Here is a 56,115-nt window from a genome sequence, read left to right as displayed (position 1 = left end):
GGTTGTTCGGAGGGAAACGTGAAGTCGCAGACGGCCAGGGGCCTCGCTGCGCTGAAGGCGGCGCTGCAGAGCGTCGGCGAATCAGGCAACGGGAGAGGAGGTGAAGGGCGATGACGGACGACAAGAAGCGGCCGGACGACGACGCGTCAGAGAACATCTCGGCGCACGATCACCAGGCCCTCACCGACCTCTTCGCCGCGCTCACCGCGGACGCACCGCCGTCGGAGGTGTCACCGCTGCGCGTCGTGAAGCTCGGGCAGGCCGAGGTCAGGGCCGGTGTCGATCGCCGGATCCGCCGGTTCCGGATTCTCCGGAACATCGCCGTCGCGGCGGCCGTGGCCACCGTGGTCGTGCTGGTCGGCTCGCGGATCGGTGGTACCTCATCGAGCACCAGTACAGCTGCATCGAGCGACTACGTTGCCGCCGTCGCGTCCTCGACGCGGTCCGACCTCGCCGCCGGCGTGGCACCGGCCGGATCCAGCGCTGCCGCTGCGGGCAGTGCGGCCGCGTCTGCCCCGGCCAGTGGCGGGTACCGGTCCGACCAGGAGTCGAGCCGCTCGAACCAGTCGAACGGCTCGGCCGGAGCGGCTGCAGCGTCCTCCGCTCCAGCGGGGTCCCCCGCAGCCGGAGGGGCGGCAGCGTCCTCGTCCTCAGCGGCGTCATGGGGCTCGGCCTCCGCGCGGCCGGGGTCATCGGCCGCAGCGCCCACGAAAACTGCCTGCCCGGCCCTGCCCGCGAAGACGATCGCTGCGGTGCGCACCGCGATCGCCGAGAGTTCGTTGCGGGTCGAGGTCGTGGACGGTTGTGAGACGAGCAGTGGCCAGAACTCCGTCCCCTTGTCGTCCGGCTCCGCCGCCGACGTCCTGGTGAACCTGCGCCGGGCGCCCGTCGCGTCCTGCGCGAAGGTCCAGCCGGTGACCTGCCGAGCCGTCGCCGGCACGTCGGGCGCCTACCGCTCAGTGTCCGGACGGGTGGCGGTCTGGGTGTACGGCAACGGGTACGAGGTGTACCTGACGCCGGCCCGGTCCGACTCGGCGATCACCGTCGACCGGCTGGTTTCGGCCGGGCGCGCGGTCGTCAAGGTGATGGACTGACCGCTGCCCCCTTCCGCGCCCCCGACGGCGGCCGATTCCCGCCTGGGCACGCGGTTCGGATCGGGTCCGCGGGCCTGGGAGAATGACGTGCGTGACCGTCACCGTGCCGCCGACCCCGACCGCCAACGTCCTTGCCGGGCGCTATGCCTCGCCGGAGATGGTGGCCATCTGGTCACCCGAGAACAAGATCGTCGCCGAACGCCGTCTGTGGCTGGCCGTCTTGCGGGCCCAGTCCGGTCTCGGGCTCCCCGTCGATCCCCAGGTTCTGGCCGACTACGAAGCGGTGATCGATCGGGTCGACCTGGCGTCGATCGCGGCCCGTGAGCGGGTCACCAAGCACGACGTGAAGGCGCGGATCGAGGAGTTCAACGACCTGGCCGGCCACGAGCAGATCCACAAGGGTATGACCAGCCGGGACCTGACCGAGAACGTCGAGCAGGCCCAGATCCTCCAGTCCCTGCGGTTGGTCCGCGATCGCACGGTGGCCCTGCTCGCGCATCTGGGGACCAGGGCCGGCGAGTACGCCGAACTGACCATGGCCGGACGTTCGCACAACGTTCCGGCCCAGGCGACCACTCTCGGCAAGCGCTTCGCATCTGCGGCCGACGAGGTGTTGCTGGCCTACCAGCGCATCTCCTCGCTGCTCGAGCGGTATCCGCTGCGGGGCATCAAGGGTCCCGTCGGCACCGCGCAGGACATGCTCGACCTGCTCGGATCGGTGGACGCGCTGGATCGCCTCGAGGCCCAGGTGGTGGCCGAGGTGGCCGGGGCCGGTACACCGGTGCTGACCAGCGTGGGCCAGGTCTATCCCCGATCCCTCGACTACGAGGTGGTCTCGGCGCTGGTGCAACTGGCTGCCGGCCCGGCGTCGTTGGCCACCACCATTCGGTTGATGGCCGGGGCCGAGCTGGCCACCGAGGGCTTCCAGCCGGGACAGGTCGGATCGTCGGCGATGCCACACAAGATGAACGCCCGTTCGTGCGAGCGGGTGTGCGGGCTGGCCGTGATCCTGCGCGGCTACGCCTCGATGACGGCCGAGCTCTCCGGGGCGCAGTGGAACGAGGGCGACGTGTTCTGCTCCGTCGTCCGGCGGATCGCGCTGCCCGACGCGTTCTACGCGATCGACGGTCTGCTGGAGACGTTCCTGACCGTCCTGGAGGACTTCGGGGCCTACCCGGCCGTCATCGACCGCGAGCTGCAGCGCTATCTGCCGTTCCTGGCCACCACGAAGGTGCTGATGAGTGCGGTGCGGGCCGGCGTCGGGCGGGAGACCGCTCACGAGGCGATCAAGGAGCACGCGGTCGGCGTGGCCCTGGCCATGCGCGAGACCGGCCAGACCGAGAACGACCTGACGGCGCGGCTCGGCGCGGACGAGCGGTTGCCGCTGTCGCAGGCCGACCTGGATGCGCTGCTGGCCGACCCGCTCTCGTTCACCGGAGTGGCGTCGGCTCAGGTGGCGGCGGTCCTGGGCAAGATTGCGGTCGTCACGGCCGAGCACCCAGAGGCGGCCAGGTATTCGCCGGGGGCGATCCTCTAGCGAGTCCCCGCGTCCACCGCTCCCGGCGGACGCCGAGCCCCGGCTCCAGAAGAAGGCAGGAACCACGAGGCAGGAGACTGTCTCGCCATCACCTCCGGCGACGACCCGCGTCGGTGCGACCAGCGACGTCGGCGAGGAGCGCTCATCATGTGCGCCAGTTGTGGCAGCCCCACCCACACCCCCGATCCGGTGGGTGCGCCCGAGGTCGCCACGCCGGTATCGGCCCCGCGGCCCGTCTCGGGTGCGCCGTCCGCGGCGGTGCGCAAGTTCGCTGCCCTGCGGAACCGTGATTGCCGGCCCTATCTCTTCGGTGCCGCCCTGGCCATGATGGCCGACAACATCGAACACGTCATCACCTATTGGGTGCTGTGGGAGAAGTTCCACTCCCCGGCTCTGACCGGGTTCCAGGTGATCAGTCACTGGGTGCCGTTCCTGTTGTTCTCGGTCTACTTCGGCGGGCTGGCCGACCGCCACGACTGCCGACGCCTGATCCAGGCCGCGCAGGTGCTGTTCATGGCCGTATCGGTGACCTGGGGAATCCTGTTCCTCACCGGCTCCCTGCACGTCTGGGAGGCCTGTGTGCTGCTGGTGTTGCACGGATGCGCCGGTTCGCTGTGGGGTCCCGGGGAGCAACTGATGCTGCACGACTTCGTCGGCCACGACGAACTACCCAGCGCGGTCCGGCTCAACGCCACGTTCCGTAGCCTCGGGGTGCTGTTCGGGCCGGTGGTCGGCTCGGCGCTGCTGCTCGGACTCGGTCCGACGGCCGGCATCTTCGCCAACGTCGCGTTCTACCTCCCGTTGACCCTGTTCCTGTTCCGGACCAAGTTCACCGGCCACACCCGGGACGGGGTGGTGCCCAGGGTCCGGCTGGGGTTGATCAGCTCGCTCCGCGTGTTCAAGGAGCTGCGCAGCAATCACACGATGGTGAGCATGATCGTGCTGGGCGGTCTGGCCTCGTTCTTCGTCGGAGCGTCGATCCAGAGCTCCATGCCGATCTTCGCCAGTGACCTGAGCGCCGGCTCGTCCGGGCTGGCCTACGGTGCCCTGCTCTTCGCCAACGGGGTCGGGGGCGTGATCGGGGGTGTGCTGCTGGAGGCCACCGGCCGGATCCGGCCGTCGGTCCGAGCCGCCGTGGTCAGCACGGCGGTCTACGGCCTGACCACTCTGTACTTCGCCATCACCTCGTCGTACCTGATGGCGTTGCTGATGTTGCTCATCGGCGGGGCGGCCAACCTGGCGTCGATGTCGATCGGTCAGACGGTGGTCCAGCTGCTCGCGCCCCCGGGTCAACGCGGCCAGGTGCTCGGTGTGTACGGCGTCTCGGCGAACGGGCTGCGGGCCGGGAGTGGTTTCACCGTAGGCCTTCTCGGGGCGGCGATCGGTGTGCACACATCGTTGGGGCTCAGTGCCGCGCTGCTCTGTCTCGGTACCGCCGCCGCCGGTTGGTACGCGCTCCGTGGCCGGAGCGCATCCACTGGTTGACGCCGCCGGGGCGCTTGCCCTTTGATCATCTGTAGGTTAGCCTAACCTTGTTCGACAGGACGCTCGATTCTGAGTCCGTCGATCCGGTCGGTCCCGCGGCGGGGACGGAGCTCAGCTCCCGGATCGCTGGGCCGGAGTCGGCGGCGAGAAGCACGGCCCGGTTCACCTGAGCCACCGGCCGACCCCGGTCCGGCCTGTGATCCACTGGTCCCATGACGGACTTTCCCCTCACCGCCAACCCGCTGGCCGAGCCCTCCACATTGCCGTTCGGCCTGCCGCCGTTCGCCGACGTGCGAGCCGAGCACTTCGCACCGGCCTTCGAAGCGGGCATGGCGCAACAGTTGGCCGAGATCGAGGCGATCGTGGCCGACGACCAACCCCCGACGTTCGAGAACACCCTGGTCGCGCTGGAGCGCTCCGGTCGGTTGCTCTCCCGGGCGGCCTATCTGTTCTTCAACCTGGTGTCGTCCGCGTCGACCCCGGAGATCCGGGAGGTGGAGACGGAATTCGCGCCCCGGTTGGCCGCGCACAGCGACCGGATCCGGTTGAATCCGGAACTGTTCACCCGGATCGACGCCGTGGTCGCGGCCGGCGAGCCCTTGTCGGGGCAGGAACAGGCGCTGCTCGATCGCTATCATCTGGACTTCGTCCTGGCCGGTGCGCGGCTCTCGACCGAGGGCCACGCGGAGCTCCGCGACCTCAACGAGCGGATCTCCCGGCTGTCCACCCGCTTCCAGCAGAACCTTCAGGCCGCCACCGAAGCGGCATCCCTCGTGCTCACCGACCTGGCCGAACTCGACGGACTGAGCGAGGCCGAGATCGCCGGGGCCGCCGCCGAAGCGACCGAACGCGGGCACGAGGGTTCCTATCTGATCCCCCTGATCCTGCCCAGTGGCCAGCCGCTGATGTCGACCCTGAGGAACCGGGACGTGCGCCGCCGGTTGTTCCAGGCTTCGGTCAACCGCGCGTCCTCCGGGGAGTTCGACAACTCCCCGGTGGCCGTGGAGATCTCCGCCCTGCGGGCGCGACGGGCGGCCCTGCTCGGATTCGCCACCCACGCGGATGCGATGGTGGCCGACCAGACGGCGAAGACCAGTGCCGCGGTCGACGAGATGCTGACCGCTCTCGTTGCGCCGGCCCTCGCCCAGGCTCGGGCCGAGGCGGAGATCCTGACCGCCGAGGCCGCCGCCGACGGTGTCGAGCTGGCCGCGTGGGACTGGCAGTTCTACGCCGAACGGGTTCGGGCCCAACGGTATTCCGTGGACACCGCAGCTCTCCGTCCGTACTTCGCGTTGGAGAAGGTGCTGCACGACGGCGTCTTCTTCGCCGCGGGCGCGGTGTACGGCGTGACGTTCACGCCCCGACCCGATCTCATCGGGTACCACCCGGACGTCCGGGTGTGGGAGGTGCGCAATGCCGACGGAGGTGCCATCGGTCTCTATCTCGGGGATTTCTTCGCCCGCGAGGGCAAACGTGGTGGTGCGTGGATGAATTCGTTCGTCGAACAGGCCGCGCTGCTGGATGCCCAGCCCGTCGTGGTCAACAATCTCAATGTCACCCGACCGGCCAAGGGTGCCCCGGCGCTCCTGACCCTGGACGAGGTCGACACCCTGTTCCACGAATTCGGCCACGCTCTGCACGGGCTCTTCTCCGATGTCGTCTACCCGCGGTTGTCCGGCACCAGCGTGCCCCGCGACTTCGTCGAATATCCCAGTCAGGTCAACGAGATGTGGGCCCGCTGGCCGGAAGTGCTGGCCAACTACGCGGTGCACGTCGAGACGGGCGAGGTGCTCCCGGCCTCGGTCGTCGAGTCCCTGGAGGCCGCCAAGCTGTGGGGCGAGGGATTCGGCAACGTCGAATACCTGGCAGCCACGATGCTCGACCAGGCGTGGCATCGCATCGGCGCCGACGAGGTCATCACGGACGCCGTCGGGTTCGAGGCGGCGGCACTGGAGAAGGCCGGTCTGGCCATGGATCTGATCCCCCCGCGGTACCGGACGACCTACTTCCAGCACATCTTCGCCGGCGGCTACTCGGCCGGCTACTACTCCTACATCTGGTCCGAGGTGCTCGACGCCGACACCGTCGAGTGGTTCCGGGAGAACGGCGGCATGACGCGGGCCAACGGCGACATCTTCCGTGCACGGTTGCTGTCCGTGGGCGGCTCGGTCGACGCGCTCGCCGCGTTCCGGGCCGTGCGGGGTCGTGATGCCGAACTGGAGCCGCTCCTGCGGCGGCGCGGACTGATGCCGGTCGGCGGTTAACCTGTTGCGGTGGCGAAACTGAGCGACTATCCGCATCTGGCGTCGGGCAAGGTCCGCGATCTGTACGAGGTGGACGACGAACTGCTGCTGATGGTGGCCAGTGATCGCATCAGCGCCTACGACTTCGTGCTGCCGACGCCGATCCCGGACAAGGGCGCGATCCTCACCGCGATGAGCATGTTCTGGTTCGAACTGCTGGCCGACGTGGTACCCAACCACGTGGTGGCGGTGGACGATCCCCGTATCCCGGCGCAGGTCCGGGGCCGGGCGCTGCTGGTCCGGCGGCTGGAGATGGTGCCGATCGAATGTGTCGCCCGCGGGTATCTGACCGGGTCCGGTCTGATCGACTACCGCGCCACCGGAGCGGTGTGCGGGGTGGCTCTTCCGCCCGGACTGGTCGAGTCCTCGAAGCTGGAGACGCCGATCTTCACCCCGGCCGCGAAGGCGGAACTGGGCTCGCACGACGAGAACATCACCTTCGAGACCGTCCGCCGCACGGCCGGTGCCGACCTGGCTGAGCGCCTGCGCGACACCACCTTGGCCATCTACGCGGCTGCGGCCGACCACGCCGCGACCCGGGGGATCATCCTGGCCGACACCAAGTTCGAGTTCGGCTTCGCCCTGGGCGCGGCCGGCGGCGACCTGGTGCTGGGTGACGAGGTCCTGACCCCGGACTCGTCGCGCTTCTGGCCGGCCGAGGGCTACCAGGCCGGCCGGGTGCAGCCGTCGTACGACAAGCAGTTTGTCCGGGACTGGCTCACCTCGTCCGAATCCGGTTGGGATCGCCGCGGGGACGCCCCGCCCCCGCCACTGCCCACCGATGTGGTCGCCGCCACCCGCGACCGCTACCTGCAGGCCTACGAGAAGGTGTCGGGCCGTTCGTTCGGCGACTGGATCAGCTGACCGTGGCGGTCCCGGTCCTTCGTTACAGGAGCCGGCCGGTCGAAACCCGCTGACGACGGCGCCGGTACAGGCGACCTGCGCTGCCGGCCATCACGGCCACGATGACCAGGACCAGGGCGGCCGCCCCGGCCGACGGCCCGAAGGTCAGCTGGGCGGTGCGGCCGACCACGAATCCGGAGTCGAGCAGCCAGCACATCCAGGCCGCGGCCAGACCGCCGATCCAGGTGGTCGCCGCTGACGTCGCCGCCGTGACCGCGCCCAGCGGTATCAACGCCAGGATCGGATCGTGGGTGGACCGGCAGGCCACTGCAATGATCGTCCCCACGATGGCCCCGACAAATCCCACGCCGCAGGCGATCCCGGTCGGCATGGGTTCGGTGCGGGGTGCGGTCATGGCTTCATTGCAGGCCCGGGTCGCCGGGGGAGTCGAGAGTCACGGCCAGATCTTGACGGGCGCCGGGGAAATCTTGACGACTTACTGACGCCGCTGGCCTCTCACCGCGGGCGGGATCTCAAACGGCAGCAAGGCTCCGGCCCAGGAACTGCATCTGGTCGAGCGTGACCCGGGTCCAGTAGGCGCTGGTGTGAGCCCCCCGGCCCATGCCGCCGGCCGGGGTCGGATGCAGCATCGAGCGCATCTGCTGCGCCTGATCGGCGAACGGATCGTCGGTGCCGCAGTCGATGAACACGTCGACGCCGTCCAGCGCGCCCGGGTCGTTCCGCGGGTCGTTGGCCCTGAAGTCGGCCACGCTGTCGAACGAGCCGGCCGAGGACGACGCGTAGTCGGCGAAGATGGCCGGGGAGACGGCGGCGACGGCGGCCACCCGTCGCGTGCCCAGCTGCCCGCCGATCAGCAGAGCCCCGTAGCCACCCATCGACCACCCGGTGACGCCGATGCGGCCCGTGCGCAGGCCGTTGGCCGCGGCGATGGGCAGCAGTTCGTCCCGGATCATGGTCAACGGATCGTCGCCACTGGCCCGCCGGTGCCAGTAGGTGGTGTTCCCCCCGTCCACCGTGACCAGCGCAAACGGTGGAGTGCCGCTCTGGGTCGCCGCCGCGAGGAACTTGTCGTAGTGCATGCCGTTCACCGCGTCCGTGTGATCCACCGATTTCCCGTGCAGCACCACCGCCATGGGCAGAGCGCCGGTGTGGCCGGGCGGACGCACGATCGAGTAGCCGACGGTGGTGCGGCGGGCCGCGGACCGGAAGGTGCCGGACACGATCGGTCCGGACGCGATGTCGGGCACCGTGCCCGACCCGCCGTCCAGGCTCAGGAATGCGTCGAGCCGAGCCTTCCCCGGCAAGACGCCGGCCTCCACCAGGCCGGCCCCGCCGCCCACCGCGACCACCGCCGCGCCCGCCCCGCTCAGAATGAATGTCCGTCGATTGATCCCCATGGACCCAAGACGCGCAAGGTGTTGGGTCGTTCATTCGGGTTGGTCTGGCGCAAATGCTTCGCAATGTGCAAGATCTGGGCCGACGGTTCACCCATGCCACTGGTGTCGAATGTGAATCAGGCTCCGGGCCGGGACGTGCCGAATCTGGCCGTGGTCCCGATCGGGCCCGACGGGAAGGTCAGGCTGTTCAACGACAGCACCGGATCGGTGCAGTTGCTGGTGGACGTCGTCGGCTACTTCACGTCGGCCGTTCGGCCGGTCTTCACGGACGCCGGTGCGGTGGAGCAACGGTGGGGTACCCCAGCGCGCTTTCCTGCCCGTCGTCGAATTTCTGTCTGTCCGTCGACATGAGCGCCCACTACTTCACGTTCGACGGGACGACCTGGACCTCGCATCGATTCACGTCGGCCCCGGCCCACCTGGTGTCGGTGTCCTGTGTGTCGGCCACGTACTGCGTGGGCTTCGACGGTTACCAGAGCGTGCGCACGTTCGACGGAACGTCTTGGTCACCGGCCATCGATGTGCTGCCGGGGGCTCTGTACGGCCCCGCCGGGAGTGTGTCCTGTGCAACCACGGACTTCTGCATGATCGTCGGCTGGGGTGGTCAGACCGCGATTCTGCGCGGTGGCGGACTCGTGAGCGTGGCCGGGCTCGATCAGATCGACGGTCAGCAGACGGTGTGGGACCTGAGCTGTCCCGCCGTGAACGTGTGCGAGGCCGGGGTGGCCGGAAAGGCGTATCGATTCCAGAACGACAGCTGGACGGCGACGTCCTTGTTCACCCGGACATCATCGGCCGACCGCATCGAGATGTCCTGCACCTCCGAGTCGTCGTGTGTCGCCCTGTCTTCCTCCGGTCTGACCGCGGTGCTGATCGCCGGTCGCTGGGTTCCGTCGAGCACGCTGCCGACGGCAAGAAGCTTCACTTCGTTGTCCTGTGGATCAGCGACCTTCTGCGTCGCCGTCGACAGCAGTGGTGTCGCGTCGACGTTCGACGGTGAAGCGTGGGGCGACCCGTCCGGGATCGGCGACGGCGTGACCGGCCTGTTGTTGGTGTCCTGTCCGGCGGCCGATCGATGCACCGTCACGACAGCGGCCGGAGTCCGGGTGGCCCTGACCGGCAGCGGTTGGGGCGTCCCGGTGGTCTTCGATGCCGCGAACGGCGTGACGGCCGTGTCGTGCGTGTCGGGGACCTTCTGCGTCGCGGTCGACCAGGCCGGGGATGCGATTGCGTTCGACGGAACCAGTTGGGCTGCGCCCGCGCTCGTCGATGACCATCAAGACCTGACCTCGGTCTCCTGTGCGACGGACCGTTTCTGCGTCGCGGTCGACACGACCGGACATGCGGTGACCTTCGACGGTGTCGCCTGGAGCACGCCGGAGGTGGTCGATGGATCCTCGCCGTTGGCCCAGGTCTCGTGTGCGGCAGCGGCCTTCTGTGCGGCGATCGACACCGCCGCCCGGGTGGTGCCGCGCTCCGCGCAGGGCAACCTTCGACGGCACGGCCTGGTCGGCGCCGGTTGCGCTCACCGGCGGGGGAGTGGGCTCACTCATCGCCTGCCCGGCGACCGACTCCTGCGTCGCGGTCACCAAGAGCGGTCAGGTCAGCAGGTTCGATGGCGCGACCTGGTCGGCGGCCCGGCCCGTGCCGACCGTGGCACCCGTCGCCTCGATCACGTGCCCGTCGTCGGCGTTCTGTTTGGCGGTGGATGGAAATGGTGTCGTCTTCCGATTCGATCGAGCCACCTGGACCACCGTGTGGGCGGTCGACCCGGGCGCACCGCAGTACGCCGTCAGCTCCCTTTCGTGTGTGTCGGCGACGCTGTGTGTCGCGGTCGGCTACGAGCTGAACTACTACGACCTCCCGGCCACCACGACGTACGACGGGACCGGTTGGGCGGGCCTGACGCCAACGCCGAGCGGCATCGGCCCCGACCTGCTGTCCTGTCCGACGGCGACGTTCTGCCTCGGCACCAACCAGCCTGGGGAGGTCGTCATCGGTCGCCGTTAGGTTGCACGCGACCCGGCCCGGGGCGATGGTGGAGATCACGTGGTTCCGGACCGGCCAGGTGCTCGAGCGTCAGGTTACTCTCGGGTAACCAGCCCCGAGGCGGTTTCCGCAGGCAGCAGAACGAGGGAGTTCTTCCATGGCCGAGGCCTACATCATCGACGCCGTCCGCTCGCCCGTCGGCCGCCGCAACGGCGGACTGGCCAAGGTGCATTCGGCGGACCTCGGGGCCCACGCGATGAAGTCGGTCGTCGAGCGGAGCGGGGTCGACCCGGCCGCAGTGGACGAGGTGATCTTCGGCTGCTTGGACCAGATCGGGCCGCAGGCGATGGATGTGGCGCGCACCAGCTGGCTGGCCGCCGGACTTCCGGAGTCGACCCCGGGTACCACGATCGATCGCCAGTGCGGTTCGGCCCAGCAGGCCATCTCCTTCGCCGCACAGGCCGTCATGAGCGGAACCAGTGATCTGGTCGTCGCCGGCGGCGTCCAGAACATGTCCGCCATACCGATGATGTCGGCCACGGCGGCCGCGGCCGGACTCGGCTTCCCCGATCCGTTCTCCGGCTCCACCGGGTGGACACAGCGCTACGGTGACCAGCCGGTCTCGCAGTTCCACGGAGCCGAGATGATCGCCGAGAAGTGGGGCCTGACGCGCGAGGTGATGGAGGAGTTCGCGATCACCTCGCACGAGCGCGCGCTGGCCGCTCAGGCCGCCGGCTACTTCGATCGGGAGATCGAGCCGCTGGCTGGTCTGCTGGCCGACGAAGGTCCGCGGGTCCCCGATCGGGCCAAGATCGCCTCCCTGAAGCCGCTCACCCCGGGCGGCCGGATCACCGCCGCCATGGCATCGCAGATCTCCGACGGTTCGGCCGCGCTGCTGTTGGCCTCGGAGCGGGCGGTGGCCGAACACGGCCTCACGCCGCGAGCCCGCATCCACCACATCTCGGCCCGCGGCGACGACCCGATCATCATGCTGACCGCCCCGATCCCGGCCACCGCACACGCCCTGGCCCGCACCGGGCTGACCATCGACGACATCGACATCGTCGAGATCAACGAAGCATTCGCGCCCGTGGTGCTCGCTTGGCTGGCCGAGACCGGTGCCGACCCGGCCAAGGTGAACGTCAACGGCGGCGCGATCGCCCTCGGTCACCCGCTCGGGGCGACCGGCGCCAAGTTGATGACGACGATGCTGCACGAGCTGGAACGCCGGGGCGCCCGGTACGGGCTGCAGACCATGTGCGAGGCCGGCGGTCAGGCCAACGTGACCATCATCGAGCGCCTGTAACCGTCGGGCTGTCCGCTTCGGGTCTTCAGTGCTTGATGACCAGCCACGCGGCCAGGAAGCCGAGCGAGTTGGTCGACCAGTGCACCAACATCGTCGTCTTGATGCCTTTCCCGAGTCGGACCAGGGCGCACAGCAGGATCCCGGCGGCCATCATCGCGACGACGGCCAGCACCGTCGCCACCAGTTGGTCGCCGCCGAGCGCGGAAGCGACGGCCGCGTTGCCGCGGGCGATGCCCAGCGACGGCAGGATGTGCCACAACCCGAACAGGAATGACGCGCCCAGTACCGGCCACCAGCGCCACCGCAGCGCCGGGGACGACCCGAGCAGGGCCGGGAGCACCCCCCGGAAGGCCACCTCCTCCAGGAACACGGTGCCCAGCGGGATCCGGGCCAAGGTCTGGTAGAGCATGACCGCAAGGGACGGGCTGGACGCCCGCGAGTCGAGGAAGGCGACGCGGGTGGCCGGGATCGCGATGCCGAGCCCGAAGATCAGCGCCACCCCGGACACCAGCAGCATGCCGACTCCCATCGGCCGCCGCCACTGCCGGATGTGCAACCCGACGGCCCGCTGACCCTCACCGGCCCGCCGGGCGATCAGCAGCAACGCGACGCCCATGCTCAGGTTCCACGGCACATAGGCCCACTCCGGCAGCACCCGGTTGGACATCACGTTGCTCAGGGCCAGCAATGGAATGACGATGGCCAGCGCGATCAGTCGTCGGCCGCGAGTCGGTTCGGCTTCCTCGGCCAACTGGGCTGCGGGTGTCGACGCCATGCTCCTATGGTGGACCAGTACCCATAGAAATGCGGCGCGAGCGGACAGGGTGAATGGGGAGGTTCGGTGGCCATTTCACCGACCAGCGCGTCGAAGCTGGCCCGGCGCGATCCGTACGCGGATTTCCTGCGCGCCTTCTCGTTGATGGTCGTCATTCTCTGGCACTGGTGTTTCACGATCCTGATCTGGGGCGCGAAGGGCCCGACGGCCACCAGTCCGCTCGGCTTCACCTCCGGGATCTGGATTCTCACCTGGTTGCTGCAGGTCCTGCCGGTGTTCTTCTACATCGGGGCCTACGTGCACCTGACCGCATGGCAGCGGGCCGCTGCCCGCGGTGATCGCATCTGGCACTTCGCGCTCCGTCAGGCCCGTGAACTGGCGGTGCCGTCGGCCGCGCTCCTCGGAGTGTGGATCGTGCTCGGCATCATCGTCGGTAGCGTGTTCAACCTCGACTGGATGGGCCGCGCCGTCCTGATGGTGGTCTCACCCTTGTGGTTCGTCGCCACCTACCTGTTCTTCGTGGCGATGATGCCGGTCACCGTCTGGCTGCACCGCCGGTTCGACGTCCTGGTCCTGGTCTGGCTGGGTGGCCTGGCCGTGCTGGTGGACATCCTGCGATTCCGGTACCAGGTGCCGTACGTCGAGTGGATCAACATGGTGTTCGTCTGGGGCTTCGCCTTCCAGCTCGGCTACTTCCACCGCCGGATCTCCGGCCTCGACCAGGCGCCGCGCTCTGTCCCCGACGGCGTCCCGGACTGGGCCTACCAACCGGCCAAGTCCCGGCAGCAGGCCTGGGCGATGACCTTCGTCGGGCTGTTTCTGCTGGTCGGGCTGGTGTTCTCGGGTCTGTATCCGGGTTCCATGGTCGGCGTGCCGGGGCAGGGATCGAACATGGCGCCGCCCACCGTGTGCATCCTGGCGCTCACCCTGTTCCAGATCGGCGTGGCCGAGCTGATCCGACCCTTCGTGCTGCACCGGCTGGCCTCCGGTGGCTGGTTCGCCCGCAGTATGGGCGTCCTGACCCGTTTCGCGTTGCCGCTGTTCCTGTTCCACACCACCGGAATGGCCCTGTCCCGCGCGGTCGAATGGTCGATCTTCGGCCTCCGGATCGAGGGCGTGGAGCCGACCCTGACCTGGTGGCTGCTCCGCCCGGTGTCGATCGTCGGCCCGCTGCTGGCCACCCTGCCCGTGATCTACCTCTTCTCCCGTCGTCGCGCTCGTCCCCACCGTCCCGACGCCACTCGTCTCGCCGGCTGACCGGCCCCGGCGGCGACCCGCTCGCCGGAGCATCGCCGGCCGCCGGCCGGCCACCGGCCGCCCGCGGCACCGTGGCCGGACCGGCCCCGGGAGCCGGATAAACTGGGGCACGTTCTCCCGCTGGTCCGTAAACCTGAAGAAGGGACCACCGCCGTGGCGCGCGTGGCAGTTGATGTCGTCATCAAGTCCGAGATCCTCGATCCGCAGGGCAAGGCGATCCTCGCCGCGCTGACCCGCACCGGCCACCCAGGGGTCACCTCGGTGCGCCAGGGCAAGCACTTCGACCTCGAGGTGGACGACACCGTGTCCGACGAGGACCTCGAGGAGATCGCCGGGCACCTGCTGGCGAACCGGGTCATCGAGGAGTGGACCGTCACCCGTATCGCCGAGCCCGAGACCGCCAAGTGAGCCCACGGATCGGCGTCATCACCTTCCCGGGCACCCTCGACGACGTGGACGCCGCCCGCGCGGTGCGGTACGCCGAGGCCGAGGCGGTGCCGCTGTGGCACGCCGACGCCGACCTCAAGGGGGTCGACGCGATCGTCGTCCCGGGTGGCTTCTCCTACGGCGACTACCTCCGGGCCGGGGCCATCGCCGCGCAGACCCCCGTCATGCGGTCCGTGGTCGAGGCGGCCAAGGGCGGCCTGCCGGTACTCGGTATCTGCAACGGCTTCCAGGTGCTGTGCGAGGCCGGGCTGTTGCCGGGTGCCCTGGTCCGCAACGCCGGGCTGAAGTTCCTCTGCCGCGACCAGTGGCTGCGGGCGGAGAACACCAGCACCGTCTGGACCAGCCGGTTCCAGCCGGGGGCGGACATCCTGATCCCCATGAAGAACGCCGAAGGGCGCTACGTCGCCTCCGAGTCCGTCCTCGACGAGCTCGAAGGCGAGGGGCGCGTGCTGTTCCGCTACGTGCCCAGCCTGGCCGGCGGCTCGACCGCGCCGGCCAACCCGAACGGCAGCGAGCGTGACATCGCCGGCATCTGCTCCGCCGACGGACGCGTAGCCGGCCTGATGCCGCACCCCGAACACGCCATCGACCCGTTGACCGGCCCCACCGACGACGGAATGGGCTTCTTCCTGTCCGTCGTCGACCACCTCTTGGGAGTCTCCGCGTGACCTTCACGCCCGCTGCACCCTCACCCGCCCTGTCGCAGGACACGGTCGCCATCGCCCAGCGGACGCCGGACGAGGTGCAGCCCTACGCCGCGCTCGGCCTGAAGGACGACGAGTACGCCTCGATCCGGAAGATTCTCGGCCGGCGACCGAGCGCGGCCGAACTGGCGATGTACTCGGTGATGTGGTCCGAGCACTGCTCGTACAAATCCTCCAAGGTGCACCTGTCCTACTTCGGGAAGACCACCACCCCGGAGATGAAGTCCAAGATGCTGGCCGGGATCGGCGACAACGCCGGAGTGGTCGACGTGGGTGACGGTTGGGCCGTCACGTTCAAGGTCGAATCGCACAACCACCCGTCGTTCGTCGAGCCCTACCAGGGCGCGGCCACCGGCGTGGGCGGCATCGTCCGCGACATCCTGGCCATGGGAGCCCGCCCGGTCGCCGTCATGGATCAGTTGCGTTTCGGCCCGGCCGACGCGCCGGACTCGCAGCGGGTCGTGCACGGCGTCGTCGGCGGGGTCGGCGGCTACGGAAACTCGTTGGGCCTGCCCAACATCGGTGGCGAGGTCGTGTTCGACGCCTCCTACGCCGGCAATCCGCTGGTCAACGCGGGGAGCATCGGCGTCCTGCGTGCCGCCGACCTCTACACCGCGCAGGCCAGCGGCAACGGCAACAAGGTGATCCTGTACGGCTCCCGTACCGGCCTCGACGGCATCGGTGGCGCCTCGGTTCTGGCCTCCACCACCTTTGACGGTGACGATTCCGGCCCGGCCCGCAAGAAGTTGCCGAGCGTCCAGGTCGGCGATCCGTTCGCCGAGAAGATCCTGATCGAATGCACCCTCGAGGTGGTCAAGGCTCAACTGGTGGTCGGCATCCAGGATCTCGGCGCGGCCGGTTTGGCCTGCGCCACATCGGAACTGGCCGCCGCCGGCGACGGCGGCATGCTGGTCGACCTCGACCAGGTGCCGCTGCGCGCGGAGAACATGACGGCCGTGGAGATTCTGTCCAGCGAGTCGCAGGAACGTATGTGCGCGGTCGTCACCCCGGACAAGGTCGATGCCTTCCTGGCCGTGTGCGCCAAGTGGGAGGTGGAGGCCGACGTCATCGGCGAGGTGAACGACACCGGGCGCCTGGTCATCACGCACCACGGCGAGGTCGTTGTCGATGTGCTGCCGCGTACGGTGGCCCACGACGGGCCGGTGCTGAATCGCCCGGTGCAGCGCCCGGAAGGCCAGGATGCGTTGCAGGCCAACGCGTCTGCGCACCTGCCGCGGCCCTCGCGGGACGAACTGGAGGCGCTGATCCTCAAGATGGTCGCCTCGCCGAACCTCTGCAGCCGGGCCTGGATCACCGACCAGTACGACCGGTACGTGCGCGGCAACACCGTGCTGGCCCAGCCCAGCGATTCGGGCATCATCCGGATCAGTGACGAGTCCTACCGGGGCGTGGCCATGTCCACCGACTGCAACGGCCGGTACACGATGCTGGACCCGTACTCCGGCGCCCAGTTGGCGCTGGCCGAGGCCTACCGGAACGTGGCCACCACCGGCGCCACCCCGCTGGCCGTCACCGACTGCCTCAACTTCGGTTCGCCGGAGGACCCGGGCGTCATGTGGCAGCTCAGCCAGGCCATCCATGGCATCGCCGACGGGTGCGCGGTGCTCGGGATCCCCGTCACCGGCGGCAATGTCAGCCTGTACAACCAGACCGGGGGCACGGCCATCCTGCCGACTCCGGTGGTCGGCGTGCTCGGCGTCATCGACGACGTGCGGCGCCGGATCGTGCCCGGGATCGGCCACGAGGACGGCGAGACGCTCATCCTGCTCGGCGAGACCAGGGACGAGCTGGACGGTTCCGAATGGGCCAATGTGGTGCACGGACACCTGGGCGGGCGGCCGCCCAAGGTGGATCTGGAGGCCGAGCGACTGCTGGCCGAGATCCTGCTCGCCGGATCACGGGACGGCATGGTCTCGGCGGCCCACGACCTGTCCGAGGGTGGCCTGGTCCAAGCGGCGGTCGAGATGTGCCTGACCGGGGAAACCGGTGCGCGCCTTGTGCTTCCGGAAGGAATGGATCCGTTCGTGGCCCTGTTCTCGGAGAGCTCGGCGCGCGTTCTGGTCGCCGTGCCGCGGACCGAGGAGCTCCGGTTCACCGAGATGTGCAGCATGCGTCGACAGCCCTTCGTCCGGATCGGGGTGGTCGATGCCGACAACCCCGAAGGTGAGTTCCTGGACATCCAGGACGTGGCGAAGTTGTCGCTGACGGATCTGCGGCGAGCGTGGGAGGGGACGTTGCCGGCCATCTTCGGGTGACCACCGTGATCGGGACCGAGGTCTGCGTGCAGTCGACCCTGGGGGCCAGGGCCGCCGTGACGGGCGGGGCCGACCGGATCGAACTGTGTGCCGCGCTGGAGCTGGGCGGCATCACCCCGTCGGCCGGATTGATCGAGTCCGTGGTCGACGTCATCGACACTCATGTGCTGATCCGGCCCCGGGCCGGCGATTTCGTCTACGACCGGGACGAGATCCGGGTGATGGCCAAGGATGTCGAGCACGCGATCGACAAGGGCGCCCGATCGGTGGTGATCGGCGCGCTCACCGAGGCGGGCGACATCGACCTGCCCGCCATGACGCGCCTGCTCAACGCTGCTCAGGACGTGCCCGTCACCTTTCACCGGGCCTTCGACGCCACGCGAGACCCGTTGGCCGCCCTGGATGTTCTGCTGGAGCTGGGTGTCAACCGGTTGCTGACGTCTGGCGCCCGGCCAACCGCCCAGGAGGGCCTGACGCTGCTGGCCGAGCTGATCCGCCGGGCCGGGGACGAACTCGTGGTGATGCCCGGCAGCGGCGTCACCCCGGCCAACGCCGCGGACATCGTCAGGGCGACCGGAGCTCGGGAGATCCACTTCTCGGCCCGTCGGCCGATCGCCGTAGCGCAGGGCCGAGGGCCGCTCACCGGCCCGCTGGACGGCGGCGAGCGCTACGAGACCTCCGCCGATCTGGTCCGGGCTACGGTCGTCGCTGTGACCGATCTGCCCTGATCGCGCCGGCTCTGACCGCGGCTCGTCCGGTCACCGTCGCTTGATGGATGGTGCCTCCCGGTCAGGAGCCCTCACTCAGCAACGGGCTGACCGGCCGCTCATGGGGGCCGCGGGTGCCCGTTGCGTCCTCGGCCTGCGTCGCGGCCAGTATCGACTCCACCCCGTCGGCGGCCAGGCGGTGCCACACCCAGAACCGTCGCAACATCGCGTGTCCGGCCCACGGCAGCAGGGTCTCGTCGACCCGTGCTCCGGTGTGCCTGGCCCGGGCGATCCAGGGGTTCGTCGTGGCCGGCGGGATGACCCGGTCGTGCCCGCCGCGAATGATGACGGTCGGGACCCCGGCCAACTGATCGGCCGGCTCATCCGACGGGGCCCACGGCTCCAGCAGCACGACCCCGGCCACGTCGGCGTCCCCGCCGGTCAGCAGGGCCACCCGGCCGCCCATCGAGTGTCCGACCAGCACGATCGGTCGGCCGGGATGACGCTCCCGAAGGGTGGCCAGCGCCCAGTGCGCGTCGCGGAGGGCCGCCTCGCCGGTACGGTTCCAGCCGCGGACGGCGAATCTCAGTCGGTAGACCGCGGCCGACGCGTCGCGCCGGGCGATGCTGCGGGCGAACGGCCACAGCCGCAGTACGGCCAGGTTCAGCCAGCTCGTGGCGATGACGGAATCGGTCCCGCCGCCGTGGACGACGAGGACAACGCGGCTCGCGTCGGCCGGATCCGAGGTCTGGGACAACGCGGCGCCGTCGGGTGAGTTGATCACCCTTCTCATTCTCCGCCGCGCTCGGACGGGATGGGTCCGCGCGGGATCTATGGTGAATCCATGGCCAGGCGAGCGGTGACGGAGCAGGACGCCGAGGCGGCACTCCGGGCCATCGACGCCCTGCCGGCCGACCAGGACGGCCGGCCCGAGGCGGACCGGGCGACCATGAAGGAACTGGTGCGGGCCACACTGCTGTACTTCGGGCAGCAGCACCCGGGCAAATCGGTCGAGATCCGGGTCCCACCGTATTCGGCGGTGCAGGCCTTCGACGGGATCCGGCACACCCGAGGGACGCCACCGAACGTCATCGAGATGGACGGTTCGACCTGGCTGGCTCTGGCCGTCGGGGCCGTGACCTGGGTCGACGTCGTGGCCGCGGGCCGGGTGCGGGCCAGTGGTACCCGCGCCGATCTGGGGGACTTCCTGCCGATGCGCTGATGCGTCGGTCGCAGGCGTCCGGCTCAGGTTTCGGCGACCTCCGCGGCGCGCTTCGCCTGAATTTTCTTTCGCATCGCGCAGCATTGACAGCTGTGGCACAGGCCGGGCACACGGCCGACCACAGTCGACCGGTCAGGCTCCGCCGGAGGGGCCGAGCACCGGCACCCGGGAACCGGTCACGCTCCGCTTCCGGCGGCCCGTGCTGGCCGCGCCCCGTGCGAACTCGAGAGGACAGCGCCCGTGCGATTGCGTGCCGCCCTCTCCGTCGCTGCGGGATCCGTGCTGGTGGTGGCGGTCGCGGTGGTCACAACGGCGGTGCGGTCCGAGGCCAAGGAATCGACCAGGACGCCGACCGCGGTCTCGCTGGCGCAGGTGGCCTCCGGCGTGGGCGTCGCCGCTGGTCGCACCGTCACCGTCCCCGCGCTGGCTGCGGGGAGTGGGGCACCCAGCCCGGCCGCGCCGAACAGTGCCGAACTCGAGGCTGCCGCATCGTCCAGCGCCGCCCTGGAGAGCGCGTCCGCCAGTCGGGCCGCGGCGAGTAGCGCGGCGGCCCGCAGTGATGCGTCGAGCAGCAGCGCGGCGGTTGCCTCGTCCTCCCGAGCGGTGGCGAGCGGAGCGGCCGCGAGCAGTGCGGCCGCCAGCAGTGCCGCTGCCAGTGCGGCGAGCCGCGCCGCCGCGAGCAGTGCCGCCGCGAGTGCGGCGAGCAGTAGCGCCGCCGCCAGCAGTGCCGCTGCGAGCCGGGCGTCGGAGCGCCGGGCCAGCGCGAGCGCATTGGCCCACCCGGCCCCCGACACCAGCAACGAGGTGCAGGAGGCGGTTGACCAGGCGGCGGACGAGGGCATCACCCAGTCCGTGGTCGTGATGAACCGTCAGACCGGGTCGGTCACCACGTCGATCGACGCCGATCGGGATGTCCCGTCGATGAGCCTGGTGAAGCTGTTCCTGGCCGCCGATGTCATCGATCAGGCCGGTGGCATCGAGAACGTGGCCCCGGACACCCTCTCCCAGCTACGCCAGATGATCGTCGCGTCCGACGACTCGATCGCCCAGGAGTTCTACGACGACGACGGCCGGGCCGCGATCATCACCAGGATGGCCGCCCGATACGACCTCGACGAAACCTCCCCGTCGCCGGAACCCCGGTACTGGGGTGACGTGCAGATCTCCGCCCACGACCAGGCGTCCTTCCTCTACCAGCTGCTGAGCGACAGCCGCACCTCGTCCTGGTTCACCGAGGCCATGGAGGGTTCGCTGGACACCGGGGCCGACGGGTTCGATCAGAATTTCGGTGTCAACGCGATCCCCGGGACCGGGTCGAAGCAGGGCTGGGGATGCTGCCTGGGCGGCGTCATGGCGATCCACACGATGGGATTCACGGCGAACCAGATCATCGTCGTGCTGTCCACGGCGGCCAACGACGTCTCGTACACCAAGCTCGCGACGGCGCGGGAGCTGACCGATGACCCCGGCGCCCAGGCCCTGGTGGCCGGCCTCACCCGCACCGTGCGGGCGGCCCTGCCGCCGTCCTGATGCTTGCGCTGGGTGATCACCGCGTCCACCGACCGCCCGGACGAGTTCGTTCAGGCCGGGCCGGGTGGGGCGGTCCACCGGGTAGGATGGGGTACCGATGTTCCCCAATGTTGCACACACTCGCGCCTTCGACAGGAGCACGGTTACGTGGGTACCGGTCAGTCACCGACCACATCCATCCCGACGACGAACCATCCGCGAACCAGCCTCCCGCTGAGCGTGATCGACCAGCCTCGCGATCCTGAGATGGATGCCGCGCAGGACCAGGGTCCCAAGGAGGAGTGCGGCGTCTTCGGGGTGTGGGCCCCGGGCGAGGAAGTCGCGAAGCTGACCTACTACGGCCTGTACGCCCTCCAGCACCGCGGTCAGGAGGCAGCCGGCATCGCCGTTGCCGACGGAAGCGAGATCGTCGTCTTCAAGGATCTCGGCCTGGTGTCGCAGGTGTTCGACGAGCAGACCCTGTCCGCGCTCAAGGGCCATATCGCCGTCGGGCACTGCCGCTACTCGACCACCGGGTCCGGCAGCTGGGAGAACGCTCAGCCCACCTTCGCGAACACCTCGGTCGGCTCCGGTCTGGCCTTGGGGCACAACGGCAATCTGGTCAACACGGCCGAACTGTCGCTCCAGGCGCAGCGGCTGTCGGGCAAGCCGTCGAAGTCCAAGGCGACCACCGACTCCGACATCGTGACCCGTCTGCTGGCCCACGCGGCCACCGACGTCGGGATCGAAGCGGCCGCGCTCAGCCTGTTTCCGACCCTCAAAGGCGCTTTCAACTTCGTCTTCTGTGACGAGCACACCCTCTATGCGGCCCGCGACCCGCACGGTGTCCACCCGCTGGTGCTCGGCCGGCTGGACCGCGGGTGGGTCGTCGCCTCCGAGACCGCCGCCCTGGACATCGTCGGCGCGTCCTACGTCCGTGAGGTGGAGCCGGGCGAGTTGCTGGCCATCGACGAGGACGGCATCCGCAGCGAGCGCTTCGCGTCGGCCGAGCCCAAGGGCTGCGTCTTCGAATACGTGTACCTGGCCCGCCCTGACACCAGCATCTCCGGCCGCGGCGTGCACGCGACCCGGGTCGAAATCGGCCGCCGGCTGGCCCTGGAGTCGCCGATCGAGGCCGACCTGGTCATTCCGACGCCCGAATCCGGCACGCCGGCCGCCATCGGCTACGCGCAGGAGTCGGGTATTCCGTACGGCCAGGGCCTGGTCAAGAACGCCTACGTGGGCCGCACCTTCATCCAGCCGTCGCAGACCATCCGGCAGCTCGGTATCCGGCTCAAGCTGAACCCACTGCGCGACGTGATCCGCGGCAAGCGCCTGGTCGTCGTCGACGACTCGATCGTCCGCGGCAACACCCAGCGGGCGCTGGTCCGGATGCTCCGCGAGGCCGGCGCCCTCGAGGTGCACGTCCGGATCGCCTCCCCGCCGGTGCGATGGCCCTGCTTCTACGGTCTTGACTTCGGCACCCGAGCCGAGTTGATCGCCAGTTCCAGCGATGTCGAGGACGTCCGGCGCTCCATCGGCGCCGATACCCTGGGCTACATCTCCCTCGACTCGCTGGTCATCGCCTCCGAGCAGCCACGCAACCGGCTGTGCACGGCCTGCTTCTCCGGCGAGTACCCGATCACCATCCCGGACCAGGTCGGCAAGCATGTCCTGGAGGGCATCGGCCGCGGGGTCACCGGCGGTCACCTGGTCAACGGCCACGCGAACGGCGCGCAGACCGCGCTGAGCCGGCCGTAGTCCGCGTCACGCCCGCACGTACACCGGAAGTCCGAACGGAGATCCCCACCACTGTGAACACGCATGCATCCGGCCATCAGCGGCACCCGATCGGATCCGGGGCGACATACGCCGGGTCCGGCGTCTCGATCGCCGCCGGCGAAGAGGCCGTCGACCTGATGAAGCCGTACACCGAGAAGACCCATCGCCCCGAGGTGATGGGTGGGATCGGTGGCTTCGCGTCGCTGTTCCGCCTTCCGATCAACCGGTTCCGGGACCCCGTTCTCGCCTCGTCCTCCGACGGGGTCGGCACCAAGTCGGCCATCGCGCAAGCCCTGGACGTCCACAACACCATCGGGATCGACCTGGTCGCCATGGTCGTCGACGACCTGGTCGCCTGCGGCGCCGAGCCGCTGTTCCTGCAGGACTACATCGCGTGCGGCCAGCTCGATCCGGAGCGGATCGCGTCGATCGTCTCCGGCATCGCCGACGGCTGTGTCAAGGCCGGTTGTGCGCTGGTCGGCGGCGAGACGGCCGAACATCCCGGTCTGATGGCTCCGCAGGACTACGACCTGGCCGCCACCGCGGTCGGCGTGGTCGAGGCCGACGACATCCTGGGCCCGGACCGCGTCCGCCCGGGCGATGTCGTCATCGGGATGGAGTCCTCCGGGGTCCACTCCAACGGCTACTCGATGGTCCGGCACGTGCTGCTGGACATCGCCCGGCTGTCGCTGGAGGGACACGTGGAGGAGTTCGGACGGACCCTCGGCGAGGAACTTCTCGAACCGACCCGCATCTACGCGCTGGACTGCCTGCGGCTGGCCCGCGAGACCGACATCCACGCCTACGCGCACATCACCGGCGGCGGCCTGGCCGGCAACGTGGGGCGCATCATCCCGTCCGGTCTGACGGCCGTCATGGACCGTCGGGCCTGGACGCCATTGCCTGTCTTCGGCTACATCGCCGGTCACGGCCGGGTGCAGCGCGAGGAGATGGAGAAGGCGTTCAACATGGGCATCGGCATGGTGGCCATCATCGGCGCCGATGACGTCGATCGCGCCATGGCCGTGCTGACCGCCCGTCACGTGCCGTCCGTCGTCCTGGGGACCGTTGAGCGCTCCGGCCACGAGCAGTCACGGGCCACCCTCTCCGGGGACCACCCGCGCTTCTAGTCCCCGCCTGCCCCCACAGCACCGTTCGCCCGTGGTCCGCATGGATCAACTTCGCAGGCATGGACGAAAGTGACGACTCGCGTCCCACCCGTCCCAAATCGATGAAGTTGATCCATGCGCAAGGATGGTTCAACTGCCGATGACCGCAGACGAGCTGGTGCAGGTCGCGACGGCGAGTGGGCTGGACGTCGCCACCGCACCGAACGCGGCGGACTCCAGCTCTGCCGCCTTGCTCACCACCGCCCGGAACGGCGTGGAACCGACCCCGCCGACCATCTCGGCCTCCAGCACGCAAGCGTCACCGACCCGCTGAGGCGCGCAGCGCCGACCACGCGGGAATTCGACCGCCGATCAGGGGCCAGATTCCCGCGTGGTTGAACGTTTCGAACCGCTGCGCAGGCAGGCTGCAACCACGCAGCACCTCGGGTGATGGAACGGGCTACCGGTCAGCGACGCGATGACCCGTTGGCGTAGACCACCGGGCCGTCATCCTCGTCGTCGTCATCATCGACCATGTATTTGGCGTAGAGCGAGTCTTCCTCGCTCTCGTCCTTGACAACAGGAGCCGGTCGGTGAACCGGGATCCCGCGAAGTTCCTGAGTCAAAGCGTTGGGGTCGAACGAGGATTCGTGGTACTTCAAATCCCGGGCAACCTTCGTCTGCTTTGCCTTCTGACGGCCTCGCCCCATGAGCGGACCCCCTTGCACGTTAAAGCGGGGCGGCCCAACGGCGGCCCCGGCATCTGTTGTCAGTCGTAGCTCAATCGTACAGGTTCTACAGGGGCGCTCCCACCCGCCCGGGCCGGTCGCCTGTGCCACACCGACCGGAGCAACGCCCTGGTTACCCAATGGCGGTCGGCCCGGAGTCGCCCGCGCCCGAGCGGGTGACCGGACCGGTCAGAACACCCCGGGTGCCAGCTCCGCCGTGCCGACCTGATGACCGCCGCCGAGCACCACACCGGTGCCGAGTTCGTCGAGCAGATCCGACTCCAGGCCGAGCATCCGGAGGCCGGCCACCAGTACCGGCATCCGGGCGCGATCGCCGCCGTCGGTGATCTTGACGGCCACCGTCCGGCCATCGGCCAGCGCGGCGCAGTGCACGCCCTCGGCACCGCCCTTGACCAGGAGCCCGGAGTGCGCCCGCATCAACCGGGTGTCCTCCCGCCCGGTGCCGCCGACCATCTCCGGGTACTCCCGCATCGCCTGCGAGACAGCATGTTCCGCAGTGTCGCGGGCGGCCGCGTTGACCCTGCCGAATGCGCGGGCCAGGCCGAGCAGCGAGATCGCGAACAGCGGCGCCCCGCAGCCGTCGATACCCACCGCCGACGGCACCTCGTCGGACAGCCGAGCGACCTGGTCGCGCACCGAGAGCTGCAGTGGGTGGTCGGTCTGCAGATAGGTCGCCACATCCCAACCGTGCTCGACGCACGCGGCCAGCATGCCGGCGTGTTTGCCGGAGCAGTTCATGTAGATCCGCCGCGGCGCGCCACCGGCGGCGATCACCTCGTTGCGGGCCGCCTCGTTGAGCGGCAACGCCTCCGGGCAACCCAGATCTCCCTCGCCCAGTGACACCCGGTCCAACATGGCCTGGACCCGTGACGTGTGCATCGGTTCACCGGAGTGGGACGCGGCCGAGATGGCCAGGTCGGCTCCGTCCAGTTGGGCGCCGGCCTGCAGCATGGCCACGGCCTGGAACGGCTTGTTGGACGATCGCGGAAACACCGGCGCGTCCACCGCCCCACGGGCGTGCAGTACCGAGCCGTCCGTGTCGGTCACCACCACCGCTCCGTAGTGACTGCCTTCGTGAAAACCGGAGCGCATCACCCGCACCAGCTCGACCGGCGTGCTCATCGACACTCTTGTCCTCTCATAGGCCCAGCAGGTCTCGTGCGGCCGCGCGATCGAGCGGCGGTCGTCCGGCGATCCGGGCCAACCCGCTCGCCCGCGCCACCAGGGCGGCATGGTCCCGCGTCGTGGAAGCGACCGTCAGATGTCCACCGGACGCCAGGGCGGCCAGCAGCACCGGGAGGGCGGCCGATCCGGCGCCGCACAGGCTCACGCCCGACGGGTGGGCGGCGACCAGTCCGGCCACGTCCACCACCAGGGCCGGCAGGTCGTCACCGTCCTGAAGTTGCCGGTCGATGAAGCCGGAGGTGACGCGGTCCAGCCCGGCGACGTCGGCCGCGCTGGTCAGGATCAGCCGGGTCTGGCCCCGCAGGGCGGTGATCGCAGCCTCGAGTTCGGGCTGGTCAGGGGACAGGTGCAAGCGGGCCGCCCCGACCTGTTCGGCGTCGATGGCCGTGCGCAGCAGGTGTCCGATCGGACCGGGCGCCGGAGCGACGGTGATCAACGTGCCGGGGGACTCAGGCACCGAGCACCATGGCCAACACGGCCGGGTCGATGTTGCTGCCGGAGACGATGGCCACCGCATTCCCCGCCGGCAACCGGTCTCGGTGGTGCAGCCAGCCCGCGGTGGCCACCGCGCCCGACGGTTCGGCCACCAGCCGGGCGTCGACTACGAGGCGGCGGGTGGCATCGATGATCTCGTCCTCGGTGACGGTGATGATGTCGTGGACCTGGGTGCGGATGTGCTCCCAGGGCAGTTCGCCGACGCCGGGGGTCCGGAGTCCGTCGGCGATGGTCCGGGCCGTGTCGGCCGATTCCCACAGGCGCCGCTCGCCGGAGCGGAAGGAGTCGGCGGCGTCCGCGGCCAGCTCCGGTTCGACGCCGATCACCTTCACCTCGGGGCGCAGTGCGGCCAACGCCGCGGCAATGCCCGAGATCAGGCCACCGCCGGAGACCGGGACCAGGACGTAGGCCAGGTCGCCCGGGAGGTCGGCGGCGATCTCGAGGCCGATGGTGCCCTGCCCCGAGATCACGTTGCGGTCGTCGAACGGCGCGATCATCGCCTTGCCGGTCTCGGCGGCCAGCTCGGCCGGGCGGCTGAACCGTTGCTCGACGGGTACCAGCTCGACCGTTGCCCCGAGGGCCCGGGTGGCCTCGATCTTGCGGGCCGGGGCGTTGTCGGGGATGACGATGTGGGCATCGACCCCGAAGGCCCGCGCGGCGTAGGCCACGGCCTGCGCGTGATTCCCGGACGAGTGCGCGAGGACCCCACGGGACCGTACGTCCGGGTCCAGGCGGGACATGGCGGTCACCGCGCCCCGGATCTTGAACGCCCCGATCGGTTGCAGCCCTTCGGGTTTGAGCCACAGGCCGGGCCAAGGCGACGCCAGCAGCGGCGTTCTCACCGCGAGTGACGCGATGCGAGCGGCAGCATCGGTGATCTCGTCGAGGGTCACCAGCGACGGCATCAGCGGCGCCGGATGTCGGTGAAGGTACGCCGATCGAGCGCCGACTGCGGTGGCCCGGACGGCGTCTCGTCGACCAGATCGTCGGGATCGACCGCCGCGTCGACGCCGTCGGCCAACAGCGGGGTGCCGGCCGGCAGTGAACGCTTGATCATGGCCAGCGCGATCGGGCCGTCCTCGTGGTGGTGGGCCACGGTGCCGATCCGGCCCACGACCCGGCCCTCGGCGGTGGTGACCGTCGAACCCGGGGCCGGCAGGCGATCAGCCGAACCGTCCAGGTGCAGCAGTACGAGTTTCCGTGGCGGCCGGCCCAGGTTGTTGACCCGGGCCACCGTCTCCTGCCCGCGGTAGCAGCCCTTGTTGAGGTGCACCGCCTCGGCCAGCCAGGTGACCTCGTTCGGAATGGTCTTCTCGTCGGTGTCGATCCCCAGGCGAGGGGTGCGGGACTCGATGCGCAGCGCGTCGGCGGCCCAGCTGCCGGCGGCGCGGGCTCCGGCCGCGGTGAGTGCGGCGGCGGTGTTGGCCAGCGCGATCAGCGGGACGAACAGGTCGACGCCGCCGGCGGTCGGCCGGGCGAACCCGCCCGCGCCCAGGGGCACGGCACGATCGACCGGGGCATCCAGCAGGCCGGTGGCGGACACGATCTCGGACGTTTTCGGCCCGATGACGCGCAACTGGGCCAGGTCCGGTTCGGTCAACTCGACCTTCGACCAGAACACCATCATGGTCAGGTACTTGAGCAACCCGGCGGTGTCGGTCGGTTCGGTGTCGAGGTAGGTGATTTCGCCGATCTCGGTGACACCCATGTGGTGTTCGACGTGGCCGTTGGGGGAGAGCACGAGGGCCTCGGTGCTCGCCCCTTCGCCCAGGCCGGTGAGCAGCTGACTGGTGAGCGTGTTCAGCCAGGTCAACCGATCCGGGCCGGTGACGGCGATGAGGCCGCGGTGGGACCGATCGAACAGGGCAGCCGACCGGACGGCGGCCCGCTGTTCACCGACCGGGTCGCCGTAGTGCCACGCGATGCCCTGATCGGGCCCGTCGGCGTCGCCGGAAGCGACGGCGTCGGGGAAGGACAGCAGCGGCGAACGGTAGGGGGCGGACACGTCACCATCGTAGGCGCGCACCGCGGGGGCCCCGTTCGACGTCGCGATTGCGGCCCAGGTCACACCGGACGAATTGGGTGGCCTGCGCCCCGAAGCGGCATGATCTTCAGATCATGGCAGGTGACGACGAGGTCAACCCTTCTCCACACGTCCGGACCGGCGGCTCCACGGCCGTGCAGAGTCCGCCCGTGTTCAACGGCGTGACGCCCTGGGTCGAGCTCGACCGGGCCGAGTGGGCGCTGCTGGCCAAGGCCACCCCGTTGCCGCTGACCGAGGCGGAGCTGGACCGGGTGTCCGGCCTGGGGGATCCGATCGACCTGGCCGAGGTGGACACCATCTACCGGCCGCTGTCCCGACTGCTGAACCTGTACTCCAACGGCACCGGCGAGCTCCACAAGGTCACGTCCACGTTCCTGGGCGAGAAGTCGTCCCGGACCCCGTTCGTCATCGGCGTGGCCGGCAGCGTCGCGGTGGGGAAGTCGACCACCGCCCGGGTGCTCCGCGAGATGCTGGCCCGGTGGCCCGACACCCCCAGGGTCGAGCTGGTCACCACCGACGGCTTCCTGTACCCGAACGCGGTGCTGCAGGAACGTGACCTGATGTCCCGCAAGGGGTTTCCTGAATCCTACGATCGGCGGGCGCTGCTGCGCTTCGTCGCCGAGGTCAAGTCGGGGGCGGCCGAGGTCCGGGCGCCCAAGTACGACCACCTGACGTACGACATCCTGCCCGACGAAGAGGTCGTCGTGCATCGCCCCGACGTCCTGATCGTCGAGGGCCTGAACGTGCTGCAGCCGGCCCGGCTCGACGACGAGGGCCGCGCCCTGGCCGTCAGCGACTTCTTCGACTTCTCCATCTACGTGGACGCCGAGACCGCCGACATCAAGCGCTGGTACACGGACCGCTTCCTGAGCCTGCGGCAGACCGCGTTCTCCCATCCCGACTCGTTCTTCGCGCGGTACGCGGTGCTCTCCGACGAGGAGGCGGTCGAACTGGCGGCCCGGTTCTGGGACAGCATCAACGCCCCGAACCTGGTCGAAAACATCCTGCCCACCCGGGGACGGGCCAACCTGGTGCTCACCAAGGGCCCGGACCACGCGGTGACGAAGGTCCGGTTGCGCAAGCTTTAGCGCAGGTCCGCCCGGGCCGAATGCAGGAATTCGCGCTCGGCGGCGTTGCCGGCCAGGCTGATGGCCCGGTCGTAGGCGGCCCGCGCGTCCGCGGCGCGGCCGAGACGCCGGAGCAGGTCGGCCCGGATGGCGTGGAACAGATGGAAGTCGGCCAGCTCCAGGCCGTCGAGGACTGTCAGGGCCGTCTCCGGACCGTGCACCTCGGCCACGGCGACCGCCCGGTTCAGTGCCACCACCGGCGTCGGCAGCACCGTCCACAGCTGGTCGTACAGCTGCAGGATCTGCCACCAGTCGGTCAGGGCGCCCACCGGTGCGTCGCTGTGCACGGCACTGATCGCGGCCTGCAGCTGGTACGGCCCAGGGCGCCCGATCCGCAGGCATTCGCGGACCAGCCGCTGACCCTCGTCGATCAGGGACGCGTCCCAGGCCGACCGGTCCTGGTCGCCCAGGCGCACCAGGTGCCCGCCGTCGTCGCAGCGAGCTGCGCGTCTGGAGTCGCTCAGCAGCAGCAGGGCGAGCAGCCCCATGGCCTCCGGCTGGTCAGGCATCAGACCGGTGACCAGCCGGGCCAGGCGGATCGCCTCCCGGCACAGGTCGTCCCGCACCAGCCGGTCGCCCGAACTGGCCGTGTGGCCCTCGTTGAAGATCAGGTAGATGACCGTCAGCACCGAGTCGAGCCGCGCGGGCAGTTCGGATGCGCCCGGCACCCGGTACGGGATGCCGGCGTCGCGGATCTTGCCCTTGGCCCGGACCAGCCGCTGCGCCATGGTGGACTCCGGCACCAGATACGCCCGGGCGACCTCGGCCGTGGTGAGGCCGCCGAGCAGCCGCAGCGACAACGCGACCTGCGCGTGCGGGGCCAGCGCCGGGTGGCAGCAGGTGAAGATCAGGCGCAACTGGTCGTCCCGCACATCGCTCTCCTGGGCCGGTTCCGGTTCGATGATCAGGGCGGCCGCTTCCTTGGCCGCCCGGTTGGTCTCCCGCCGCAGACGGTCGATACCCCGATGACGAGCGGTGGTGATGATCCAGCCGGCCGGACTGGGCGGGAGACCGCGGGACGGCCACTGCTCGGCGGCCACCGCGAAGGCCTCCTGGACGGCGTCCTCGGCGAGTGTGATGTCGCCCAGGACCCGCACCAGTACCGCCACCGCCCGGCCGTACTCGGCTCGGAAGATCCGATCGATGTCCATGTACCGGGTGGCCCGCCGGGTCAGCCCTGGAAGGGCCGTACCTCGATCGGCAGGGTGGTGGCCTCGGCCAGGCGGCGACCCCACGCCAATGCCGCGTCGAGGTCGTCGACCGCGATGATGCTGAACCCACCGAGATGTTCCTTGCCCTCGGCGAACGGTCCGTCGGTGGTGGTGACGCCGGTGGCGGTCGGGCGCAGGGTGGTGGCGGTGCTCGGCGGGAACAGCCCGCCGGCGAACACCCAGACGCCGGCGGCGCGCATCTCGGCATCCAGATCGAGCACGTTCTTCACGATCGGTTCCAGCACTTCCGGTGCCGGGGCCGGACCGGCGGGCTCGTAGACGCTCAGCAGGTACTGCTTCATGTCGTTCATCCTCCTCGGGCCACCGGACCTTCCGGTGGCGCGCTCTACTCGAACAGCGGCCGGGCCGATCGACCTTCCCGGCCGGAATTGTTTCTCACGCGCTTACGCTCATCCGGTGTCCGAACCGACCGCGGTCCCCGATCATCCTTCCTCCATGGTGGTCGGCCTGCTCGACGGCCGGGTGAGATCAGGAGCCGAGCCGCTGCTGCGGCCGGACGACGCCGGCGCGATGCGCGGCGAGGGGGTCTTCGAGACGATCCTGGTTCAGGGCGGACAACCGCGGGATCTTCCGGAGCACCTGGCCCGGTTGGCCAAATCGGCGACGATGCTGGACTTCCAGGGGCCGCCGGACGCCGACTGGCTCCACGGGGTGCACGCCGTGCTCGGGGCATTTCCCGGCGGGGACCTGGTGCTGCGCCTGGTGTCCACCCGGGGCCCGGCCGGCGCGCCGCCCACCTGCTACGTGACGGGCACGCCGGTCCCGGACGAGGTGCTGCGCCAACGGGTCCAAGGCGTCGCGGTGCTGTTGCTCGACCGCGGTTTCGCCGGTTCCGATGCGGCGGCCGCCCCGTGGATGCTGACCTCGGCCAAGACCCTGTCGTACGCGGTGAACATGGCGGCGTTGCGGCATGCCCGGTCGATGGGCGCGGACGACGTCATCTTCGTCGGGAGGGACGGCGCGGTGATGGAAGCGCCGACGGCCACCGTGGTGGTCGTGCGCGACCGCACCCTGGTGACCCCGCCGTTGGACGGAATTCTCGACGGGATCACGGTGGTGCGGCTCATTCGGGCGGCGCAGGACGCTGGTTGGGCGACCGCCTACGAGCGACTGACCCCGGACGACCTGTCCGCCGCGGACGGGGTTTTCCTGGTCTCCAGCGTCCGTCTGGTCGCCCCGGTGACCAGCATCGACGAGGTGCCCCGGCCGGGTGCCGAGCGCGCGGGGGAACTTCTCGATCTGCTGGATGCCCCGCCGCGTTGACTCCAGCGGCCGGGTGCCGGTCCCACCGGCGAGGCGGAAGCCGAGCCGGCGCGGCCCGGGACGGTCCGGATCAGCCCTTGACCGCCCCCGAGCTGGCCCCGCGGATGAAGTAGCGCTGGAAGACGAAGAACACGACGGCGGTCGGGATCGTCATCAGCAGGGCGGCGGCAAGCTTGAACGGGAACTGGTTCGACGCCCCCTCGCCCCCTCCGATCAGGGTGGCGACGCCGGTGGTGAGGGTATCCAGATTCGGATTGTTGTTGGCGACCAGGAAGAACGAGAACTCGTTCCAGGACCCCTGGAAGGACAGGATGGTCAGGGTGATGACGGCCGGCCGGGCCATCGGCAGGACGACCCGCCAGAACACCTTGAACGTGCCGGCGCCGTCGATGCGGGCGGCCTCCTCCACCTCGGCCGGGATGTTGATGAAGAACTGGCGCATGATGAATACGCCGGCGGCGTCGGCCATCAATGGAATGATCATGCCCGGGTAGCTGTTGGTGAGATGCAGTTGCACCAGGACCAGGAATTTCGGGATGAGCAGCACGACGCTCGGGATCGCCATCACGGCGATGATCGCGCCGTTGATCGCCGCTCGACCGCGGAAGTGCAGACGGGCCAACGCGTAACCGGCCAGGGAGTCGAAGAACACCCGCCCCGCCGTGACGACCAGCGCGATGATCGTCGAATTGGTGAACCACCGGGCGAAATTGGCGTCGGCGAGTTTGTGGAAGGCGGCCGTCGTCCAGGTCTGCGGGATCGGATTGAGTGGATTGTTGTTGGCGTCCACATCCGTCTTGAACGCGGAACCGATCTCGATCAGGAACGGGAAGATGTAGATCAGCGCGAACAGGATCAGCACCAGGTAGGCAGCGACCTGGAAGGCGATCTTCTTGCCCGAGCGAGGGGGCTTGAGCGTGTCCGGGACCGAAAGCGGCGCGCGCGGCGGTGTGGTGCGGGTGCTCATCATGACTCCACTCGAGGCTGCGGCAGGGACTTCGCGGTGGCCGCGTCGGGACCGGTGAATCGACGGCGTTTCGGGAGGGTCCGGCGTTCGCGCATGATCAGGCGCTGGAGCAGGTTCATCAGAATGATGATGGCGACCAGGATGAAGGAGATGGCGGCGCCCTGGCCCCAGTTGCCGTCGTTGAACGAGGTCGAGTAGGACAGGAAGGCCGGGGTCAGCGTGGTCTTGGACGGCGCGCCTTGGCCGGCGAGGTAGACCGCGTCGAAGAGTTGCCAGGTTCCGATCAGCCCCAGGGTGATCACCAGGAACAGCGTCGGGCGCAGGCTGGGAAGAATGACCTTCCGGAACGCCTGCCACCCGGTCGCGCCGTCGATCGAGGCGGCTTCCAACATGTCGTCCGAGATGTCCTGCAACGCGGCCAGGAACATCAGCATGAAGGTGCCGCCGGTCGTCCACACTGCGAGGAAGATCAAGGCGCACATGGCGATCGACGGTCCGGCCAGCCAGTCGTACCAGGTGACGCCGAGGAGGTGGTGGGCGGTCAGCCAGGCCGGCGGGTTGTTCTTGTCGACGATGCCGAGCCCGGACAGGATCAGCTGGAGCACGCCGTCCGGCCGGGAGAACCAGGTGGGCCCGTTGATGCCGAACCATTTCAGCACCGCGTTGATCACGCCGCTCCCGGAGAACATGAACAGGAACACGGTGACGATGGCCACCGACGAGGTGACCGACGGAAAGTAGAACGCCGTTCGGAAGAAGCCCTTTCCCTTCAGGCGACGCGCGTTCAGGATCAGTGCCAGGCCGAGGGCCAGTGCCGTCTGCAGGGGCACGACCAGGATGACGTAGTACAGGTTGTTGCGCAGCGACGTTCCCAGGTCCTTCTGAGCCAAACCCTTGTGGGCGAGCAGGGTGTTGTAGTTGTCGAAGCCGACGAAGCCGGCGCCGATCGGCGAACCCTTTCCGCTCCAGTTCGAGAACGAGACCCAGAGGGCGAGAATGGCGGGCAGAACCAGGAACACACCGACGATGATCAGCACCGGTGAGATGAACAGCCATGCGGCCAGTCCCTCGCGCCCCCGGACGCCGCCGCGCGTGGACTTCTTCGACGGCCGTGGAGAGGCCGGGGACTCGGTCTCGGCCGGGAGGGCGGATTCGACGGTCATCACTGACTCCTGATCATCGGGATTGCCTGAGCGCACCGCCACCGGAACGCTGATCGTCGTGCCGGCCGGAGTTCCACCTCCGGCCGGCACGACGCCTTGCTGGCACTGGTGTTCAGTGCCGGATCACGGGTTCACCTTCCGGGACGCGGAAGGTCAGCCACCCAGGGCGGTCGAGAGGTTGTCCTGGACGCTGTTCAGGATCGTCTTCGGGTCGCTGGTCGCCAGCTTCTCCAGCTGCGAGTCCATGTCGGACAGCACGGCACTGGTCCCGGGTGCGGTGAGAACGCCCTGCGCGTAGGCGATCCCGTTGACGAACGGCGCGTTCGACGGGTACTTCGCCAGGTACTGCGCCTGGGCGGTCTTCACCGACGGGATGACACCGAAGGCGTCCGCGAACGTCATCTGGGTGGACGGCGAGGTCAGGTACTGGACGAACGCCTCGGCCTGGGCGGAGTTCTTGGTCGTCGCCGAGATGCCCCAGCAGTTGGTGAAGGCCAACGTGCCCTTGGTTCCGGTCGGGCCGGTGGGAAGTTCGACGACCTTGTACTTGATGGTCGGGTAGTCGGTCTTCATGGAGCCGAGCAACCAGTTGCCCTCGATCGTCATGGCCGCCTTGTTCTTGCCGAAGGCCTCACCGGCCCAGCCGGCGGACAGGTCACCCGGGAACTTCATTACCCCGTCGGTGAGCAGCTTCTTGACGTAGGTCAGGGCGGCGACGTTGGCGTCGGAGTTGGCCGTGGCCGTCTTCTGGTCGGCGCTGGTCAGGCCGCCGCCGTTCTGGGCGAGGAACGCGTCGATGCGATCGCGGGTGGCGCCGATCGACAGGCCGACCTGCCCACCGGAGGTGAGCTTTTTGGCCACCGCGGCCAGCTGGTCCCAGTTCTTCGGGATGTCGGCGTCGGTGAGACCGGCCTTGGTCCAGTCCTCGGTGTTGATGAAGAGCGCCAGCGTGGAGACATCCTTCGGCGCGCAGATCAGCTTGCCGCCCACGGTGAACGACTGGATCAGGGTCGGGTAGAAGTCGCCCTTGTTGGGCATCTGGTCGCCGTACGCGAGCATGTTCCCGGCCTTCGCGTAGGTGGCGACGTCCCCGGCTCCGGCGTAGAAGATGTCCGGCGCGGTCCCGGCCGAGAAGCCCTGGGCCAGTTGCTGTTGCTCGTTGGCGGCAGGCGTGACGGTGACGGTCGACCCGGACTGCTTGCCCCAGGCGGCGGCCGCCGCCTTCAGCGCGTTCGTCTCGGCCGTGCCGGACGAACCGAACAGCAGGCTCAGGTTGGCGGCCGGGAGTTTCGCACCCGAGGCGGCCGAGGTGCCACCGGCGGAACTCGGCGTGCCACCGGCGGAACTCGCGGTACCGGCGGCCGAACTCGCGGCCCCGGAGGACGACGCACCGCCGGCCGCGGACGAGGCGGCCGGAACAGCCGAGGCCGACGCCGAGCTGCCGGCCGAGCTGGACGTGGAACTGCTGCTCGAGCTGCCGCAGGCGGTGGCCAGCAGCAGCATCGAGAGGGATGCTGCCGCGAGCGTGACGTGTCCGACGTGCCGTCGTTTCATGGTGATTCTCTCCTTGTGGGGTTGTCCCTTGGCCGAACAGGGCGGTATCGATTCCGGTGGGTTGCCCGGAGGTACGGGAAGCGTTGACGTCAGCGGCGAACGGGCGCCGACGAGGAGCGGATGACCAGCTGCGGTTCCAGCAGGACTTGTTCCGGCCGGCTGTCGCTGGGGTTCTCGACCAGAGTGGCCAGCAGCCGGGCACAATGCGCGGCCACGTCGACCAGTGGCTGGGCCAGCGAGGACAGGCCGGCCACGGCACTGATGTCGGTGTCGTCGAAACCGATGACGGCCACGTCGGCGCCCACATTCATGCCGCGGGCGGTGATCTCCGAGATGGCGCCGAGGGCCAGCACGTCGGACGCGCAGACAATGGCCGTCGGGTGGGTGCGGTCGATCAGCTCGGCGGCCGCCGAGCGACCTTGTTCGGCGTCGTTGACGGCCCGCGACGGGGGCAGCAGATCGAGGCCGGCGTCCCGGATGGCGTTCGCCCAGCCGGACAGCCGATCGCCACCGACGCCCGACCCGTCCGGCCAGCCGAGAAAGCCGATTCGTCGATGCCCTTGTCGGACAAGATGTTCGGTCGCCGCTCGGGTGCCGGCGGCGCCGTCGACGTCGACCCAAGGATGGTGACCTGAGTCGTCCCAGGGGCGCCCGAAGGTCACGCAAGGAACGCCGACGCGCGACAGATGAGCGGTTCGGGTGTCTCCGGGATGGGTGCCGGTCAGCACGAACCCGTCGATGTCCCAGCGATCCAGGAGTTCGTCGTAGGCGGTGATCTCGCCGGCGTCGTCGTCCGCCGTGTACAGCATGATGCGATAGTCCAGGGCTCCGGCGGCTCCGGTCAGTGCGTGCAGGAAGCGGTCGAAAACTGCGTCGGGGAAACGGTTCTGCACCCGCAGGGCGAACACGCGGGACCTGCGGGTACGCAACTGCTGGGCCGCTCGGTGCGGCCGGTAGCCGAGTTCGTCGATCGCGGCCAGCACTTTGGCCGCGGTGTCCTCCCGCACCATGTGGGGAGAATTGATGACATTGGAGACGGTCTGCTTCGACACGCCGGCGCGGGCCGCCACCGAGCCCAGCGTGGCGCGGGCCGGGATCGTGCGACCGGGCCCGGTTCCGCTGTGCTCTGCCATCACATCTCCTCGTCGAGAGTGTCCGGCGCCGTGCCGGAGCTGTCTTGGATCGATCCAAAAGAGATCTGCGATTCGTTTGGATCGATCCAAGGGATGGACGTAGTGTTGCGGGGGTCACAGCGCCTGTCAAGTACGCGGGGGGAGATTTCTTGGCCCCGGCGCCGGGGAGTGGTGCTGGAACCGGTGCGCTGATTCCCGAATCAAGCTCTGCGAGAAGCTGTCTCATGAACAGAAAGGCTCGATGACACGTGTCTTCCCTTCCGCCGCCGGCCGGCGCGCTCGCGCTGCAGCCGCTGCTGCACGACCTGATCACCGCTCTGAGCTCGCCGACCGTCGTCCTGTCGGCCGCGGACGGTCAGATCAGATCGCAGGGAGCGCAGGGGGTGTTCCGGGCCGACATCAGAGCGATCGGGCGGGCCGAGCTGAGTGTGGCCGGCGGCCTGCTCGAGCCCGTCAGCTGGGCCATGCGCGGAGCCGACTCGGTGGAATTCGTCGTCCTGCTCCGGCAGGGGGACGCGCCGACCCCGGACCCGACGGTGTGGCTGCGCCGGCGGCGGAGTGCCACTCCGGTCGGCCTGGACGAGTCGATCGAGGTGGTCAACTCCGGCGTTCGGGATCTTCTCGTCGAGATGGAGCTGGTGCTGGCGACCGATCTTCTGGACATGGAAACCGTCAAGGCCGGCGGGACCGGGCGCGATGCCGCGCCGCAGGCGATCCAGGGGGGCGTGTGCTTCGGCTCGCCCGATGTGCGGGTCGAGGTCACAACCAGGGAGGCCGGAATCCGGCTCGAGGCGCAGGAGGCGGTCCTGACCTGGACGGTGTCCGTGCCGGCCCGCTCCACCCGGACCGTCCGATGGACGGCAACGGTCTCGGACAGCGCCGGCGTGGTCGCGGCCGCGGACCCGAAGGCCGGGTTCAGGGCGCCCCTGGTGCGGGCCGACGATCGGCGGCTGGCCCAGTTCGTCGCGCAGTCGGTGGCCGACCTTCGCGGCCTGCGGATGACTACCCCCGCCGCCCCGGCACACGAGTTCCTGGCCGCCGGCAGCCCCTGGTACCTGACCCTTTTCGGTCGCGACTCCATCTGGGCGGCGCGGATGTTGCTGCCCCTGGGCACCGACCTGGCGGCCGGCACCCTGCACGCACTGGCCGCCCGGCAGGGACGGGTCGAGGACGCCGACACCGCCGAGGAACCGGGCAAGATCCTGCACGAGATCCGACGGGTGGGCAGCGGTGCCGCCACCTTCCTCCCCCCGGTCTACTACGGCACCGTCGACGCCACGCCGTTGTGGGTCTGCCTGCTGGCCGATGCCTGGCGCTGGGGCCTGCCCGACGCTGATGTCGAGGCGCTTCTACCGACGATGGAACGGGCCCTGGAATGGCTGGTCGCCTACGGCGACAGTGACGGCGACGGCTTTCTGGAGTACGTGGACAAGTCGGCCCGCGGCCTGGCCAATCAGGGCTGGAAGGACTCCGGGGACTCGATCCGGTTCGCCGACGGCCGGATCGCCACCGGACCGGTAGCTCTGGCCGAAGTGCAGGCCTACGCCTACGAGGCGGCGCTGGCCGGCGCCGAACTGCTCGATGCGTTCGGCCGGCCGGGTGCGGCTCGCTGGCGGCAGTACGCGGCCGACCTACAGGCCCGGTTCCGGGAGCGATTCTGGGCCCGCGACGAGATCGGCGACTATCCGATCCTGGCCCTGGACGGGAACAAGGAGCAGGTGGACGCCCCGGCGTCGAACATGGGCCACCTGCTGGCCAGCGGCATGCTGTCGCCGGCGGAAGCGGCGGCCGTCGCGGCCCGACTCGTGCACCCGACCATGTCCAGCGGCTTCGGGCTCCGGACGATGTCGTCCGCCACCGGCGGTTTCTCGCCCTTGAGCTACCACTGCGGATCGGTCTGGCCGCACGACACCGCCATCACCATCCTGGGTCTGCAGCGGGCCGGATTCGCCCGCGAGGCGGCCGTGCTGTCCGAGGGGCTGCTCGCGGCCAGTGCGGCGTTCGACGGCCGGCTGCCGGAGCTCTACGGCGGGTTCTCGGCCACCGACGTCGGTGTGCCGGTGCCCTATCCCGCGTCCTGCCGGCCGCAGGCGTGGTCGGCCGCGGCCGCCGTCGTACTGCTGCAGGCCCACCTGGGACTGCGGGCCGACGTGCCGGCCGGTGAGGTCCGGATCACCCCGGGAACCGGCATCGGGGCTCTCTCGGTCACCGGCCTGGTCCTGGCCGGGGAACCCTTCCGCGTCGACGTCGCCGCCGACGGCCGGGTCCTGTCCACCGAGACCGGGTCGTCGGTTCGGGTGCGGCTGGACTGAGCCGCGGAGCCGCTCGGCCCTCCGGCGATCGTCCCGGGTGGTACCCGTCCGGACGCGGCTCAGTGCCGGAAACCCGAAGGGCCGGAGGCGGTTCCGGGGCGGGTGTCGGCGTTGAGCTGCTGCACCGCCGAGACCAGGTCGATGCTGAAGGACGTCGCCAGGTCGTGGCTGAATCCGTTGCGGCAGACGATCCGGCAGACCGAGAGATCCTGGCGATCGGCGGGGAAGGAGTAGGCCGGGACCTGCCAGCCCCGTTCCCGCAGCGCCCGGGACAGGGCGAAGACGTCCCAGCCGGTGACGCCGTCGCTGGTGGTGAAGGCGAACACCGGTAGCTGGTCACCGCGTGAGATCAGCCGGAACTCGGGCATGCCGCCGATCTGGTCGGCCAGATGGGTGGCGACGTCCCGGGCCGCCTGCTGGACCTGCTGGTAGCCGTTGAATCCGAGCCGGAAGAAGTTGTAGTACTGCGCCACCACTTCCGACCCTGGACGGGAGAAGTTCAACGCGAACGTGGGCATGTTCCCGCCCAGGTAGTTGACGTTGAAGATCAGCTCCTCCGGCAGGGCCTCGGCGTCCCGCCACAGCACCCACCCCACGCCCGGGTAGACCAGCCCGTACTTGTGACCCGAGGTGTTGATGGAGGCCACTCGCGGCAGCCGGAAGTCCCAGACCAGATGCTGGTCCAGGAAGGGCGCGATCATCGCGCCCGATGCGCCGTCCACGTGGATCGGGACGTCGGGGCCACCGTTGCCCGCAAGCTCGTCCAGCGCGGCGGCGATCTGCTGCACCGGCTCATAGCTCCCGTCGAACGTGGAACCGAGAATGGCGACCACGCCGATGGTGTTCTCGTCACATCGGGCCACGGCCTGCTCGGCGTCGAGATGGAAACGTTCACCCTCCATCGGTACGAAACGGGGCTCGACGTCCCAGTACCGACAGAACTTCTCCCAGCAGACCTGGACGTTGCTGCCCATCACCAGATTGGGGCGGCGGTTGCGATCGCCGACCCGCTTCGCCCACCGGCGTTGCAGGGCCATCCCGGCCAGCATGCAGGCCTCGCTGGAGCCGGTGGTGGAGCATCCGGTCGCCGCCGCCGCGGGCGGGGCATGCCACAGATCGGCCAGGATCGCGACGCACCGCCGCTCCAGCTCCGCCGTCTGCGGGTACTCGTCCTTGTCGATCATGTTCTTGTCCACGCTGTCGGCCATCAGGCGGTCGGCCTGCGGCTCCATCCAGGTGGTGACGAAGGTGGCCAGGTTGAGCCGGGCGCTGCCGTCCAGCAGCAGTTCGTCCTTGATCAGCTGATAGGCCACGTCGGCCGGCACCGGCTCGTCGGCCAGTCGTTCCTTGGGCGGCTCCAACCGCTCGCCCAGCGCCGGGTTGGCCTCGGTGACCATCGCGTTCGACCAGCCGAGTCCCGGGCGGGGCAGGCCGGCGGTCGGGGCCGGATCGGAGCGGGAGTGGAGAGCCATGATGGCCACTATCCACCCAGCCCCTTCCCGGCCGCGCGGATTCGACGGCGCCGGAGCCGGTGGTTCCTGGCCGGACCAGCACCGGCGCGCTCCGGCGGCGTCCGCGTCGAGTCGTCCGCGGACGCCGCCGCCGGTACCCGTGATGCCGGGCCGGTCCCGGTGGGGTTCAATTCGTGCATGGACCCGCGCGCAGGCCAGCCTGCTCAGGCAAGCGATCTCATCGATGTCGACGCCCTGTTGGGTGCGTACGAGGATCTTCACCCCGACGTCTCCGACCCGTCCCAGATGGTGGTCTTCGGCACCTCCGGGCATCGGGGCTCCAGTCTGGACACCGCGTTCAACCGGGACCACATCCTGGCCATCACCCAGGCCATCTGCGAGTACCGCGCCGCCCAGGGCACCGACGGCCCGCTGTACATGGGCGCCGACACCCACGCGTTGTCCGGCCCGGCCACGGCCACCGCGCTGGAGGTGCTGGCCGCCAACAATGTGACGGTCATGCTCGACGTGTCCGACGGCTACACGCCGACGCCGGCCGTCTCGCACGCCATCCTCAAGGCCAACCGGGGCCGCAGCAACAAGCTGGCCGACGGCATCGTGGTCACGCCGTCGCACAACCCGCCGCGCGACGGCGGCTTCAAGTACAACCCGCCGAACGGGGGCCCGGCCGATTCCGACGCCACGTCGGTCATCGCCGCTCGAGCCAACGAGTTGCTGGCCTCCGGACTGACCGGCGTGAAACGGATGCCCTACGCGGAGGCCCGCAACGCCGATTCCACCGGTTTCTACGACTTCACCGCCTCCTACGTGGGCGACCTGGAGAACGTCATTGACATCGACGCCATCCGGAACGCCGGCGTCAAGATCGGCGCCGACCCGTTAGGCGGTGCCTCGGTGGCCTACTGGGCGGCCATCGCCGAGCGGCTGCATCTGGACCTGACCGTCGTCAACGAGCGCGTGGATCCGCAGTGGGCCTTCATGACCCTGGACTGGGACGGCAAGATCCGGATGGACTGCAGCTCGCCGTACGCCATGGCGTCACTGGTCAAGCGGGCCGGCGAGTTCGACATCGCCACCGGCAACGACGCGGACGCCGACCGCCACGGCATCGTCACACCGGACGCCGGGCTGATGAACCCCAACCACTATCTGGCCGTGGCCATCGACTATCTGTTCCGCCACCGCACGCAGTGGTCCCCGACGATGGGGGTCGGCAAGACACTGGTGTCGTCGTCGATGATCGACCGCGTGGTCACCGAGCTCGGGCGCCCCCTGGTCGAGGTCCCGGTCGGCTTCAAGTGGTTCGTCCCGGGTCTGATCGACGGGTCGATCGGTTTCGGTGGCGAGGAGTCGGCCGGCGCGTCGTTCCTCCGCAAGCGCGGCACCGTCTGGACCACCGACAAGGACGGCATCCTGCTGGCCCTGCTCGCCTCCGAGATCCAGGCCGTGACCGGCAAATCCCCATCGCAGCGGTACGCGGAACTGACCGCGCAGTTCGGCGATCCGGCCTACGCCCGGGTCGACGCCCCGGCGACCAAGGCGCAGAAGGCCAAGCTGGGCAAGCTCTCTCCGTCGGACGTCACGGCCGACACCCTGGCCGGCGAGAAGATCACCGACCGGCTGGTCAGCGCCCCGGGCAACGGCGCGGCCATCGGCGGCCTGAAGGTGACCACCGAGAACGCCTGGTTCGCGGCCCGCCCGTCGGGTACCGAGGACGTCTACAAGATCTACGCCGAGTCGTTCAAGGGTCCGGAGCACCTGGCCCAGGTGCAGGCCGAGGCCCGCGAGGTGGTGTCGGCGGCGCTGGGCGACTGATCGGCCGCCTGGCCCCGAGCGTGCATCAGCCGGCGAGGCGGTCAGCCGGCGAGGCGGTCAGCCGGCGAGGCGGTCCAGGGCGGCGGACGCGTGCGGCGCGAGTTCGATGTCGGAGTGTGCGCGCTCTTCGACGTAGGCCAGCCGTCCGTCCGGAGTGAGCCCGTACAGGCGCGTCGCGCCTACCACCGGTGGTGCGGTCGGGGTGCGCCAGGTTGCGTCGGTGGACATCGCCCAGGCGGTCAGCGAGCGGGGCTGACCGTAGAACACCTCGATGCGTCCTTCGGCGTGGGCGACCAACAGTTCGATCGACCCGTCGGGCTGTGGACGCCAGAAGCCGACCTCACGGGAGGCGGCAGCGCCAGGCGTGCCGTCGGGTCCGAGCAGCCAGGTGATCGACTCGTACCTCAGGAACGGGCGCCCGTCGTGGGAGATGGTGATCTGCTGGCCGAACTGCGGCTCCTGGATCCCGGGGTCGTTGCCGTACACGCCGGTGCCACGCCACACGCCGACCAGCGGCAACAGGGACAGACAGGCGTGGTCGATCTCCGGTCCGAGCCGCACGTTCGCCGTGTCGGCCGGGATGGGCAGCGGGGCCACGGTGTCGATGTTGAGCTCGCGCGTGACGGCGGCCCGGGCCTCGGCGGCCTGGACGGCGGCGTCTCCGCTGCCGCGGACGACCTCCGGAGCGGGCTCGGGGTTGGGCTCGTTCACCGGTCTTCGTGGAGCAGTCGGTAGACCACGTAGAACGCGAACCAGGTGATCACCAGGGCCACCACGACAAGCAGCGAGGTGTAGAAGATTTCCAGCACGACCTCACCTTATCGCTGCCGGGTCGGGCTGCGGTCGGTGGTCGGCCCCGTCCGTCCGGAATCACACGGCCGACAACGCCGAACGGCCCCGGCCGCGTCTCGTTGGAGACGGCCGGGGCCGTGACGACGCAACCTACGCGACCTGCACGTCCACCTGGTGGATGCCGATCTGTGAGGTGATCTGCTCGGTGCCGTTGCCGGCCCGGGAGAGGGCCCGCACCGTCCAGTCGCCGGGCGCGGCGAAGAACCGGTAGTAGCCCTCGGCGGAGGTCACCACCTCGGCGGTGAACTCACCGCCGCCGTCGAGCAGCCGGACGAACGCGCCGGCGATCGGGCCCTGGTCACCGAACACGGTGCCCTGGATGATCGAGGCGTTGGTGGTGTCGGTGCCCGCGGGCAGGTCGACGGTCTGGGTCGGGGATCCGCACATGGTCGTCTTGTCCTTAGTCGAGGGGGAGGTCAGGCGCCGACGGCGACCGGCACGCCGATGAGCGAGCCGTACTCGGTCCAGGAACCGTCGTAGTTCTTGACGTTCTTCTTGCCGAGCAGCTCGGCCAGCACGAACCAGGTGTGGCTGGATCGCTCACCGATCCGGCAGTAGGCGATGGTGTCCTTGCTGTCGTCGACGCCGGCGTAGAGCTCGGCCAGCTCGCTGTCGGAGCGGAATGTGCCGTCCTCGTTGGCGGCCTTTGACCACGGGACGTTCACCGCGGTCGGGATGTGGCCGGCGCGCTGGGACTGCTCCTGCGGCAGGTGGGCCGGAGCCAGCAGCTTCCCGGAGAACTCGTCGGGGGAGCGGACGTCGACCAGGTTCTGCTCGCCGATGGCCTTGACCACCTCGTCGCGGAAGGCCCGGATCGACAGGTCCTGTTCCTTGGCCACGTAGGTCGTCTCGACCCGGTCCGGGACGTCGGCGGTCAGCGGCCGGCCGTCCAGCTCCCACTTCTTGCGGCCGCCGTCGATGAGCTTGACCGCCTGGTGGCCGTAGAGCTTGAAGTACCAGTACGCGTACGCGGCGAACCAGTTGTTGTTGCCGCCGTACAGAATCACGGTGTCGTCGTTGCTGATGCCCTTGCTGGACAGCAGCTTCTCGAAGCCGGCCTTGTCGACGAAGTCGCGGCGGACCGGATCCTGCAGGTCGGTCTTCCAGTTCAGCTTCACGGCGCCGGGCAGGTGCCCGACGTCGTAGGCCTTGGTGTCCTCGTCGACCTCGACGAAGACGAGGCCGGGGGTGGACAGGTTCTGCTCTGCCCATTCGGTGGTGACGAGGGACTCCTCGCGGCTCATCTGATTGCTCCTTGTTGTGGTGGCGACCGGTTGTGGTTGCGACTTGGGGTGGTTGCGACTTGGGCGTGGCGACTCGGTGCGGTGCGACTTGGGTGTGGCGACGAACGTCGTCGCCACCGTTGGCGGTGCGGGGCGGCGCAGCAGGGAACAACCCTGCGGCAGGGTTGAACGGGGTGCGCGGCGGCGTACGGCCGGGGAGCTCTGAGGGCGGCGGAGTCGGACTACCGCGCGGAGCTGGGGCACCCGATGACGCAACACAGCGCGCTGCCGACCCGAACCAGGTCGACCGCTCGCCGGGAAGTCAGCAGGGGGCCCATGCGCACAACGGTAGCAGTGAATGCGTCCATCAGGTGAGCGGTCTTCTCGCAGGTTGGGACGGGCAGGTCAGGTGGTGGCCCCCATGGCGATGTTCTTGGCGGTGGCGGTCAGCACCAGGTTCGATCCGGAGGCGGTCAGATCGGCCGATTCCACCGCGAACGGGAGACCCTTCAGCGGCAGTACCAACGACAGGTTCTTCTGCAAACCCGCCACATTCGGCAGTGCGATCCCGGCGGCGTCGAGATTCTCGGCGTCCAGGTGCAGCGAGCCGGATTCGAAGGACGTCACCAGATCCGCCGTCAGCGGTATCTTCTGGCCGGCGACCGACACCGTGGTGGCCAGACGGATCGAGCCGTCGGGTCCGGCACTGATCCGCACCCCGGCCTGCGGCAGCAGGGCGGCGATCTTGCCGGCGGCGATCTGGCCGACCAGGCGCCCTTGATCAGCGGTCAGGTGCGACGTGTCGCCCTTGAGGGCATCGCTGAGCGGGAAGTCGACGGTGTACAGGTCGACGATCGCCGCGATCCCGGTGATCGGACCGGCGACGACCGAGTTCGAGGTCAGCGTGATGTGCGAGTAGTGCCCGGGTACCGCCTGGAGCAGGAACGACATGCCGTGGATGTCCACCGACGGGGCCACCCCACCGGTCTTGCCGGCCACCGCGTCACCGGCCTTGGATTCGGCCAGCGCCCGACCCCCGATGTCCACGCCCACCACCAGGACGATCAGGACCAGCACGAAGATCAGCAGTTTGCGCACGCTGGTGATTGTGCCCGGCCGGATGCGACGTGAGGGTGAGTTCGGCTCAGACGGGTCGGCCGGCCCACTCCGCGATCCGCCTGATCAGGGCGGCCGTCGCGGCGGATTCGGCGTGGGCCATCCCCGGTTCGATCCAGAGCTGCGCGCCTGCGCCGGCCGCGGCGCGCAGGGCGACGGCGTGGGCCGGTGAGAAGTAGTGATCGTCCGTGCCGTGGATCAGCAGCAGCGGAGTCGGGCTGATCTGCCCGATCACCTCGAGCGGTGTCCGCGGCACCACCGGCCAGGCTCCGCCGAGTCGAACACCCAGCAGCCGGCCAACGGTCGGCCCGAACGGGCTCTCCAGCAACCAGTGCACCCGGCGCATCGGTCGCGTCTCGCGGATGTACCAGCGGGACGGGCTCGACACCGACGTGACGGTGTCGACCGGCTCGGAACCGAGCACCGCCTGCCGCAGGGCGACCGACCCGCCCATGCTGAAGCCGACGCTGTGCACGCTCGCGTAGCCGGCCGCCCGGGCGAGGCCGACGGCCGCGTCAAGATCGTGGATCTCGTCGCGTCCGACCGATCCGAACCCGGACGAGCGACCATGACCGCGGAAATCCAGCGCGATGACGCCGCCGAAGTCGGCGAAGCCGTCGATCACCGCTCTGGTCGACAGCTTGGCGGTGGAGTTGGTGAACCCGTGACCGATGACGAACGCCGGCCCACTGGGCGTGCCGGGCAGATGCCAACCGTGCAGCGTCACGCCGTCGCGCGTGACGGTGGTCAACGGTCGGGCCCGATGCCGGAACGGTGGCGGAGGCCTTCGGAACATGGTCCGAGTATCGCCGGGCCGGGAGCGCGGCCGCCGCGGGACCGCCCGGCCCGGCCGGAACGAAGTGTCGCTCGGTGCCGGGCGGCCCCGTCCGGCGGCCGATTTCACGGGCGGCGACCGGCCGTGGCGAGGACGCCCAGGTACGGACGTTAGGATCGCGGTGATTGGTGATGTGTAAACCGATGCCGGACGAAGGCGAGGAAGCGATCGATGGATCTGCTGCTGCTCACCGCTGATCCATTGCCGACGACGGTGCTCCCAGCGGTCGATCTGCTCCCGATCAAGGTTCGGGCCGCTCCTCCCGAGGCGGCCTCCCTGGTGACATCCGGGCCGTACGACCTGGTTCTGCTGGATGCCCGGCACGATCTCGCCGCGGCCAGGACGCTGTGCCGCCTGCTGGGATCCGACGGGTTGGCGGTCTCCATCCTGGCCATCGTCACCGAGGGCGGCATGGTCGCCATCGGTCCCGAGTGGGGCGTCGCGGACGTGGTGCTGGCCAGCGCCGGCCCGGCCGAGGTACACGCCCGCCTGCGGTTGCTCGAGTCACGTACCAACAGTTCGGCGAACTCCGGAATGATCAGCCTCGGTGAGCTGACCATCGAGGAGGACACCTACACCGCCAGGCTCCGCGGTCGCCCACTGGAACTGACCTACAAGGAGTTCGAACTGCTGAAGTTCCTGGCCCAACATCCGGGTCGGGTGTTCACCCGCGAGCAGCTGGTCACCGAGGTCTGGGGTTACGACTTCTTCGGGGGTACCCGCACGGTGGACGTCCACGTGCGGCGTCTGCGCGCCAAACTGGGCCCCGAACACGAGGCGCTCATCGGCACCGTCCGGAACGTCGGGTACAAGATGGTGCCGCCGTCCCGGGCCGCGGTGCGGGACGGATCGACCAGCTCCGCCGGCTTGTGAGCTGGATCCACGGCCTGCCCGCCGCGACCGTCGACGCCGTCCGGGTAGCGGCCGGGGCCGCCGAGGTGGCCGACGGGATCGCCCCGCTGTCCGGTCACGTGCTGGAGGCGCTCGGCTCCGACCAGTACATCCTGGCCACCCGGTCCGGCACTCAGGTGCTCGGCCTCGCCGTGTCCCATGACGACGACCCGGTCGAGCTGTTCGTCACCCCCGAGCATCGCCGCCAGGGCCTGGGCACCGAGTTGCTGCACGCGGCACTCGATCGGGCCGGCGCGGTCTGGGCCCACGGTGACCTGGCGCCCGCCCGAGCGCTGGCCGCCCGCCTCGGCCTGGTCCGGTCCCGTGAGTTGCTGCAGATGCGGCGTCCGCTCTCCCGGAGCTGGGCCGCCGCGCAGGTGGCCGCGTCGGCCCTGCCGGCCGGTGTCCGGCTCCGCACCTTCGTCCCGGGTCGCGACGAAGAGCAGTTCCTCGGCGTCAATGCCCGCGCCTTCGACTGGCACCCGGAGCAGGGACGGCTCGATCTCGCCGGGTTGCGGGCCGAGATGGCCCAGGAGTGGTTCGATCCGGACGGGTTCTTCCTGGCCGTCGACGAGCACGACACCGTCCTGGGTTTCCACTGGACCAAGGTGCACCGGGACGGGGCGGTGCCGCTCGGCGAGATCTACGTCCTCGGGGTGGACCCGGCCGCCGTGCGAAACGGGGAGCGCGTCCGCGGTCTCGGGACGCCCCTGACGGCGGCCGGCCTGGCCTACCTGGCCGAACGATCGGCCACCGCAATGCTGTACGTCGAAGGTGACAACCTGCCGGCGCGCAATCTCTATCGGCGGCTGGGGTTCGAGGTCTTCACCACTGACGTGGTCTATCGCCGGGCCGCTGCAACCTGACATTCCTTGACGGTCGGTCACCAGTCCACCCGCTGTTGCGACGCCGGTCACACAGAAGGCACCGACCCCTTGCCGGTCGTTCATCTGTCGTTCACTCAAGCCCGCCCGACTGTCCATCGGGCGCCCCTAGCGTCTGAACTGCACCGCTTTTCAGCGGTGAGCCGCACGTCGGTACTGCGCCGTTCGAGACGACGCACTACCCGGTGGCGAGACGAGACGTTCAAACTTGTGGAGGAAATGGCGTGAAGACCACGCGTATCACCGGCCTGCTGGCCCTGGCGGCCGCGGCCGCACTGACCCTGAGTGCCTGCGGCAGTGACAACAACTCGAGCTCTTCGTCGACGAGCGCCAGCTCGGCCTCGGCGGCCTCCAGCGCGTCGGCCGCCCCGGCTTCCGCCGCTGCCTCGAGCCCCGCTTCCGCCCCGGCATCGTCCGCAGCCGCGGCCTCCAGCCCGGCCGCGGCCAGTTCGGCCACGAGCAGCAGCGCCGCGGCGTCCTCGGGCACATCGACCGGCGGCGCCACGTTCGCCGGAGCCGGCTTCACCTGCGCCACCGGCACCCTGCGTTCGTCCGGATCCACCGCCCAGGGCACCGTCATGGCGCAGTGGATCAAGGACTACAACACCAAGTGCGGCGCCACCATCAACGCCTACGGCGGCGGCGGTTCGGGCAAGGGTGTCACCGACTTCACGAGCAACCAGACCGACTTCGGTGGGTCCGACTCGGCTCTGAAGACGGCGCAGTTCGCCGACGCGAAGTCCAAGCGCTGCAACAACAACGATGCGATCAACCTGCCGATGGTGACCGGCCCGATCTCGCTGAGCTACAACCTGTCGGGTGTCAGCAAGCTGATCCTGACCCCGAAGGTGCTGGTCGGTATCTTCGGCGGCAAGATCACCAACTGGAACGACCCGGCCATCGCCGCGATCAACCCCGGCGTGACCCTGCCGTCCCTGGCCATCGCCACCGTGCACCGCAGCGACAGCTCGGGCACCACGGACAACTTCACCAAGTACCTGACGGCGGCCGGCGATTGGACGTTCACCGGCGGCAAGTCCTGGACCGCCCCGGGCGGCACTGGCGCCCAGGGCAGCGACGGCGTGGCCAAGGCCATCTCCTCGACCACCGGTTCCATCGGCTACGTCGAGTGGGGCTTCGCTCAGAGCAACAAGCTGAGCTACGCCGAGATCGACAACGGCGGCGGCGCGGTGGCCCTCACGGCCGAATCCGCAGGCAAGGCCGTGACCGCGGCCAAGGTCGTCGGCACCGGCAAGGACCTGTCCCTGAAGCTCGACTACGCGACCAAGGAGGCCGGCGCGTACCCGGTCATCCTCGTCACGTACGAGGTCGTCTGCTCCGCCGGTAACGGCGACAAGGCCGCCCTGCTGAAGTCGTTCTTGGGCTACACGGCCACCGACGGCCAGGCTTCGCTGGTCTCCCTCGGTGCCGCTCCGCTCCCGGCCGAGATCCAGACCAAGGTCGTCGCCGCGGTCAAGGCCCTGGCCTGATCAAGTCGGTGTTCCCCGAGCCCGGGTCCTGCTCTGTGCGGGGCCCGGGTTCGACCACAAGGTGTCCGGTCGGTCACCATTCATACATGCCAGCGGCAACTGAGGAAAAATGTCTGAACATGCAGGAGGCCCGGTGACCGGCGACGCCGACCCGGACGATCCAGCGGCCGGACTCGACGGCGCTGACCTGGAAGAGATGGCGGCCGCGCACACCACGGCGGCCACCGAGGCTGCGCGGCGTCGGCTGACCGGCCTCGTCCGGACCAACTCACAGGTCCACGCCAGTCCGCGCCCTGGAGTGCGGGTCGGGCACGGCCAGAGCATCAGCGGGCGGGCCGTGCGGCGCGGCGACGTCATCTTCCGCGGTATGGCCGCCGGATCCGGCGGCCTCGTGCTGGTGATCATGGCCGCCATCGCCATCTTCCTGGTCTGGAAGGCGTTGCCGGCCATCACCGGCCCGAACAACGGCAATCTGCTCACCACCCAAGCCTGGAACTTCCCGTCCGACGATCCGAGCGACATCCCGACCTGGGGCATTGCCGCCTTGCTGTTCGGCACCGTGGTGTCCGCCCTGATCGCGATCGTCATCGGGGTGCCCATCGCCATCGGGATCGCGTTGTTCATCGCCCACTACGCCAAGCGGCGCCTGGCCACCCTGCTCGGTGGCGTGGTCGACCTGCTGGCCGCCGTCCCGTCCCTGGTCTTCGGCATGTGGGGCCTGTACTTCCTGGTGCCGTCAACCCGCGGGTTCCAGAGCTGGCTGTCGGAGTACTTCGGGTGGCTGCCCTTCCTGCACAACCGGACCGCGACGCAGGCCAGCCAGTTCGGTCAGAGCCTGCTCATCGCCGGCGTGGTTCTGGCCATCATGATCATCCCGACCGTCTCGGCCGTCACGCGCGAGGTCTTCCTGCAGGTGCCGGGGGAAACCATGGACGCCGCGTGGGCCCTCGGCGCCACCAAGTGGGAAATGGTGCGCGCCGCGGTGCTTCCGTTCGGTCGCGCCGGAATGATCTCGGCCGCGATGCTCGGCCTCGGCCGGGCACTGGGCGAGACCATCGCGGTGGCCCTGGTGCTCAACTCCGGTTTCACCATCAACACGCACATCACCGAACAGGGCGGCGACACCTTCGCCTCGACCATTGCGCTCAAGTTCGGTGAGGCGGCCTCCAACAACCTCGGTATCGGCGCCCTGATCACGGCCGGGTTGTTCCTGTTCGGCATCACCCTGGTCGTCAACTCGATCGCGCGCCTGGTGATCGCCCGGCGGAAGGAGTTCTCCTAGATGACGACGATCGCTCGTCCAACGGCCCGGCCGACGCCCTCGGCGCTGGTCGGAGCCCGGCTGCCGAAATCGGCGCCCTACCTGTCCGGCGCGGCCGGTGTCCTGCTGGCGCTCGCGCTGAAGGCCACCCTGGGCTGGACCGGTTGGTTGACCGCCTTCTTCTCGGCCGCGTTGTTGTTCGTCCTGCTGCTCACCGGCTGGTCGTTCGCGGTCGAGGGCAAGCGCCGGGCCAAGGACCGGTTCGCCTCGACGTTGATCTACTCCAGCTTCGTGGCCGCCGTCGTCCCGCTGGTCCTGATCCTGAGCTACATCGTCTACAAGGGTCTGCCGGCGTTCAACCTGAACTTCTTCACCCACTCGATGAACGGCATCACCGCCGACGAGCCCGGTGGCGGGGTCTACGCGGCGTTGATCGGCACTCTCGAGCAGGTCGGCCTGGCCGCTGTGGTGTCGCTGCCCATCGGGTTGTTCACCGCGATATATCTGGTTGAGTACGGCCGCGGCGTCTTCGCCCGGCTGGTCACCTTCTTCGTGGACGTGATGACCGGTGTCCCGTCCATCGTGGCCGGACTCTTCGTCTACACCTTCCTGCTCCTGGGCACCGACCACCGCCCGTTCGGGGCGGCCGGTTCGATCGCGCTGGCCATCCTGATGCTTCCGGTGGTCGTGCGCTCGTCGGAGGAGATGCTCAAGCTGGTGCCGCGGGAGCTCCGGGAGGCGAGCTTCGCGCTGGGCGTCACGCGGTGGCGCACCATCGTCAAGATCGTCGTCCCGACCGCGTTGTCCGGTCTGATCACCTCGGCCTTGCTGGCCATCGCCCGCGTCGCCGGTGAGACCGCGCCGCTGATCCTGCTGGTCGGATACGCCGACCGAATCAACGGCAGCCCGTTCTCCGCCGACCAGGCCGCACTGCCGATGATGGTCTGGGACCAGCTCGGCAAGCGCACCGGCGCGGGCGGCGCCTACGGTGATTCGCGGGCCTGGGGTGCCGCTCTGGTGCTCGTGTTGCTCGTGTTGATCCTGAACCTGGCCGCCCGCCTGCTCGCCCGCCTGGCCAAGCCCAAGTCCCGCTGACTCTCTCCACCGAATACGAAAGGGCCTGCCGCACATGGCCAAGCGCATCGACGTCGAAAATCTGAATGTCTACTACAGCGATTTCCTCGCGGTCGAAGGGGCCTCGATCAACATCGCACCACTGACCGTCACGGCGTTCATCGGTCCCTCCGGTTGCGGCAAGTCCACCTTCCTGCGGACCCTCAACCGGATGCACGAGGTGATTCCGGGCGGCCGCGTCACCGGCCGGGTCGAACTCGACGGTGAGGACCTCTACGGGCCGGGCATCGATCCGGTGAACGTGCGCCGCACCGTCGGGATGGTGTTCCAGAAGGCCAACCCGTTCCCGACCATGTCGATCTACGACAACGTCATCGCGGGGTACAAGATCGCCGGGACGCGAAAGTCGAAGAACGCCTTCGACGACATCGTCGAGCGTTCGCTCCGCGGCGCCAACCTGTGGGAGGAGGTCAAGCACCGGCTGAACCGTCCCGGGGCCGGCCTCTCCGGCGGTCAGCAGCAGCGACTGTGCATCGCCCGGGCCATCGCCGTCGAGCCGGAGGTGCTGCTGATGGACGAGCCGTGCTCGGCCCTCGACCCGATCTCCACGCTGGCCATCGAGGACCTGATCTGCGAGCTGAAGACCAGCTACACGATCGTCATCGTCACCCACAACATGCAGCAGGCGGCCCGCGTCTCCGACCGCACCGCCTTCTTCAACCTGGCCGGGGTCGGCCAGCCGGGCAAACTCGTCGAGTACGACGAGACCGCGAAGATCTTCTCCAACCCGGGCCAGAAGGCCACCGAGGACTACATCTCCGGCCGCTTCGGCTGAGTCAGGGTCTCTCTGGCCGCACGAGGGGTCGGGGGTCGAGCGGCACGTCGAGGGGTCGACCGGAATGATATTTGCGCTCCCAGGCCCTTTGGGCGTGAATATCATTCCGGTCGACGGGCCGTTTCGGGGGCTTTGGCCCACGCATGCGTTTGTCCCCATGTTGTGAGTGATCCACATATTCGGTGGCGCGCTGGAACGGACGGCCCGCCGGGCTGACGATCCACGTCATGCTCGATCGTCTCCCGCCGGACCTTGCCGCCCTCGCCGCCTCGCAGTCCGGGGCATTGCTCGGGTCGCAGATCACGGCCGCCCTCGCACCCCGAGGCCCGCAACGCCTCGTAGCCGGCGGCGTCGTGAAGAAGCTGTGGCACAACGGATACGCTCCAGTTCCGGTCCCTCGTTCCATGGATGGGCGCGACCCGGGCGGCCCGGACACAGACGCCATCCGGCGCTTGCCGTGGCCCGATCCGCACGTCCGCCTGGCCGCCGCCGCCCTGACTCTGAGGTATCCGGTGATCGCCTGCTCCAACACGGCGGCGCAGGTGCACGGGTTCGACCTGACCGGCGACGAGCGCACTCACGTCCTCGCGGTGCAGGATTTCGCCAGCCATCTCGACGGTGTCGTCAAACATCGGATACACCCGGTGCGGCCGACGCCCGTCATCGCTGGATGCCGAGTGACCGATGCCGCGGAAACGGCCGTGCGCATTGCCGCCAGGGCCCGTCGCCCGGAACACATCCTGGCCGGGCTCGACGCGGCCATGAGGTTCGCCGGAGTCGACGTCGACGACTTTCGTGCGGTGGCCGACGATCTACGAATTCGGGGAATTCGTCTCGTGCGCGAGGTGCTGCCGTACGCCGATCACCGGGCCGAATCGCCCGGTGAATCCTGGTTGCGGTGGGTGTGCGTCGAGGCCGGATTCCCACCGCCGACCCCGCAGGTCTGGGTGACGGCGGGGCCAGGGCGGCAGTATCGCGTCGATCTGGGCTGGGACGGACTCAAGGTCGCCTGTGAGTACGACGGCGTCGAGTTCCACACCGGCGCCGCGTTGACCAGAGATCGCCGGAAGTACAACGATCTACGGGACCTGGGCTGGTTGGCGCACGGGGTGACGAGCTCGATGATCTGGGACCACCGGCCGACGCTGGTCAGACAAGTGGGCGCGATGTTGAGCATTCGCGGCGCTGAGTCCGCGTCCCGCTGATCATCCGTCGCTGATCGACATCGACTGGAATGATATTCACCCGTTTCCGGCTACTTCCGGTGATTATCATTCCGGTCGATGCGCTGAGGGCCGGGTCCGGGCCGGCGACGCTGAGGGACGGGCTCGCGAGGGGGAGCGGCTCAGCGTTCGGGCGGGGTGAAGGCGGTCGGGGTGGTGTCGCCGCCGACGTTCTCTCCGGTCACCAGGAACACCACGCGTCGGGCGACGGCGACGGCGTGGTCGGCGAAGCGCTCGTAGAAGCGGCCCAGGAGCGACAGATCTACGGCCGGCTCCACGCCGTGGGTCCAATTGGGCGAAAGCAGCGCGGCGAACATCTCCTGGTGCAGGTCGTCCATCAGGTCGTCCTCGGACTCCATCACCCGGGCGAGCTCGATGTCACGCTCCTGCAGCACCTTGCCGGCCTGGTCGGCCAGGTGCACCCCGACGCGCCCCATACGCTCGAAGATGGGGCGGACCTCGGTCGGGATGACCTGCGCCGGGTGCCGGCGTCGGGCTGCCTTGGCCACGTGGATGGCGAGGGCGCCCATCCGCTGGAGGTCCGCGACGATCCACAACGCCGAGACGACGGCCCGCAGGTCGGAGGCCACCGGCGCCTGAAGGGCAAGGATCTCGAACGCGACGGTCTCGGAGCTGGCACGCATCTCATCGAGCTGGACGTCGGTCGCAATGACCTTCTCGGCCAGCGCAAGGTCGGCCGTCAGCAGTGCTTTGGTGGCGTCACGCAGAGCGTCACTGGCCACTTGGCACATACGGGCCCCGTGGTCGCCGAGGTCGTTGAGCCGGATCTGATAAGCCTCGCGCATGTACAGAGGATAGATCGGCGGGCACGTTACTTGTCGCACTTCGGGTGGATTGCCGGTGAACGGCATGTGTCCTGCGGTTCAATTGCGTCTGACCCGGGCCGATCCGTCCGCCTGCGATCGGTCGTTGCCGGGCCCGGCACACGGAATGGTGGCCCATCACGGGCCCCTTGTGACGAGTCAGCTAGACGCGGATGCTTGTGCCGGCATCGACCGACGCGAGGTCGGCGGATCCTTCCGAGCCGCTCGACGACCGTGTGGCCTCCGCTGTGGTGCTGATCGAGAATCCGGTGCTGACGGCGGTGGCCAGCGACACCGGCGGCCGGTCACCGACCGGCACAGCCTTGTCTTGCCGGGTCGGTCCCGATCGGTTTCATGCGCAACCCCCTAGCGACGACGCTCGTCGAGGACCTGGTGTTGATCGCCCGGCAACCCTGCTCGCGGAACCCGCGCGCCGGTCGGGCGCCGGCGCAGGCCTTCGATCAGCGGGCCGGCGACAGCGTTCCGGTTGTTCACGACGAAGGCGGGCTTCATTCGCACCAGGAGACGGATTCAGAGAATTTGCTCGAACAGCATGACCCGAAGTGCGCTGCCGGCGGCCGTCAAACCCAACGTCAGGCCGGTCCGGCCGAGGATGCGCGTCTCGTTACCCCGGTGCGACCGAAGGAATCCGATGCTTCCGGCGATAATCGCGGGCCGAGCCCAGTCAGGGGGAGAACCGGAACCCAGCAGAAGATCACGGCAACGGACCGGCACACGATGGCGATGTTTGCATCAACACGCCGGCCGGCCTCTTCCGACTGCCGGGAGCAGACGTCGAACGCTGGCCAAGACCGCCACAATGCCGAGTATCACCCCGATTTCAGCGCAGAATCCTGCGGTGATGGCGTCATCCGACAGGACGCCGGTCGTGCCGTGCACGGCGACGTAGACGCCGCGGTAGTACAGCGAGCGTTCGATGAGAAGAACGGCGATGACGCTTCCGCCCGAGCAGAAGCCAACTTCCGAGCAACGGCAACAGTGGTGCGGCCCTCTGCTGCACCGCCTGACCCGGTTTCGACCATTTATGGGCGATATTCCACTCTTCTGCTCAGTTCGGATCGCAGCGGGACATTGCTGGAGCGGTGAATGTGCAGACCGGTGAGATCAGGCGGCTCGATCACGGTGCCGTGCGGACCGCCGACCGGAGTGGCCGGCGTGGAAATGGAAGTGCTGCCCCGGGGACGGGTCACATATCGCCACGACGACAGCCTGCCGGCCTCGTTGTCGAGGCGTCTAGATACAGGTGCGGGCGCCGGCATTGACCGACGAGAGGCTGGTGGTGCCGGAGGTCGCGGTGCCGGACGAGCTGGCC

57 protein-coding genes (2 of these 57 cut by a window edge) are annotated in these 56,115 nt (G+C 69.3%); 31 read left to right on the top strand and 26 right to left on the bottom strand.

The genetic code is table 11. The features are described 5' to 3' along the window. The 6 genes from BLS97_RS04990 to BLS97_RS04965 all read left to right on the top strand — a co-directional run. Positions 1–114 carry the 3' portion of a SigE family RNA polymerase sigma factor gene (locus BLS97_RS04990; protein WP_090474858.1) on the top strand. It extends 414 nt beyond the left edge of the window, so 114 of the gene's 528 nt are visible here — the last part of the coding sequence; its start codon lies off the left edge, out of view; it ends in the stop codon at positions 112–114. Next, the gene (locus BLS97_RS04985) at positions 111–1,094 is read left to right on the top strand and encodes a hypothetical protein (RefSeq protein WP_090474857.1); all 984 of its coding nucleotides are present in this window, start codon (positions 111–113) and stop codon (positions 1,092–1,094) included. The genes BLS97_RS04990 and BLS97_RS04985 overlap by 4 nt, the downstream gene beginning before the upstream one ends. Before the next feature lie 82 nt (positions 1,095–1,176). Further along, positions 1,177–2,631, top strand: a complete 1,455-nt coding sequence (gene purB / locus BLS97_RS04980; RefSeq protein WP_090474856.1) for an adenylosuccinate lyase — start codon at positions 1,177–1,179, stop codon at positions 2,629–2,631. Positions 2,632–2,778: 147 nt separating this feature from the next. Next, positions 2,779–4,116, top strand: a complete 1,338-nt coding sequence (locus BLS97_RS04975) for an MFS transporter (RefSeq protein ID WP_090474855.1) — start codon at positions 2,779–2,781, stop codon at positions 4,114–4,116. A 212-nt stretch (positions 4,117–4,328) separates the two neighbouring features. Continuing rightward, entirely contained in the window at positions 4,329–6,380 is a 2,052-nt protein-coding gene (locus BLS97_RS04970; protein ID WP_090474854.1) for a M3 family metallopeptidase, read from the top strand. A 9-nt stretch (positions 6,381–6,389) separates the two neighbouring features. Beyond that, positions 6,390–7,283, top strand: coding sequence for a phosphoribosylaminoimidazolesuccinocarboxamide synthase (locus BLS97_RS04965; RefSeq protein WP_090474853.1), 894 nt, complete (start codon positions 6,390–6,392; stop codon positions 7,281–7,283). Positions 7,284–7,305: 22 nt separating this feature from the next. Here BLS97_RS04965 and BLS97_RS04960 read toward each other — a convergent pair whose 3' ends face one another. Further along, positions 7,306–7,677, bottom strand: a complete 372-nt coding sequence (locus tag BLS97_RS04960; RefSeq protein ID WP_090474852.1) for a hypothetical protein — start codon at positions 7,675–7,677, stop codon at positions 7,306–7,308. A 118-nt stretch (positions 7,678–7,795) separates the two neighbouring features. Next, on the bottom strand, positions 7,796–8,680 hold the full coding sequence (locus BLS97_RS04955; RefSeq protein ID WP_090474851.1) for an alpha/beta hydrolase: 885 nt from the start codon (positions 8,678–8,680) through the stop codon (positions 7,796–7,798). A 93-nt stretch (positions 8,681–8,773) separates the two neighbouring features. On the opposite strand from BLS97_RS04955, the gene BLS97_RS04950 reads away from it, so the two are divergent. After that, the gene (locus BLS97_RS04950) at positions 8,774–9,031 is read left to right on the top strand and encodes a hypothetical protein (RefSeq protein WP_157695195.1); all 258 of its coding nucleotides are present in this window, start codon (positions 8,774–8,776) and stop codon (positions 9,029–9,031) included. Between the two features lie 316 nt (positions 9,032–9,347). Here BLS97_RS04950 and BLS97_RS04945 read toward each other — a convergent pair whose 3' ends face one another. Continuing rightward, a complete protein-coding gene (locus tag BLS97_RS04945) occupies positions 9,348–9,767 on the bottom strand; it encodes a hypothetical protein (RefSeq protein WP_090474849.1) in 420 nt (139 codons plus the stop codon). 452 nt (positions 9,768–10,219) lie between these two features. Between BLS97_RS04945 and BLS97_RS04935 the strand changes: the two genes are divergently transcribed. Both BLS97_RS04935 and BLS97_RS04930 read left to right on the top strand, forming a co-directional pair. Continuing rightward, a complete protein-coding gene (locus tag BLS97_RS04935; RefSeq protein WP_090474847.1) occupies positions 10,220–10,690 on the top strand; it encodes a hypothetical protein in 471 nt (156 codons plus the stop codon). 136 nt (positions 10,691–10,826) lie between these two features. Further along, positions 10,827–11,975 (top strand): acetyl-CoA C-acetyltransferase, encoded by a 1,149-nt coding sequence (locus BLS97_RS04930; protein WP_090474846.1) that lies wholly within the window; start codon positions 10,827–10,829, stop codon positions 11,973–11,975. A gap of 25 nt (positions 11,976–12,000) precedes the next feature. Here BLS97_RS04930 and BLS97_RS04925 read toward each other — a convergent pair whose 3' ends face one another. Further along, positions 12,001–12,750 (bottom strand): CPBP family intramembrane glutamic endopeptidase, encoded by a 750-nt coding sequence (locus tag BLS97_RS04925; protein WP_090474845.1) that lies wholly within the window; start codon positions 12,748–12,750, stop codon positions 12,001–12,003. 66 nt (positions 12,751–12,816) lie between these two features. On the opposite strand from BLS97_RS04925, the gene BLS97_RS04920 reads away from it, so the two are divergent. The 5 genes from BLS97_RS04920 to BLS97_RS04900 all read left to right on the top strand — a co-directional run bounded on the left by BLS97_RS04920 (position 12,817) and on the right by BLS97_RS04900 (position 18,162). Further along, on the top strand, positions 12,817–14,007 hold the full coding sequence (locus tag BLS97_RS04920; protein ID WP_197676412.1) for an acyltransferase family protein: 1,191 nt from the start codon (positions 12,817–12,819) through the stop codon (positions 14,005–14,007). A gap of 153 nt (positions 14,008–14,160) precedes the next feature. Next, positions 14,161–14,415 carry a phosphoribosylformylglycinamidine synthase subunit PurS gene (gene purS, locus BLS97_RS04915; RefSeq protein WP_090474844.1) on the top strand — a complete coding sequence of 85 codons (255 nt, stop codon included), beginning with the start codon at positions 14,161–14,163 and terminating at the stop codon, positions 14,413–14,415. Continuing rightward, positions 14,412–15,122: a phosphoribosylformylglycinamidine synthase subunit PurQ gene (gene purQ / locus BLS97_RS04910; RefSeq protein ID WP_090474843.1), complete on the top strand. Its 711-nt coding sequence runs from the start codon at positions 14,412–14,414 to the stop codon at positions 15,120–15,122. The genes purS and purQ overlap by 4 nt, the downstream gene beginning before the upstream one ends. A 29-nt stretch (positions 15,123–15,151) precedes the next feature. Beyond that, complete coding sequence (gene purL, locus BLS97_RS04905; RefSeq protein ID WP_090481351.1) at positions 15,152–17,434, top strand: phosphoribosylformylglycinamidine synthase subunit PurL; 2,283 nt, start codon at positions 15,152–15,154, stop codon at positions 17,432–17,434. Further along, complete coding sequence (locus BLS97_RS04900) at positions 17,431–18,162, top strand: copper homeostasis protein CutC (protein ID WP_197676411.1); 732 nt, start codon at positions 17,431–17,433, stop codon at positions 18,160–18,162. Before purL ends, BLS97_RS04900 begins: the two co-directional genes overlap by 4 nt. 61 nt (positions 18,163–18,223) lie before the next feature. On the opposite strand, the gene BLS97_RS04895 is transcribed toward BLS97_RS04900, so the two are convergent. Next, positions 18,224–18,925: an alpha/beta hydrolase gene (locus tag BLS97_RS04895; protein ID WP_157695194.1), complete on the bottom strand. Its 702-nt coding sequence runs from the start codon at positions 18,923–18,925 to the stop codon at positions 18,224–18,226. Between the two features lie 60 nt (positions 18,926–18,985). On the opposite strand from BLS97_RS04895, the gene BLS97_RS04890 reads away from it, so the two are divergent. Next, a complete protein-coding gene (locus tag BLS97_RS04890; protein WP_090481345.1) occupies positions 18,986–19,363 on the top strand; it encodes a sterol carrier family protein in 378 nt (125 codons plus the stop codon). A 176-nt stretch (positions 19,364–19,539) separates the two neighbouring features. On the opposite strand, the gene BLS97_RS04885 is transcribed toward BLS97_RS04890, so the two are convergent. Next, on the bottom strand, positions 19,540–20,205 hold the full coding sequence (locus BLS97_RS04885; protein ID WP_157695193.1) for a hypothetical protein: 666 nt from the start codon (positions 20,203–20,205) through the stop codon (positions 19,540–19,542). Here BLS97_RS04885 and BLS97_RS04880 point away from each other — a divergent pair. From BLS97_RS04880 to BLS97_RS04865, 4 genes are all read left to right on the top strand, one after another. Next, positions 20,168–20,893: a hypothetical protein gene (locus BLS97_RS04880; RefSeq protein ID WP_157695192.1), complete on the top strand. Its 726-nt coding sequence runs from the start codon at positions 20,168–20,170 to the stop codon at positions 20,891–20,893. The two genes, BLS97_RS04885 and BLS97_RS04880, sit on opposite strands and share 38 nt — an antisense overlap. A 246-nt stretch (positions 20,894–21,139) precedes the next feature. Next, the gene (gene purF / locus BLS97_RS04875; RefSeq protein ID WP_090481342.1) at positions 21,140–22,633 is read left to right on the top strand and encodes an amidophosphoribosyltransferase; all 1,494 of its coding nucleotides are present in this window, start codon (positions 21,140–21,142) and stop codon (positions 22,631–22,633) included. A gap of 53 nt (positions 22,634–22,686) precedes the next feature. Continuing rightward, positions 22,687–23,784 (top strand): phosphoribosylformylglycinamidine cyclo-ligase, encoded by a 1,098-nt coding sequence (gene purM, locus BLS97_RS04870; protein ID WP_172832214.1) that lies wholly within the window; start codon positions 22,687–22,689, stop codon positions 23,782–23,784. 139 nt (positions 23,785–23,923) lie between these two features. Further along, positions 23,924–24,097: a hypothetical protein gene (locus BLS97_RS04865; protein WP_157695191.1), complete on the top strand. Its 174-nt coding sequence runs from the start codon at positions 23,924–23,926 to the stop codon at positions 24,095–24,097. Between the two features lie 133 nt (positions 24,098–24,230). Here BLS97_RS04865 and BLS97_RS04860 read toward each other — a convergent pair whose 3' ends face one another. From BLS97_RS04860 to ygfZ, 5 genes are all read right to left on the bottom strand, one after another. After that, positions 24,231–24,473, bottom strand: coding sequence for a DUF3073 domain-containing protein (locus BLS97_RS04860; RefSeq protein ID WP_090474838.1), 243 nt, complete (start codon positions 24,471–24,473; stop codon positions 24,231–24,233). Positions 24,474–24,680: 207 nt separating this feature from the next. Further along, positions 24,681–25,634 carry an asparaginase gene (locus BLS97_RS04855; protein WP_090474837.1) on the bottom strand — a complete coding sequence of 318 codons (954 nt, stop codon included), beginning with the start codon at positions 25,632–25,634 and terminating at the stop codon, positions 24,681–24,683. Between the two features lie 16 nt (positions 25,635–25,650). Beyond that, entirely contained in the window at positions 25,651–26,154 is a 504-nt protein-coding gene (locus BLS97_RS22660) for a 3-keto-5-aminohexanoate cleavage protein (RefSeq protein WP_157695190.1), read from the bottom strand. Continuing rightward, positions 26,147–27,097, bottom strand: a complete 951-nt coding sequence (locus tag BLS97_RS04845) for a threonine ammonia-lyase (protein WP_090474835.1) — start codon at positions 27,095–27,097, stop codon at positions 26,147–26,149. The genes BLS97_RS22660 and BLS97_RS04845 overlap by 8 nt, the downstream gene beginning before the upstream one ends. Next, positions 27,097–28,197, bottom strand: a complete 1,101-nt coding sequence (ygfZ, locus tag BLS97_RS04840; protein WP_090481336.1) for a CAF17-like 4Fe-4S cluster assembly/insertion protein YgfZ — start codon at positions 28,195–28,197, stop codon at positions 27,097–27,099. The genes BLS97_RS04845 and ygfZ overlap by 1 nt, the downstream gene beginning before the upstream one ends. Before the next feature lie 113 nt (positions 28,198–28,310). On the opposite strand from ygfZ, the gene coaA reads away from it, so the two are divergent. Beyond that, positions 28,311–29,324: a type I pantothenate kinase gene (gene coaA, locus BLS97_RS04835; RefSeq protein ID WP_090481333.1), complete on the top strand. Its 1,014-nt coding sequence runs from the start codon at positions 28,311–28,313 to the stop codon at positions 29,322–29,324. Here the strand turns inward: coaA and BLS97_RS04830 are convergent. After that, on the bottom strand, positions 29,321–30,514 hold the full coding sequence (locus BLS97_RS04830) for an RNA polymerase sigma factor (RefSeq protein ID WP_090474834.1): 1,194 nt from the start codon (positions 30,512–30,514) through the stop codon (positions 29,321–29,323). The genes coaA and BLS97_RS04830 overlap by 4 nt on opposite strands. A 20-nt stretch (positions 30,515–30,534) precedes the next feature. Further along, entirely contained in the window at positions 30,535–30,876 is a 342-nt protein-coding gene (locus BLS97_RS04825) for a YciI family protein (RefSeq protein ID WP_090474833.1), read from the bottom strand. Between the two features lie 115 nt (positions 30,877–30,991). On the opposite strand from BLS97_RS04825, the gene BLS97_RS04820 reads away from it, so the two are divergent. Beyond that, complete coding sequence (locus BLS97_RS04820) at positions 30,992–31,858, top strand: aminotransferase class IV (RefSeq protein ID WP_157695189.1); 867 nt, start codon at positions 30,992–30,994, stop codon at positions 31,856–31,858. Between the two features lie 70 nt (positions 31,859–31,928). Here the strand turns inward: BLS97_RS04820 and BLS97_RS04815 are convergent, their stop codons facing one another. The 4 genes from BLS97_RS04815 to BLS97_RS04800 all read right to left on the bottom strand — a co-directional run bounded on the left by BLS97_RS04815 (position 31,929) and on the right by BLS97_RS04800 (position 36,675). Next, positions 31,929–32,825, bottom strand: coding sequence for a carbohydrate ABC transporter permease (locus tag BLS97_RS04815; RefSeq protein WP_197676409.1), 897 nt, complete (start codon positions 32,823–32,825; stop codon positions 31,929–31,931). Further along, on the bottom strand, positions 32,825–33,988 hold the full coding sequence (locus BLS97_RS04810; protein ID WP_090481330.1) for a carbohydrate ABC transporter permease: 1,164 nt from the start codon (positions 33,986–33,988) through the stop codon (positions 32,825–32,827). Before BLS97_RS04810 ends, BLS97_RS04815 begins: the two co-directional genes overlap by 1 nt. A 153-nt stretch (positions 33,989–34,141) precedes the next feature. Then, the gene (locus tag BLS97_RS04805) at positions 34,142–35,542 is read right to left on the bottom strand and encodes a sugar ABC transporter substrate-binding protein (protein WP_197676408.1); all 1,401 of its coding nucleotides are present in this window, start codon (positions 35,540–35,542) and stop codon (positions 34,142–34,144) included. 89 nt (positions 35,543–35,631) lie between these two features. After that, the gene (locus BLS97_RS04800) at positions 35,632–36,675 is read right to left on the bottom strand and encodes a LacI family DNA-binding transcriptional regulator (RefSeq protein WP_090474830.1); all 1,044 of its coding nucleotides are present in this window, start codon (positions 36,673–36,675) and stop codon (positions 35,632–35,634) included. 248 nt (positions 36,676–36,923) lie between these two features. On the opposite strand from BLS97_RS04800, the gene BLS97_RS04795 reads away from it, so the two are divergent. Next, positions 36,924–38,987 carry a glycogen debranching N-terminal domain-containing protein gene (locus tag BLS97_RS04795; protein ID WP_090474829.1) on the top strand — a complete coding sequence of 688 codons (2,064 nt, stop codon included), beginning with the start codon at positions 36,924–36,926 and terminating at the stop codon, positions 38,985–38,987. A 59-nt stretch (positions 38,988–39,046) separates the two neighbouring features. Here BLS97_RS04795 and BLS97_RS04790 read toward each other — a convergent pair whose 3' ends face one another. Beyond that, positions 39,047–40,459 carry a glutamate decarboxylase gene (locus tag BLS97_RS04790; RefSeq protein WP_231988358.1) on the bottom strand — a complete coding sequence of 471 codons (1,413 nt, stop codon included), beginning with the start codon at positions 40,457–40,459 and terminating at the stop codon, positions 39,047–39,049. Positions 40,460–40,636: 177 nt separating this feature from the next. On the opposite strand from BLS97_RS04790, the gene pgm reads away from it, so the two are divergent. Beyond that, the gene (gene pgm, locus BLS97_RS04785; RefSeq protein WP_090474828.1) at positions 40,637–42,274 is read left to right on the top strand and encodes a phosphoglucomutase (alpha-D-glucose-1,6-bisphosphate-dependent); all 1,638 of its coding nucleotides are present in this window, start codon (positions 40,637–40,639) and stop codon (positions 42,272–42,274) included. Between the two features lie 57 nt (positions 42,275–42,331). Here pgm and BLS97_RS04780 read toward each other — a convergent pair whose 3' ends face one another. The 6 genes from BLS97_RS04780 to BLS97_RS04760 all read right to left on the bottom strand — a co-directional run bounded on the left by BLS97_RS04780 (position 42,332) and on the right by BLS97_RS04760 (position 46,216). Beyond that, on the bottom strand, positions 42,332–42,985 hold the full coding sequence (locus BLS97_RS04780; RefSeq protein WP_172832213.1) for an FABP family protein: 654 nt from the start codon (positions 42,983–42,985) through the stop codon (positions 42,332–42,334). 231 nt (positions 42,986–43,216) lie between these two features. Next, positions 43,217–43,513, bottom strand: coding sequence for a DUF1416 domain-containing protein (locus BLS97_RS04775; RefSeq protein ID WP_090474826.1), 297 nt, complete (start codon positions 43,511–43,513; stop codon positions 43,217–43,219). Between the two features lie 29 nt (positions 43,514–43,542). Continuing rightward, positions 43,543–44,370, bottom strand: a complete 828-nt coding sequence (locus BLS97_RS04770) for a sulfurtransferase (RefSeq protein ID WP_090474825.1) — start codon at positions 44,368–44,370, stop codon at positions 43,543–43,545. Between the two features lie 221 nt (positions 44,371–44,591). Continuing rightward, positions 44,592–44,687, bottom strand: coding sequence for a putative leader peptide (locus BLS97_RS24405; RefSeq protein ID WP_407938032.1), 96 nt, complete (start codon positions 44,685–44,687; stop codon positions 44,592–44,594). Between the two features lie 67 nt (positions 44,688–44,754). Further along, positions 44,755–45,447 carry an LmeA family phospholipid-binding protein gene (locus BLS97_RS04765; RefSeq protein WP_157695188.1) on the bottom strand — a complete coding sequence of 231 codons (693 nt, stop codon included), beginning with the start codon at positions 45,445–45,447 and terminating at the stop codon, positions 44,755–44,757. Between the two features lie 46 nt (positions 45,448–45,493). Then, complete coding sequence (locus BLS97_RS04760) at positions 45,494–46,216, bottom strand: alpha/beta hydrolase family protein (protein WP_231988357.1); 723 nt, start codon at positions 46,214–46,216, stop codon at positions 45,494–45,496. Positions 46,217–46,471: 255 nt separating this feature from the next. On the opposite strand from BLS97_RS04760, the gene BLS97_RS04755 reads away from it, so the two are divergent. From BLS97_RS04755 to BLS97_RS04725, 7 genes are all read left to right on the top strand, one after another. Then, a complete protein-coding gene (locus tag BLS97_RS04755) occupies positions 46,472–47,173 on the top strand; it encodes a winged helix-turn-helix transcriptional regulator (RefSeq protein WP_090474822.1) in 702 nt (233 codons plus the stop codon). Then, a complete protein-coding gene (gene mshD, locus BLS97_RS04750; protein WP_172832212.1) occupies positions 47,170–48,057 on the top strand; it encodes a mycothiol synthase in 888 nt (295 codons plus the stop codon). The genes BLS97_RS04755 and mshD overlap by 4 nt, the downstream gene beginning before the upstream one ends. Before the next feature lie 242 nt (positions 48,058–48,299). Then, a complete protein-coding gene (pstS, locus tag BLS97_RS04745; protein WP_231988356.1) occupies positions 48,300–49,565 on the top strand; it encodes a phosphate ABC transporter substrate-binding protein PstS in 1,266 nt (421 codons plus the stop codon). Positions 49,566–49,698: 133 nt separating this feature from the next. After that, entirely contained in the window at positions 49,699–50,847 is a 1,149-nt protein-coding gene (gene pstC, locus BLS97_RS04740; protein WP_231988355.1) for a phosphate ABC transporter permease subunit PstC, read from the top strand. Beyond that, positions 50,848–51,921: a phosphate ABC transporter permease PstA gene (pstA, locus tag BLS97_RS04735; RefSeq protein ID WP_090474820.1), complete on the top strand. Its 1,074-nt coding sequence runs from the start codon at positions 50,848–50,850 to the stop codon at positions 51,919–51,921. 34 nt (positions 51,922–51,955) lie between these two features. Then, entirely contained in the window at positions 51,956–52,735 is a 780-nt protein-coding gene (pstB, locus tag BLS97_RS04730; protein ID WP_090474819.1) for a phosphate ABC transporter ATP-binding protein PstB, read from the top strand. Positions 52,736–52,962: 227 nt separating this feature from the next. Next, complete coding sequence (locus BLS97_RS04725; protein WP_157695187.1) at positions 52,963–53,940, top strand: hypothetical protein; 978 nt, start codon at positions 52,963–52,965, stop codon at positions 53,938–53,940. Positions 53,941–54,080: 140 nt separating this feature from the next. On the opposite strand, the gene phoU is transcribed toward BLS97_RS04725, so the two are convergent. Further along, a complete protein-coding gene (gene phoU / locus BLS97_RS04720) occupies positions 54,081–54,764 on the bottom strand; it encodes a phosphate signaling complex protein PhoU (RefSeq protein ID WP_090474817.1) in 684 nt (227 codons plus the stop codon). Between the two features lie 372 nt (positions 54,765–55,136). On the opposite strand from phoU, the gene BLS97_RS22655 reads away from it, so the two are divergent. After that, positions 55,137–55,889 (top strand): hypothetical protein, encoded by a 753-nt coding sequence (locus BLS97_RS22655; RefSeq protein ID WP_157695186.1) that lies wholly within the window; start codon positions 55,137–55,139, stop codon positions 55,887–55,889. Positions 55,890–56,036: 147 nt separating this feature from the next. On the opposite strand, the gene BLS97_RS04715 is transcribed toward BLS97_RS22655, so the two are convergent. Continuing rightward, a protein-coding gene (locus BLS97_RS04715) for an LCP family protein (protein WP_090474816.1) crosses the window boundary here: on the bottom strand, positions 56,037–56,115 show its 3' portion. 2,402 nt of this gene lie beyond the right edge of the window; only the last 79 of its 2,481 coding nucleotides appear in the window; its start codon lies beyond the right edge, outside the window; the stop codon is at positions 56,037–56,039.

This window comes from Nakamurella panacisegetis (genome assembly GCF_900104535.1).
GTDB lineage: Bacteria > Actinomycetota > Actinomycetes > Mycobacteriales > Nakamurellaceae > Nakamurella > Nakamurella panacisegetis.
This window is presented reverse-complemented; position numbering and strand designations above follow the sequence as displayed.

What these genes read in the sequence shown, in the direction of transcription:
- BLS97_RS04985 (WP_090474857.1), top strand. Translation starts at nt 111, where the DNA reads ATGACGGACGACAAGAAGCGGCCGGACGACGACGCGTCAGAGAACATC.
- purB (WP_090474856.1), top strand. Translation starts at nt 1,177, where the DNA reads ATGACGTGCGTGACCGTCACCGTGCCGCCGACCCCGACCGCCAACGTC.
- BLS97_RS04975 (WP_090474855.1), top strand. Translation starts at nt 2,779, where the DNA reads ATGTGCGCCAGTTGTGGCAGCCCCACCCACACCCCCGATCCGGTGGGT.
- BLS97_RS04970 (WP_090474854.1), top strand. Translation starts at nt 4,329, where the DNA reads ATGACGGACTTTCCCCTCACCGCCAACCCGCTGGCCGAGCCCTCCACA.
- BLS97_RS04960 (WP_090474852.1), bottom strand. Translation starts at nt 7,677, where the DNA reads ATGACCGCACCCCGCACCGAACCCATGCCGACCGGGATCGCCTGCGGC.
- BLS97_RS04955 (WP_090474851.1), bottom strand. Translation starts at nt 8,680, where the DNA reads ATGGGGATCAATCGACGGACATTCATTCTGAGCGGGGCGGGCGCGGCG.
- BLS97_RS04950 (WP_157695195.1), top strand. Translation starts at nt 8,774, where the DNA reads ATGCCACTGGTGTCGAATGTGAATCAGGCTCCGGGCCGGGACGTGCCG.
- BLS97_RS04930 (WP_090474846.1), top strand. Translation starts at nt 10,827, where the DNA reads ATGGCCGAGGCCTACATCATCGACGCCGTCCGCTCGCCCGTCGGCCGC.
- BLS97_RS04925 (WP_090474845.1), bottom strand. Translation starts at nt 12,750, where the DNA reads ATGGCGTCGACACCCGCAGCCCAGTTGGCCGAGGAAGCCGAACCGACT.
- BLS97_RS04890 (WP_090481345.1), top strand. Translation starts at nt 18,986, where the DNA reads ATGGCCAGGCGAGCGGTGACGGAGCAGGACGCCGAGGCGGCACTCCGG.
- BLS97_RS04885 (WP_157695193.1), bottom strand. Translation starts at nt 20,205, where the DNA reads ATGCCCTCGTCCGCCGCCTGGTCAACCGCCTCCTGCACCTCGTTGCTG.
- purF (WP_090481342.1), top strand. Translation starts at nt 21,140, where the DNA reads ATGGATGCCGCGCAGGACCAGGGTCCCAAGGAGGAGTGCGGCGTCTTC.
- BLS97_RS04865 (WP_157695191.1), top strand. Translation starts at nt 23,924, where the DNA reads ATGACCGCAGACGAGCTGGTGCAGGTCGCGACGGCGAGTGGGCTGGAC.
- BLS97_RS04860 (WP_090474838.1), bottom strand. Translation starts at nt 24,473, where the DNA reads ATGGGGCGAGGCCGTCAGAAGGCAAAGCAGACGAAGGTTGCCCGGGAT.
- BLS97_RS04855 (WP_090474837.1), bottom strand. Translation starts at nt 25,634, where the DNA reads ATGAGCACGCCGGTCGAGCTGGTGCGGGTGATGCGCTCCGGTTTTCAC.
- BLS97_RS04845 (WP_090474835.1), bottom strand. Translation starts at nt 27,097, where the DNA reads ATGCCGTCGCTGGTGACCCTCGACGAGATCACCGATGCTGCCGCTCGC.
- coaA (WP_090481333.1), top strand. Translation starts at nt 28,311, where the DNA reads ATGGCAGGTGACGACGAGGTCAACCCTTCTCCACACGTCCGGACCGGC.
- BLS97_RS04830 (WP_090474834.1), bottom strand. Translation starts at nt 30,514, where the DNA reads ATGGACATCGATCGGATCTTCCGAGCCGAGTACGGCCGGGCGGTGGCG.
- BLS97_RS04825 (WP_090474833.1), bottom strand. Translation starts at nt 30,876, where the DNA reads ATGAAGCAGTACCTGCTGAGCGTCTACGAGCCCGCCGGTCCGGCCCCG.
- BLS97_RS04815 (WP_197676409.1), bottom strand. Translation starts at nt 32,825, where the DNA reads ATGAGCACCCGCACCACACCGCCGCGCGCGCCGCTTTCGGTCCCGGAC.
- BLS97_RS04810 (WP_090481330.1), bottom strand. Translation starts at nt 33,988, where the DNA reads ATGACCGTCGAATCCGCCCTCCCGGCCGAGACCGAGTCCCCGGCCTCT.
- BLS97_RS04805 (WP_197676408.1), bottom strand. Translation starts at nt 35,542, where the DNA reads ATGAAACGACGGCACGTCGGACACGTCACGCTCGCGGCAGCATCCCTC.
- BLS97_RS04800 (WP_090474830.1), bottom strand. Translation starts at nt 36,675, where the DNA reads ATGGCAGAGCACAGCGGAACCGGGCCCGGTCGCACGATCCCGGCCCGC.
- BLS97_RS04790 (WP_231988358.1), bottom strand. Translation starts at nt 40,459, where the DNA reads ATGGCTCTCCACTCCCGCTCCGATCCGGCCCCGACCGCCGGCCTGCCC.
- pgm (WP_090474828.1), top strand. Translation starts at nt 40,637, where the DNA reads ATGGACCCGCGCGCAGGCCAGCCTGCTCAGGCAAGCGATCTCATCGAT.
- BLS97_RS04775 (WP_090474826.1), bottom strand. Translation starts at nt 43,513, where the DNA reads ATGTGCGGATCCCCGACCCAGACCGTCGACCTGCCCGCGGGCACCGAC.
- BLS97_RS04770 (WP_090474825.1), bottom strand. Translation starts at nt 44,370, where the DNA reads ATGAGCCGCGAGGAGTCCCTCGTCACCACCGAATGGGCAGAGCAGAAC.
- BLS97_RS24405 (WP_407938032.1), bottom strand. Translation starts at nt 44,687, where the DNA reads ATGGGCCCCCTGCTGACTTCCCGGCGAGCGGTCGACCTGGTTCGGGTC.
- BLS97_RS04755 (WP_090474822.1), top strand. Translation starts at nt 46,472, where the DNA reads ATGGATCTGCTGCTGCTCACCGCTGATCCATTGCCGACGACGGTGCTC.
- pstA (WP_090474820.1), top strand. Translation starts at nt 50,848, where the DNA reads ATGACGACGATCGCTCGTCCAACGGCCCGGCCGACGCCCTCGGCGCTG.
- pstB (WP_090474819.1), top strand. Translation starts at nt 51,956, where the DNA reads ATGGCCAAGCGCATCGACGTCGAAAATCTGAATGTCTACTACAGCGAT.
- BLS97_RS04725 (WP_157695187.1), top strand. Translation starts at nt 52,963, where the DNA reads ATGCTCGATCGTCTCCCGCCGGACCTTGCCGCCCTCGCCGCCTCGCAG.
- phoU (WP_090474817.1), bottom strand. Translation starts at nt 54,764, where the DNA reads ATGCGCGAGGCTTATCAGATCCGGCTCAACGACCTCGGCGACCACGGG.
- BLS97_RS22655 (WP_157695186.1), top strand. Translation starts at nt 55,137, where the DNA reads ATGCGCAACCCCCTAGCGACGACGCTCGTCGAGGACCTGGTGTTGATC.